Here is a 57,671-nt window from a genome sequence, read left to right as displayed (position 1 = left end):
CGACACGCCCCGCCGGTCCAGAAAAGGGTCAGATGACGCAAAGCGGTCTAACCTGACCTTTCAGCCAGGTCCGTGCCGTGCGGATCGATACACAGCGGTGCCACCGGCATATCTTGCCAGGCACCGGCGCAGAAGGAGTTGGCAATGCCCTCGCTCGATAGCCTGAATACCCTCAAATCCCTCAAGGTCGGCGACCAGACCTACCACTACTTCAGCCTCACCGAGGCCGCCCGCCAACTGGGCGACCTGCAGCGCCTGCCCATGTCGCTGAAGGTACTGCTGGAAAACCTGCTGCGCTGGGAGGACGGCAAGACTGTCACCGGCGACGACCTGCGCGCGCTCGCCCAATGGCTGGGCGAGCGACGCTCCGACCGCGAGATCCAGTACCGCCCGGCGCGGGTGCTGATGCAGGACTTTACCGGTGTGCCGGCCGTGGTCGACCTGGCCGCCATGCGCGCTGCCATGGCCAAGGCCGGCGGCGACCCGCAGAGGATCAACCCGCTTTCACCCGTGGACCTGGTGATCGACCATTCGGTGATGGTCGACCGCTACGGCACGCCGCAGGCCTTCAGCGAGAACGTCGACATCGAAATGCAGCGCAACGGCGAGCGCTATGCCTTCCTGCGCTGGGGCCAGAGCGCCTTTGACAACTTCCGCGTGGTACCGCCGGGTACTGGTATTTGCCACCAGGTCAACCTCGAATACCTCGGCCGCACCGTCTGGACCCGTGAGGCCGATGGCCGCACCTACGCCTTCCCCGACACCCTGGTCGGTACCGATTCGCATACCACCATGATCAATGGCCTGGGCGTGCTTGGCTGGGGCGTGGGCGGGATCGAAGCGGAGGCAGCCATGCTCGGCCAGCCGGTGTCGATGCTGATCCCTGAAGTGATCGGCTTCAAGCTGACCGGCAAGCTGCGCGAAGGCATCACCGCCACCGACCTGGTGCTGACGGTGACGCAGATGCTGCGCAAGAAGGGCGTGGTGGGCAAGTTCGTCGAGTTCTATGGCGACGGCCTGGCAGAGCTGCCCTTGGCCGACCGGGCAACCATCGCCAACATGGCCCCGGAATACGGTGCCACCTGCGGCTTCTTCCCCGTCGACCAAGTGACCCTGGACTACCTGCGCCTGTCCGGCCGCCCCGAGGCGACGGTGCAATTGGTTGAGCAGTACTGCAAAGCCCAGGGCTTGTGGCGGCAGCCGGGCCAGGAGCCACTGTTCAGCGACAGCCTGGCGCTGGACATGCAAGAGGTCGAGGCCAGCCTGGCCGGGCCCAAGCGGCCGCAGGACCGGGTAGCCCTGGGCCAGGTCAGCCAGGCCTTCGACCACTTCATCGAACTGCAACCCAAACCGCTGGCCAAAGAGGTCAGCCGCCTGGAAAGCGAAGGTGGCGGCGGCGTGGCGGTGGGCAACGCCGACCAGGCTGGGGAGATCGACTACAGCCATGAAGGCCAGACCCACACCCTGCGCGATGGCGCCGTGGTGATTGCCGCGATCACCTCGTGTACCAACACCTCGAACCCCAGTGTGATGATGGCCGCCGGGCTGGTGGCGAAAAAGGCCCTGGAGAAAGGCCTGCAACGCAAACCCTGGGTCAAGAGTTCGCTGGCGCCGGGCTCCAAGGTGGTCACCGACTACTTCAAGGCCGCCGGGCTAACCACCTATCTGGACCAATTGGGGTTCGATCTGGTCGGCTATGGCTGCACAACCTGCATCGGCAACTCCGGCCCGCTGGATGAAGCGATCGAAAAAGCCATCGGCAGCGCCGACCTCACGGTGGCTTCTGTGTTGTCGGGTAACCGCAACTTCGAAGGCCGTGTGCATCCGCTGGTCAAGACCAACTGGCTGGCCTCGCCGCCACTGGTGGTGGCCTATGCCCTGGCCGGCAGCGTACGCCTGGACCTGACCCGCGACCCTCTGGGCACTGGCAAGGATGGTCAACCGGTGTACCTGCGTGACATCTGGCCCAGCCAGCAGGAAATTGCCGCTGCCGTGGCCAAGGTAGACACGGCGATGTTCCACAAGGAATACGCCGAAGTGTTCGCCGGCGATGCACAGTGGCAGGCCATTGAGGTACCGCAGGCGGCCACCTACGTGTGGCAGGCCGATTCTACCTATATCCAGCATCCGCCGTTCTTCGACGACATCGGCGGGCCACCCCCGCAGGTCACCGACATCCAGGGTGCGCGGATCCTGGCACTACTGGGTGACTCGGTGACCACCGACCACATTTCCCCGGCCGGCAACATAAAGGCCGACAGCCCGGCCGGGCGCTACCTGCGTGAGCAGGGCGTGGAACCCCACGACTTCAACTCCTACGGCTCACGGCGTGGCAACCATGAAGTGATGATGCGCGGCACCTTCGCCAACATCCGCATCCGCAACGAAATGCTGGCGGGCGAAGAAGGTGGCAACACCCTGCACGTGCCCAGTGGCGAGAAGCTGTCGATCTACGACGCGGCCATGCGCTACCAGCAGGAAGGCACGCCGCTGGTGGTGATCGCCGGCCAGGAATATGGCACCGGCTCGAGCCGCGACTGGGCCGCCAAAGGCACCAACCTGCTGGGGGTCAAAGCGGTACTGGCGGAAAGCTTCGAGCGCATTCACCGCTCCAACCTGGTAGGCATGGGCGTACTGCCGCTGCAATTCAAGGCCGGCCACAACCGCAAGCAACTGGGACTGACCGGCAAGGAGAAGATCGATGTACTGGGCTTGAACGGTACACAGATCCGCCCGGGCATGAGCCTGCCCTTGCGCATCACCCGCGAGGATGGGCAGCACGAGCAGATCGAGGTGCTGTGCCGGATCGATACCGTGAATGAAGTGGAGTACTTCAAGGCGGGGGGAATATTGCATTATGTGTTGCGGCAGCTGATTGCTGGTTGAGGCGCGTATGCTTGGGGCTGCTGTGCAGCCCCAATATTGTTCAACGAGAAGGACCACTCGTGCCTCGCTTCCACCTGATCGCACTTTTACTCCTGGCACTCGGCTACACCCTCGCCCTGAGCCAGGGCAACCTCGGCATCACCACCCTGCCAACCTTTCTCGCCCTGCTTGCCAGCGCCCTACTCGCTCGCCGCCCCCAGCGCTGGCAACAAGCTCTCGGCCACACGTTGTTCATCCTCTTGGCCATCGCCCTGGCATTGCACTGGCTGCCCGGCTTCAACGCTGCCAAGGTCATCGACGGCGTTGCCCTCAGCCCTGGCGCCCTGCCCTTCACGATGTACCTGAACCTGGACAAACCCCTGATCGGCGCCTGGCTGCTGCTGGCCTGCCCTTGGCTGTTCCTGTGGCGCAGCCAGGGCCTGGCGACCAGCCTGCTGTACGCCCTGCCCCTGACACTGCTTGCCTGCCTGGGCGGCGCCTGGGCAATGGGCATGCTGGCCTGGGCCCCGAAATGGCCCGACCAAGCCTGGCTCTGGCTGCTGAACAACCTGCTGCTGGTAAGCCTGACCGAAGAACTGTTGTTCCGCGGCTACATCCAGGCCGGCCTGCAACGGCTGCTGCGCCACCAAGGGCTGGCATTGTTCGCCGCCGCCTTGCTGTTCGGCCTGGCCCACCTGGGGGCCGGCTGGCAATGGGTATACCTGGCTACCCTTGCCGGTATCGGCTACGGCCTGGCGTACCGCTGGGGCGGCGTGGCGGCTGCGGTGCTCTGCCATTTTGGCCTGAACCTGGTGCATTTCACCCTGTTCAGCTATCCGATGCTGGCTCTTGGCTAGCCAGTCGGTCATCATTCGACTTATCCGTCATTAAACAGCAGTAAAAACGAAATAATGACGCTAAATTACTTGAACGTGCTCGTTGGCTAACCCAGATCGAAGTGATGGCCTGTTGCCACAGGTCAAGCACATTAATTATTCATTCAATAAAACCAGCGGCTTGCCGATACCAGTCGAAAGCCCTGCGGACTATCAACCCATGCGTAACAACCAGCCGATTACCCAGAGAGAACGGACTTTCCCTGCCCAGCAGCGGTTGATCTCCACCACCAATGCCAAAGGTGTGATCACTTACTGCAACGATGCCTTCGTCGAGATCAGTGGTTTCACCCGCGAAGAACTGACCGGTGCCCCGCATAACCTGGTGCGTCACCCCGATGTGCCGCCAGCGGTGTTTGCCCACATGTGGCAAACCCTCAAGCAGGGCCAGCCGTGGATGGGCATCGTCAAGAACCGCTGCAAGTCCGGCGACCATTACTGGGTCAACGCCTATGTCACGCCGATCTTCGACAACAACCAGGTGGTCGGCTTCGAATCGGTGCGGGTCAAGCCCACCGCCGAGCAGGTCCGCCGCGCCGAGGCGCTGTACCAGCGCATCAACCAGGGCAAGCCGCCGGTACCGCGCCGGGACAAGTGGCTACCGGTGCTGCAGGACTGGTTGCCGTTCATCCTGATCAGCCAGGTGGGCTTCCTGATCGGCAACTGGCTGGGCCATTCCTGGGGCTTCGCCCTGGCTGCCGGGCTTTCCGTACCGCTGGGCCTGCTGGGCCTGAGCTGGCAGCAGCGCGGCCTCAAGCGCCTGCTGCGCCTGGCCGAGCAAACCACCTCCGACCCGCTGATCGCGCAGATGTACACCGACAGCCGGGGCGTGCAGGCGCGCCTGGAAATGGCCATGCTCAGCCAGGACGCGCGCATGAAAACCTGCCTGACCCGCCTGCAGGACAGCGCCGAACACCTCAGCGAACAGGCGCGCCAGTCTGACGCGCTTGCGCACAAGAGCTCTTCGGGCCTGGAGCGCCAACGGGTGGAGACCGAGCAGGTTGCCGCTGCAGTCAACCAGATGGCCGCCACCACCCAGGAAGTGGCCAACCACGTGCAGCGCACCGCCGATGCCACCCAGGAAGCCAACCGCCTGACCAGCCAGGGCCGGCAGATTGCCGGTGAAACCCGCGAGGCCATCGAGCGCCTGTCGGCGGCGGTGGGCGAAACCGGCCAGACGGTGACGCAACTGGCCAAGGACAGCGACGAGATTGGTGGCGTGGTCGATGTGATCAAGGGCATCGCCGACCAGACCAACCTGCTGGCGCTGAACGCGGCCATCGAAGCGGCACGTGCCGGTGAAATGGGCCGAGGCTTTGCCGTGGTGGCCGACGAAGTGCGCCAGCTGGCCCAGCGCACTGCCGAATCCACCGGGCAGATCCACGGCCTGATCGCCAAGCTGCAACAAACCGCCAGCAATGCCGTACTGACCATGGAAACCGGCCATCGCCAGGCGCAGGAAGGCGTCGACCGTGTGATGCAGGCCGACGAGGCGCTGGTGGGTATCAGTGAAGCGGTGGCCAACATCACCGACATGGCTACCCAGATTGCTGCAGCGACCGAAGAGCAGACTGCAGTGGCGGACGAGATCAGCCGCAACATCAGCACCATCGCCGACCTGGCCGACCAGACTGCCGAACAGGCCCAGCACTCGGCGCTGCTCAGCGAAGAGCTGACCAGTACGGCGGGTACCCAGTACTCGCTGGTGGAGCGGTTCAACCGCTAAGGCGGCTTCCACAGGTACGGCATGCACTTTATACCTGCGCCGTACCTGTGGGAGTAACTGTCTTGCTCAAAATCCAAAAGATTGCGCGATCACTGTGGGAGCGGGTTCACCCGCGAACACCGGCGAAGCCGGTGCCATCCAGCGCGCAGGCTTCTTCGCGGGTGAACCCGCTCCCACAGGGGGCCGCGCAAGCCTTCAGAGTGCATTCACGACAGTTGCTCATGCAACGAGCGCGTGAGCATTACCAATCCAGTTGCAAACAGCTCTCGAAGTAGCGTTCTTCCCCGCTCAGCGGGTCTGCAAAGCGCAGGCTCTGCGCCAGCAACTTCAGCGGCCGCTGGTAGTCGTCCTCGTCGTTGAGAAGCTGCGGATAGAATGGGTCATTGCAGATCCCCGCCCCCAGCGCTGCCATGTGCACGCGCAACTGATGGGTCTTGCCAGTTACCGGCGACAGCCCGTAACGCCAAAGCTCGCCATTCTTCTCCAGCACTTCGGCCAGGGTTTCGCTGTTGGCCTCCCCCTCTACCTCGTGCATGCGGAAAAACGGCTCGCCATGAACCAGGCGGCTTTTGTGCACCAGCGGGAAATCGTGATGCGGCATGGCCGCGGCAATGGCCTGGTAGCGCTTGTCGATACGTCGTTCGGGGAACAGCCGTTGGTAGGCACTACGGCTCTGCGGGTTGGCGGAAAACAGCACAAGCCCGGCGGTATGCCGGTCGATACGGTGCAACGGCACCAGGTGCGGGTTGCCCAGGCGGCGGATCAGGCGGCGCAGCAAGGTCTGTTCGACGTATTCGCCAGTCGGCGTCACTGGCAGGAAATGCGGCTTGTCAGCTACCACCAGGTGCTCATCCACATGCAGTACGGTCTCCTGCACCGGGATCGGCCGCTCGTTCGGCACCTCACGGAAGTAGTGCAAACGCATACCGCGCTTGTAAGGCAGTTCAGCAGAAACCGCCCGCCCTTCGGCATCAAGCACCCGGCCACGAGCAAAACGATCGAGCCACTGGGCGCGGTCGATGGCCTTGAAATGGTCACACAGGCAGTCGAGCACCGTCGCCCAGTTACCGGGGGGCAGGCACACCGTGCTGGCTTGCTGGCGGGCGGGGTCGAAAGGCGTGGTCATGGCAGGGCTCGAAACGTTCACGGCCGCGCATTATCCCCCAAGCCCGCGCCCTCAACCAGCCTGGGCAATGGCCTCGCAGCGCTCCTTCAACCAGCGCAATACCTGCACCGGCTCCCAGCGCCCAGGGTCGTAGAGGGCATACAGCAACCCCTGATACCCCACCACATCCAGCCCGCGGTGATAGCCGGCACGCTGGAACAGGGCCTCGATCTCGGCGAAGCAGGTATTGAAGTGGACCTTGCCGAACGGCGTGCGGTCATCGGTCACCAGGCCTTCGAGGCGCAGTTCCAGAACAGCGTCGGCCACCCGCTCGACGGGCATGCGGTTGACGCTGTACTTGAGTTGCTCGACATTGAGCATGGCTTCACCTCGACACTGTATTTATATACAGCATACGAATATCCTCTTACCGCCGTCAATGCGCTTCATTGCAGGCCCGGCAGATAGCCGGTGCCTTTGCGGATGGTCAACACCTGGCGCCGAGGGGCGCCGCGCGACACGGCCAGGTGCACCCAGTCATCGAATTCGAGGATCAGTTGGTCGAAGGGGATGGTGCTTTCGCTGACCCGACGCACAACCTCGCGCGGGCTCACGTCAATCACCGTGAAGTCAGCCGCCAGCCCCTGCAGATGCTTGCTCGTCAGCGTCCCGCCAATACGCTGGTTGACTGCGGGGCTGCGATAGCCGCTGCTGACAATGACCGGTGCGCCGAACAGCGCGCGCACCTGCTCCAGTGCATTGCACAGCAACTGCAGGTTGGCACGCGCCTCGGCTGGAGGATTATTGTCGAGCCCTTCCCTGGCGGCGAGCTGCGAAACAGTCATTTCATCGAGGGTGAAATGGGGGGTAATGCGCATGGCTGGATTCCTGATGACCGGTGAAGAATGCCGGCCTCAACGTGCCGGCAGCGGATCATCACAACGCTGCACACCGCATGGAGCAGGGACAGACCTCCCCTGGCGCAATTACTGCGCGAGAAACGCCACCACCTGTTCGGCATCGAACGGCCAGTGCAGCTCGGCGCCGTTGTCACAACGGCGCAGCACCGGAATGATCAGGCCATAGCGTTCGAACAGAGTTTCGTTCTCGGCAATGTCGACCAGTTCCACCAGCAGGCCATGATCGACGAAGGGCATCAGCACGGCCTCGGCCACTTCACACAGGTGGCAGCCGAGGGTGCCGAACAGTTGGCATTCAGGCAGCATGGGGCAAGTCCGCTTTGGCAGGGAGAAACCTATTCTAGGTCCGTCCTGCCCACAGTGCACCTGACCTGGCTCAATCCTGGCTGGTGGCGCCGATACGGTGTAGCGACAGGTCCGCGCCCTGGAATTCCTGCTCATGGCTCAAGCGCAGCCCATGCAGCGCGCGGATTGCACCATACACGGCAAAACCGCCGGCCAATGCCACCACCACGCCCATCAGGCTGCCCAGCAACTGGCTGACCAGGCTGACACCGCCCATGCCACCCAGCACCTCCTGGCCGAAGATGCCGCAGGCCATGCCACCCCATACACCGCACAGGCCATGCAACGGCCACACACCCAGCACATCGTCGATCTTCCAGCGGTTCTGCGCCGCGGTGAAGGTCCAGACGAACAGCGCACCCGCCACCAGACCGGTGGCCAGCGCACCAATCGGGTGCATCAGGTCGGAACCGGCACAAACCGCTACCAGCCCGGCCAGCGGCCCGTTATGCAGGAAGCCCGGGTCGTTACGCCCGGCCAGCAAGGCCGACAGGGTGCCACCGACCATGGCCATCAGCGAGTTGATCGCCACCAGGCCGCTGACACCTTGCAGGGTCTGGGCACTCATGACGTTGAAGCCGAACCAGCCGATGATCAGGATCCACGACCCCAATGCCAGAAAGGGAATGCTCGACGGGGCAAAAGCCACCAACCGGCCATCGCGGTAGCGCCCACGGCGCGCGCCCAGCAGCAACACCGCCGCCAGCGCCAGCCAGCCGCCCATGGCATGCACCACCACCGAGCCGGCAAAATCATGGAACGGCGCGCCGAAGCGTGCCTGCAACCAGGCCTGAACGCCCAGGTTGCCGTTCCACACCACGCCCTCGAAGAACGGATAGATGAACGCTACGATCAACGCCGTGGCACACAGTTGCGGCACAAATCGCGCCCGCTCCGCGATGCCCCCGGAGATGATTGCCGGGATCGCCGCAGCGAAGGTCAGCAGGAAGAAGCACTTGACCAGCGCATAGCCATGATCGGCCGCCAGCGCTGCCGCCGGCTGGAAGAAGCTGACCCCGTAGGCGATCCAGTAGCCGATGAAGAAGTACACCAATGCCGAAATAGCGAAGTCGCTGAGAATCTTCGACAAGGCGTTGACCTGGTTCTTGTGGCGTACAGTGCCCACTTCGAGAAACGCGAAGCCGGCATGCATGGCCAGCACCAGGATGGCGCCCATGAGAATGAACAGGGTGTTTGAACCGTGGACCAGAGAGTCCATCGCGCTGTGCATGTTTTCCATGAAATAGGCAGACCTGCTGAAAAGGCACCAGGACAGTTCAAGAACCTGCATCCCTGCACCGAATCGGTGCCAGCTCCCTGCCCCGTTTCGGTGAACCGGGCGGAGCCTGCTTGGTTTTTTCTTGGGTTTGTCGTGGATTGAGTTAAGGTTTATCGGTATCCGCTGCGCTGACGCCCTGAATCGGCGCAATACCCGCCCAGGGCGCCCCGCAACGTGGCAAAGCCTTAGCAAGGCCCATACCAGCGCCGGTACTTGAACCTTCCGGGCGTGCTATCACTCGAACTACCAACACTCATCGACAGGGAGATACCCATGGCCAGCAAATCGGCAAAGACTGCACAAGAGATATTGATGGCTGACTTCCAGGCACTGGTCCGCGACACCGAGAAGCTGCTGGCCGACACTGCCAACCTGGCAGGCGACCAGGCTGACGAGTTGCGTGAACAGATCCACGACCGCCTGACCCAGGCCCGCGAAACCCTGCAACTGACCCAGGACTCGGTGCGGGAACGCGGCCAGGCAGCATTGAGCAGTGCCGAACAGTACGTGCAGGAAAAACCGTGGCAGGCGATCGGCATTGCCGCTGGCGTCGGCCTGTTGATCGGCCTGCTGGCCAACCGGCGCTGAGGGGTTTCCATGGAGAACGACGCCAACGGCGCCAGCGCCTCGGGCAAGCGCCTGGGGGCGGCTGCCCTGGGGCTGCTGCACAGCCACATCGAACTGTTCGGCATCGAATTGCAGGAGCAGAAGGGCCGCACCTTGAGCCTGCTGCTGTTCGCCGGCCTCGCCCTGGTATTCGCCCTGCTTCTGCTGACGGCGTTGTCCGGGCTGTTGCTGGTGCTGCTGTGGGATAGCTATCGCCTGGCCGGCATCATTGGCCTGTGCGTGTTCTACGGCATAGCCGCGCTGTATTGCGGCTTGCGCCTGAAGGCCGCGGTGTTCGACGAGTCGTCGCCCTTCGGCGCCACCCTCGAGGAACTTGCCAAGGACCGGGAGCGCCTGTTGCCATGAGCCTGCCAGAATTGCCAAACACCCGAAACCCGCGGGAACTGCGCAAGGCGCTGCTGCGCCTGCGCATGGAAATGCACCGCCAGGAAATCCGCCACGAGTCCGCGCAGTTGCTTGAGCCACTGCGCCGCGTGCGCGGCATGGGCAGCTCGTTGCACGACGGGCTGGGCATCAAGCATGCGCCGCTTTGGGGGATTGGCGCAGTGGTGGCGCTGGGTTTCCTCACCGGCAAGGGCGTGCGCAGCGGCAACCTGGCGCGGCTGTTGCGCCTGGGCACCAGCCTGCTGCCGCTGCTGCGCCTGTACCTGCAAGGCAGCCGCCGCCCCTGAGCGTTTTCCGTCGACTGCACCGGCCCTATCGCCGGCAAGCCGGCTCCCACCTCGATCGCATCGGCCTCCAGCCATGTGCAATCCCTGTGGGAGCCGGCTTGCCGGCGATAGGGCCATTACAGGCTTACCTCTTGCGCTGCCCTTCCGGACACCGGAAGCTATACCCCTCGATCCACAGGAGACCGCGCCTTGGACTGGCACACCCTGCTCACCCGCGAACGCCTGGGCAAAGCCCTGTACAGCGCCGATGAACTCGGGCGCAGCCCCTTCCACAAGGACCACGACCGCATCATCTTCTCCGGTGCCTTCCGCCGCCTCGGGCGCAAGACCCAGGTGCACCCGGTTTCCAGCAACGACCATATCCATACACGCCTGACCCACTCGCTGGAAGTCAGCTGCGTCGGCCGCTCGCTGGGAATGCGCGTCGGCGAAACCCTGCGCGACAGCCTGCCGGACTGGTGCGCCCCCAGCGACCTGGGGATGATCGTGCAGTCGGCTTGCCTGGCCCATGACATCGGCAACCCACCGTTCGGCCACTCTGGCGAAGACGCCATCCGGCACTGGTTCCAGCAGGCCGCCGGGCGTGGCTGGCTGGATGACATGAGCGACGACGAGCGCGCCGACTTCCTCAATTTCGAAGGTAACGCCCAAGGCTTTCGCGTACTCACCCAGCTGGAGTACCACCAGTTCGACGGCGGTACTCGGCTGACCTATGCCACCCTCGGCACTTACCTGAAGTACCCGTGGAGCGCACGCCACGCCGACGCCCTGGGCTACAAGAAGCACAAGTTCGGCAGTTACCAGAGCGAACTGCCGCTGCTCGAGCAGATCGCCCGCAAGCTCGGCCTGCCGCAACTGGAACACCAGCGCTGGGCGCGCCACCCGCTGGTCTACCTGATGGAGGCTGCAGATGACATCTGCTACGCGCTGATCGACCTGGAAGACGGCCTGGAAATGGAGCTGCTGCAATACGCCGAAGTCGAAGCACTGCTGCTCGATCTGGTCGGCGATGACCTGCCGGAAACCTACCGTCAGCTCGGCCCTGGCGATTCCCGGCGGCGCAAGCTGGCGATCCTGCGCGGCAAGGCCATCGAGCACCTGACCAACGCTGCCGCCCGCGCCTTCGTCGAGCAGCAGCAAGCCTTGCTGGCCGGCCAGCTGGCGGGCGACCTGGTCGAACACATGCACGGCCCGGCCAAGCGCTGCGTACTGCAGGCCAAGGACATGGCACGCAACAAGATCTTCCAGGACAAGCGCAAGACCCTGCACGAGATCGGCGCCTACACCACGCTGGAAATCTTGCTGAACACCTTCTGCGGGGCCGCCCTCGAGCAGCACGGCGGACGCACGCCGTCGTTCAAGAGCCGCCGGGTACTGGACCTGATCGGCAACAATGCCCCCGACCCACACGGCTCGCTGCACAGCGCCTTCCTGCGCATGATCGACTTCATCGCGGGGATGACCGACAGCTATGCCAGTGAAATGGCCCGGGAAATGACCGGGCGCTCCAGCCCGACCTGAGCCCTGCCGGTGCAGCCCGGACATCGCCCGTAGCTGCACCGCATATTGTGGGAAACTTCCTACATATACTGGCGGAAAGTTAAACGGCACGAATAAAAGTAAATGAAAAGTTACCAATCACGCTTTGACAATGAATTAAACGCGCTTATTTCGTAGCCCGAATTGTTTTATCTTGTAAGCCATTTCCCATATAGGGCTAATAGCCCTTCCTCGCATGCCCGATGACTTTCAACTGCGATAAGGTGCCGCCTGTCACCCTCAATCGCCCGCAGGGAAGTTGAACATGCATTCCATATTTATCGTCGACGACCATCCCGTCATCCGCCTGGCCGTTCGTATGTTGCTGGAAAACCAGAATTACAAGGTTGTCGGCGAGTCGGACAACGGCGTGGACGCCATGCAGATGATTCGCGAAGCCGCCCCAGACCTGGTCATCCTCGACATCAGCATCCCCAAACTGGACGGGCTGGAGGTGCTTGCCCGGTTCCAGGCCATGGCCTTGCCCGTGAAGGTACTGGTACTGACCGCGCAATCTCCCGCATTGTTTGCCGTACGCTGCATGCACTCGGGTGCTGCAGGCTATGTGTGCAAGCAGGAGGACCTGAGCGAACTGCTCAGTGCAGTAAAGGCCGTGCTGGCTGGTTACAACTATTTCCCCAGCCAGGCAATCAAGCATAACCAGGCGATAGATGCCGACCTGCAACTTTTCCGTCAGGTTAATGACCGCGAACTGATGGTGCTTCAACTATTCGCCCAGGGCCGCAGCAACAAGGAAATTGCCAAGGGCATGTTCCTCAGCAGCAAGACCGTCAGTACCTACAAGAAGCGCCTCATGCACAAACTTCAGGTCAATACACTGGTCGATCTGATTGAAATGGCCAAACGCAACGCGCTGGTCTGAGGGTAGTCATGGCGCACAGTATCGCTCGCCTACTGCTCACCCTGCTCCTGTTCAGCGGCGTGGCACAGGCTACCCATCACGAGGCTTCATCCTATACCTTGCTGGCACGCTCATCGGCCAGGCCGGCATTACCAGCGCTCACGGACGAACAACGGCAATGGCTCGAAGGCCGTCAGGAACTGGTGCTGGGTACCTCGGCACCAGACTACCCGCCGTTCGACATCACCAGTGGGGGCCGCGACTACCAGGGCCTTACCGCCGAGTACGCAAGCCTGATCGGCAAGGCCCTGCAGTTGCCCGTGCGGGTGCTGCGCTTTTCCAGCCGGCAAGCGGCGGTCGAGGCGCTCCGGCAGGGCGATATCGACCTCCTTGGCAGCTCCAACGGCTACGAAGCGGCCAGCGATGGCCTGGCCCTGTCGGCCCCCTATGCCATCGACCAACCGGTGCTGGTAACGCGCGAGGACGAAAGCCGGGCGCTGGACACGGGCCTGGGCGGCATGCGCCTGGGCATGCTCTACCATTACCTGCCCCGGCAGGAGGTGAACAGCGCCTACCCCAAGGCCGAGCTTCTGGCCTTCGGCTCGTCCAGCCAGGCCCTGAGTGCCGTGGCGTTCGGCCAGGCCGACGTGTTCATCGGTGATACCATTTCCACCCACTACCAGCTCAATCGCGGCCACCTGCCGCGTCTGCGCATGGCCAGTTTCGGCAAGCACGAGGCCATCGGCTTCGGTTTTGCCCTGCGCCGCGAGGACCGGGTCCTGATGGATCTGGTGAACGCCACCCTGGACAGACAGACCTCGGCCATACGCGCCAGCATCTTCAAGCGCTGGAGCGCTGGTAGCGACCTACTGCTGACCGACCGCAAGCTGCAACTGACCGACACCGAAGAACAATGGCTGAAAGAACACCCGGTGATGCGCGTTGCAATCGATGACACCGCTGCACCGGTTTCCTATTTCGACGGCTCGGGGCATTTTCGCGGCATCACCGCCGACCTGCTCGAGCTCCTTCGCCTGCGCACCGGCTTGCGCTTCGAAGTGCAGCGCGCCAGCGGCCTTGCCGACATGATTGCCCGCCTCAAGGATGGCCGCGCCGATGTCATTGCTGCACTGGCCAGCGGCGGGATGAACGAAGACGACCTGCAAATCAGCCAACCCTACCTGGAAAGCGCCTATGTGCTGGTCAGCCGCAAGGACAAACAACCCTTCACCTCGCTGGAACAGCTGCAGGGTCATCGCATCGCCATTACCCGCTACAGCGCCATGGACGCCATGCTGTCGCGGCACTATCCGCAAATCGGCTGGGTCGAGACCGAAAGCTCGTTCTATTCCATGGCGTTGCTCAACAGTGGTGCCGTCGATGCGGTGATCACCACCTTGATCGACGCCAACCACGCCCTGGCTGGCAATCCCGAACTGGTCATCCGGGCCACCGTCGGCAGCGAACCCGCCACCTTCGCCATGGCCACCAGCGCCCCGTCACAAGCGCTGGTGTCGATCCTCGACAAGGCACTGCTGAGCATCTCGCCGGAAGAACTGGGGGTCATCAACAACCGTTGGCGCGGCTTCAGCCTGCACGAGGATGGCAACGACCACGGCTACCGCCGGCTGGCGATACAGGTGGTACTGGGCACCGCCGTGCTGTTGCTGCTGGCCTTGTTGTGGAATGCCCGCCTGCGCCTGCAGATTCGCCAGCGGCAACGCGCCGAACGGGCGCTGAACGACCAGTTGGCGTTCATGCGCGCCCTCCTCAACGGCACGCCCCACCCCATGTACGTGCGAGATCGCGAGGGCCGACTGCAAAGCTGCAACTACAGTTACCTGGAAGCCGTGCAGGCCCGCTCCGAGGAGGTCATCGGCAAAAACCTGGAGGGGAGCCTGTTCGCCGATTACGAGCAGACCCGGCAGATCCACGCCGATTATCTGAAGGTGATGGCCGAAGGCTCGCCGCTGATCATGGACCGGCCACTTCGGATCCAGGGCCGGGAGATGACCATCTACCACTGGATTCTGCCGTACCGCGACTCACTGGGTGAGGTGCAGGGCATCATCGGTGGCTGGATCGACATCAGCGAGCGCCGCCATCTGGTCATGGAGCTGCGCCAGGCCAAGCAGCAGGCCGATGATGCGAACCGCGCCAAAAGCACGTTCCTGGCCACCATCAGCCACGAAATCCGCACCCCGATGAATGCCGTCATCGGCATGCTCGAGCTGGCAGTCAAGCGCGCCGACCAAGGCCGTGTAGACCGCTGTGCGCTGGAGCTGGCCCACCATTCGGCCAAGGACCTGCTGGGCCTGATCGGCGATATCCTCGACATTGTGCGCATCGAGTCCGGGCATTTGTCCCTCGCCCCGGAGGCCGTCGACCTGGCGGCCCTGGTCGAGTCGGTGGGGCGCATTTTCGAGGGCCAGGCCCGGCAGAAAGGCCTGGCCCTGGAGGTGATCATCGCACCGGCCGCCCGCTGCCATGCCCTGCTCGACCCCCTGCGTTTCAAGCAAGTCCTGTCCAACCTGGTAAGCAACGCCATCAAGTTCACCGAGCATGGCCAGGTGCGCATATGCGTCGGCCTGGTGGACGACGGCAGCACTACCCCCGCAGTTCTGGAGCTGGAAGTGCGCGACAGTGGCATCGGTATCCACGCCGACGACCTGCAGCGCCTGTTCAACCCGTTCATCCAGGCCAACCCGCATAGCCAGAGCGCCCGTGCAGGTACCGGGCTGGGCCTGGCCATCTGTCGCAACCTGTGCGAGATGATGGGCGGCAGCCTGACCATAAAGAGCCTGGAGGATGTCGGCACCCAGGTGCGCCTGAAGATGCCGCTGCAGCGGGTTGACGCAGCAGCGCAGCCGACCCCGCTGATCGAAAACCTCGACGTGCCCGACCCACGGCTGAGCGTGCTGGTGATCGACGACCACCCGGCCAACCTGCAACTGATGGCACAGCAGCTTGGCTACCTGGGGCTTGAGCACACCAGCGCCCAGGACGGTCGCGAAGGCCTGGCTACCTGGCGGGCGGGCGACTTCGATGTGCTGGTGCTCGACTGCAACATGCCGCACATGAACGGTTACCAGCTGGCCACTGCCGTACGTACCGAGGAACGCCATGGCAAGCGGCAGCGCTGCACCATTCTCGGCTACACCGCCAACGCACAGCCGGAGGTACGCCGCAAGTGCCTGAGCGCCGGCATGGACGACTGCCTGCTCAAGCCCATCAGCCTGGGCACGCTCAGCCAGCGTCTTGCCAGTATCCGCCCACGCCGCCAGCAGAAACCGCGCCGCAAGCTCTACCACCTGGACGGCCTGGCCACGGTGGTCGGGCATGACCCGAACGATCGCCAGCGTTTCCTGCAGGCGTTGCAGCAGAGCCTGCAGGCCGACCTGGCCACCTTGATGGCATTGCATCCGCAGCATGACAGCGATGCTATTGCCGAACAGGCGCACAAGGTGCTCAGTGCCGCGCGGATGCTGGAAGCCCCCGAGCTGATGAAAGCCTGCGAAGCCCTCGAGGCAAGCGGCTTGCCTACCACTCAGCTACGCCTGCGGCGCCAGGCACTGGCGCGGCATATGTACCGGGTAGAACGTGCCCTGGCCAGGGAACTGGCCACAGGCACCTGCACACAGGCAGGCAGCCAGGCGTGTTAACTGGTAGACTGCGCGGCGTTATTACCTAAGAGGATTGTTTCATGGCCACAAACCGCTCCCGTCGTCTGCGCAAGAAGCTGTGTGTCGACGAGTTTCAGGAATTGGGCTTCGAGCTGAACCTGGAATTCAAGGAAGATCTGGATGACCAGGCAATCGATGCTTTCCTCGACGCGTTCCTGGCAGAAGCCATGGACGCCAATGGCCTGGACTATGTAGGCGGTGACGATTTCGGCCTGGTGTGCTCGGTCAAACGCGGCTCGGTCAGCGAAGAACAGCGTGCAGCCGTTGAAGCCTGGCTCAAAGGCCGTAGCGAACTGACCAAGATCGAGGTCAGCCCGCTGCTGGACGCCTGGTACCCGGAAAAGCCGATCAACAAGGCCGAGTAATACCGGCCCGGCTCGATCGCTGGAAAGGCCACCCTCAGGGGTGGCCTTTTTTATTGGGGGTGCTTTTCCGTCGAACGTGGCGCATCGTCGCTGCGCTTGGGGCATAATGCGTATTCTTTCACCCTGGGGCCATCATTCCTTACAGCCCCAATGCCCTTTTCCCTCGCCGTAGGGTATTTATCGATCATGATCAAAACGCTTCGTCCCCTCGTTCTTGCCGGCCTGCTGTTGCCACTCGCCCTGCCCAGCCAGGCCGCCGCCGTCAACACCACGCTGCCTGCCAAGGTGCAGCAGGCCCTCAAGGCCAACAAGCTGCAGGATTCTGCCCTGTCGCTGGTGATGCTGCCGCTGGACGGCCCCGGCACACCGACCGTGTTCAATGCCGATGTCTCGGTCAACCCGGCCTCGACCATGAAACTGGTCACCACCTACGCCGCCCTCGAACTGCTCGGCCCGACCTTCCAGTGGAAAACCGAGTTCTACACCGACGGCACCCTGAGCAACGGTGTACTCAACGGTAACCTGTACCTCAAAGGTGGCGGCGACCCGAAACTGAACATGGAAAAGCTGTGGCTGCTGATGCGTGACCTGCGCGCCAATGGCGTGCGCACCATCACCGGCGACCTGGTGCTGGACCGCAGCCACTTCGTGCAGCCCAACCTGCCGCAGTTCAACGACGACGGTGGCGATGAGAACAAGCCGTTCCTGGTCAAGCCCGACTCGCTGCTGGTCAACCTCAAGGCCCTGCGTTTCGTGGCCCGCAACGATGGCGGCAAGGTAACCATCGCAGTCGAACCGCCGATTGCCAGCATCCGTATCGACAACCAGGTCAAGGCAGTAGCCTCCAGACAGTGCTCGGGTGACGTGCGCTACAACCCGGTGCAGCAGGCCGATGGCATCAGCGTAACGGTCAGTGGTCAGCTGGGTGACGGCTGCAACTCCCAGACCTATCTGTCGCTGCTCGACCACCAGACCTACGCCGCCGGTGCCGTGCGCGCGATCTGGAACGAGCTGGGTGGCAGCATCCAGGGTGGCGACCGCTTCGAGAACGTGCCCAAGGGCGCTCGCCTGCTGGCCCGAGCCTTCTCGCCAGACCTGGTGGAAGTGATCCGCGACATCAACAAATACAGCAACAACACCATGGCCCAGCAGCTGTTCCTGAGCCTTGGCGCGCAGTTCCGCACCGATGCCGACGGTGACGACGCCCGCGCCGCCCAGCGTGTGGTGCGCCAGTGGCTGGCGAAGAAGGGCATTACCGCGCCGCACCTGGTAATGGAAAACGGTTCCGGCCTGTCGCGTGCCGAACGGGTCAGCACCCGGGAAATGGCCGCGATGCTGCAGGCTGCCTGGAAGAGCCCTTATGCTGCCGAGTTCATGAGCTCGATGCCGCTGGTGGGTATGGATGGCACCATGCGCAAGCGCCTGAAGCGTACCGCCATGACCGGCGAAGGTCACATCAAGACTGGCACGCTGAATACCGTGCGGGCAATTGCAGGCTTCAGCCGCGACAGCAACGGCCATACCTGGGCGGTGGCGGCGATCCTCAACGATCCGAAACCGTGGGGCGCCTCGCAGGTGCTCGACCAGGTGCTGCTGGACCTGTACCGCCAGCCGAAACTGGCCGGCAGTACTGCGGCCAACTGATCGTTAGCCGGTACCGGCCTCTTCGCGGCTAAAGCCGCTCCTACATGTACAGTGCAGGGTTCAAGACTGTGATGTCCCTGTGGGAGCGGCTTTAGCCGCGAACGGGCCGGCATTGGCAACTGAAAGCTGTCAGGCCAACTCCCCCTCCACCCGGTCCCGCCCGGCCTGCTTGGCCGCATACACGCCTGCATCAGCCCGCAACAGCAAGGCATCGGCCCCTTCCCCCGGTCGCCAGCCCGCCACACCAAAACTCGCAGTCACCCTGCCCACGCCTTCCACCGGCACATTGCGCACCCCATGCCACAGTTCCAGCGCCAGCAGCCGCGCCTGCTCGGCATCGCTCCCCGGGCACAGCACCATGAATTCCTCGCCGCCCAACCGGCAGAAAACATCGGTACGGCGCAAACGCTGGCTGATACGCAGGCACAGGCTGCGCAGCACGCGATCGCCGACAGCATGGCCAAAATGGTCGTTGATGCGCTTGAAGTGATCGATATCGAGCATGATGACCGCCAGTGCCTGGCCATCGCGCTGGGCCCGTTCCAGCTCGAGCTTGAGCCGCTCCTGGAAGTAACGGCGATTATGGATGCCGGTCAGTGAATCGGTCACCGACAGCGCGCGCAACTCTTCCTCCACACCCTTGAGGTCGGAGATATCGGTCAGGTAGCCATGCCACAACGTGCAGCCCTGCTCCCCCACCTCCGGTGTCGCCTCGCCACGCACCCAACGCAGCCCGGCACGCGGCAGGCAGACCCGATATTCTTCACGCCAGGGCGACAGGTGTTCGGCCGAGTAACGCACCGAGCGGCGCACGCGCTCGAGGTCATCCGGGTGGATGCGCTCGAACACCGCCGTGGCATCCTCACGCAATTGCTGCAGATCGACTTCGTAGATGTCGTACAGGCCCTTGCTGGCGTACGGAAAACAGGAATGGCCGTTGCCATCCAGGCGGTACTGGTAGATGCCGCCCGGCACCTCGGCACTGAGTTTTTCCAGAAGGCGGTCACGCGCCGCCAGCGCCTCATGCACCCGACGCCGTTCAGTGACATCGATGCAGATCGCCAGGTAACCGATCCATAACCCCTGCTCATCGAGCATGGCGGTGACCAGCATGTTGGCCACCAGTTGGCTGCCATCGGCGCGCAACAAGGTCCACTCCCCCGGCTCGGCTCCATGCTCCTCCACCGTTTCGGCAAACATGGCCTGGCCACCTGCAATCGGCCGGCCGAAACGCAGGCTCAAGGCATGGGCACGCAGGTTCAACTCCTCGGGCAACACCAGGTCCTCCAGGCGCAGCTTGCCGATCGCCTCGCAGGCCGGGTAACCGAGCATGCGCTCGGCACCGGCGTTGAAGGTGCTGACCACGCCCTTGAGGTTGGTGGCGATGATCGCCACCTGGGTTGCGGCATCCAGCACGCTGCGCAGCTGGTTGTGGGTACCACGCAGTGACTGCTCGCTGACCCGCAGCTCGGCGGTACGCTGCTCTACCAGGGCCAAGGCGCGCTGGCGCTGGCTGAACAGGCTGTAGAGCAACACACTGAGCAGCAGGCTCAACAAGCCGCCCAGCAGGCTTACCGCCAGCACCGCGGAGGAGCGGTTGGCGCGCACGAAGGCCAGGCTCGGCCGGATACTCAGCTGGAAGTGGTGGTCAGCCAGGTGCAACAACTGGTTGATGGCCAGCGGCAGAGGTGCAACCGGGTTCTGCGAATCGAACATCACCTCGGGGCCATGCAGCCCGGTGGGGTCGACGATACGCACCACCAGGTTATCGTCTGCCGTAACCGGGCGCCCGTCACTGACCAGTTCCCGCATGCTCAGCAGGGCCATCACATAGCCCATTGCCGCGCCGCGGGGGTTGGCATCGGAAAACACTGGCGCCACCATCAGCAGGCCACGCGCATCCGAGCTGGTATCGAACATGGGTAGTGGCTCGGACACCGCCATGCTGCCGGGCCCCAGCGCCCGCGCCAGTGCCGCCAAGGGCACTTCCTGGCCGGCGAGGTCCAGACCATGGGGCAGCCCGGGCAATTCACCCGACTGGGTATAGAGTACCGGGAAGTAATGGTCGCGCTGGGGGGATGGGTGCCACTGGCCTTGTTCATCCTGGTCGCGGATCACATAACCCGGGCCGAAATGCACACTGGCCTGGCGCTCGAACTCGGCGCGTTGCGCGGCCTCGACACGCGGCGCCCAGGCGTAGGCCAGGGTCCGCTGCAGCAATGGCCGGGCGTAGCCGTCGAACTCGTGTGGGGTGATTTCGTTGGAAAAGCTGAAAAACCGCCGCAGCCCGTCCAGGCGCTGCTGCTGTTCGTCAAACCGCTCGGCGATCCGGCTGAAACGCTCGCTGGCCAGCAGCTCGAAGCGCTGGCGCAGTTGCTGCTTGTAGAAGGTTTGCGTGGCTAACGCCAGGACGGCCGTCAACAGGCCACCCACGACCAGGGCGACCAGGGCCACCGCCCAGGCGGACATTGCCTCTGTGCACAGGCCAAGCAACCGCGCACGCACGCCACCCTTTGACATACACCCATCTCGTCACGTCAGCGTCCTGCGGATTATCTTGCCCTGCCCTCAGTTATAGCCATTGGCCATTAGCCGCGCAATGTACCTCGTCGCCTCAACGAAGCTGCAGACGCCAGGCGCGATGGATACGGTTATTGCGCGCGAAGTCCGGGTCCAGGGTCTGGGCCGTGATCTCCTCCACCGCATAACGCGCCATAAGGTGCTCGTCCAACTGGAACTTGCGGAAGTTGTTGGAGAAATACAGCACGCCACCCGGCGCCAGGCGGGCCATGGCCAGGTCCAGCAGTTGCACGTGGTCACGCTGCACATCGAACACGCCTTCCATGCGCTTGGAGTTGGAGAAGGTCGGCGGGTCGATGAAGATCAGGTCATAGCTGTCGCGGTTGCCTTCCAGCCAGGCCATCACATCGCCTTGCTCCAGGCGGTTGCGCTCGGAGAAGCCATTGAGCGCCAGGTTGCGTCGCGCCCAGTCCAGGTAGGTTTTCGACAGGTCGACGCTGGTGGTGCTGCGCGCGCCGCCCTTGGCCGCATGCACGGTGGCCGTGGCGGTGTAGCAGAACAGGTTGAGGAAGCGCTTGCCGGCTGCTTCGCGCTGGATGCGCATGCGCATCGGGCGATGGTCCAGGAACAGGCCCGTGTCGAGGTAGTCGGTGAGGTTGACCAGCAGCTTTACGCCGCCTTCGTTCACTTCCTGGAAGCGGCCTTCGGTCGCCTGGCGCTCGTACTGGCGCGTGCCGCTCTGCCGCTCGCGACGCTTGAGCACCACACGCTGCGGCGAAATGCCCAGGGCCTGCGGGATGGCGGCCAGCGCATCGAGCAGGCGTGCCTGGGCCTTGTCCGGGTCGACCGAACGTGGCGCGGCGTATTCCTGCACGTGCACCCAATCCTGGTACAGGTCGACCGCCAGGGCATATTCGGGCATGTCGGCATCGTACAGGCGGTAGCAATCGAGCTGTTCGCGGCGGGCCCACTTGCCTAGTTGCTTTAGGTTTTTCTGCAGGCGGTTGGCGAACATCTGCGCCCCTTCCGACAGGCGCGCCGGCTCGCTGGCCGGTGCTGCCTGCTGGCGGGTTTCCGCGCCTTCAGGCTGCGTTTCGCGGCGCTCGCCGGTAACGAACTGGTCGGGCTGCACCTTGAACAGCAGCAGCTTGCACGGCAAGGCGCCGTTCCAGAACGCGTACTGCTTGTGGCTGCGAATGCCCATGCGCTTGCCCAGCTGCGGCGCGCCAGTGAATACCGCCGCCTCCCAGCCCATGCAGGCCTGGCGCAGGCGCTCGCCGAGGTTCTGGTAGAGGTACAGCAGGCTGGCTTCGTCACCCAGGCGCTCGCCATAAGGCGGGTTGCTGATGACCAGGCCTTTCTGGTTCTGGTCCGGGCGCGGCTCGAAGGTGCTGACTTCGCCCTGGTAGATCTTCACCCAGTCGCCCAGGCCGGCACGCTCGACGTTGTTGCGGCCTGGCTGGATCAACCGAGGGTCGGCCTCGTAGCCACGGATCCACAGTGGTGGCTTGGCCAGGCCGGCCTGTGCCCGCGCCTGCGCCTCGTCATGCACCTTGCGCCACAATGCCGGTACGTGGCCGAGCCAGGCACTGAAGCCCCAGCGCTCACGCTTGAGGTTGGGCGCGATATCGGCGGCGATCATCGCCGCTTCGACCAGGAAGGTACCCACACCGCACATCGGGTCGGCCAGCGCGCCACCTTCGGCGGCAATGCGCGGCCAGCCGGCGCGGATGAGTACCGCCGCCGCCAGGTTTTCCTTCAGCGGCGCGGCGCCTTGCTGCAGGCGGTAGCCACGCTGGTGCAGGCTGTGCCCGGAAAGGTCGAGCGAGAGAATGGCTTCGCCACGGTCCAGGCGCAGGTGCACGCGCACATCAGGGTCGATCTTTTCCACCGACGGGCGCAGGCCTTCACGGTTGCGCAGCTTGTCGACGATCGCGTCCTTGACCTTCAACGCACCGAAGTGGGTGTTGTCGATGCCCGAGCCATGGCCGCTGAACTCAACTGCCAGGGTGCCGTCGGCTGCCAGGTGATCGGCCCAGTCGACCGCGTGCACGCCGTCGTAGAGGTCGTCGGCGTTCTTCATGGAGAAGCGCTTGAGTACCAGCAGCACCCGGTTGGCCAAGCGTGACCAAAGGCACAGGCGGTAGGCGGTTTCCATGTCGGCGGCGCCGCGAATGGCCGAAGTGTGCTCGCGCACATCATCCAGGCCGAGGCTCCGCGCCTCTTCGGCAAGCAGGCCTTCCAGGCCTTTGGGGCAAGTGAGGTAAAGTTCGAAACGGTCCGACATGAGTAATCCAGCGCCTTGGGCTATTTGACTGACGGGGCGACGCATCGCCCCGCGATGTTTGCCCGCACACCTTTCCAGCAGACGTGCGGGTGGCCCCTCCCGACACGCGAACGTGCAATGAAAGGCCGGGCCGCCTGACCGATCTGTGCTTGGCCCAGTGGCAAAGACAGCTTAGATCATCAGGCAGTACGAAAAATTCTGGCGATACCAGGGCCGATGTGACCCTTCGTCGCATTTCAAATTATTTCTGTCATGCGCAAGCAACGCTGGCGAAATGACGTCAATGATCGGCAAACCCTGATCATAGCGGGCTCAACGCTAAACAAGGTTGAGTCGCATTTATTTACTTATCCCCTCACCCTTGGAAAGGTTACGTGCTTATGACAAATCGATCATTCACACCGTGACTCGCATTCGATAGAACTGGTCTCAGGCCGCTTCGCAACGAGGTGGCACTTTCAGCTCGCCACGCCGGCAGCGAGCGCATACCGGCAGAAAGACTCTGCCCGGCCTCGGAGAGGCCGACGGGACATTACAGTCAACAAGTGAGGGCAACACCCTATGAGAAGACTTAAGCGTGATCCGTTGGAAAGAGCATATTCACGTGGCTACCAATACGGGGTCACCGGCAAATCCCGCGAACTTTGCCCCTTCAATCTTCCTTCTGTTCGCCAAGCCTGGATCAACGGCTGGCGTGAAGGTCGCGGTGATAACTGGGACGGAATGACTGGCACCGCTGGCATCCATAGACTCAACGAAAATCACGCCGTTGGCTGAACGAGGACACTGAATTCGATTCACCATGCACGCCCTATCCGGGCGGCGGGCGAAGGCCCAGGGGCCCCTTGATGGGGCCCTTTTTTATGCTACTTGGCAAATGTTATCAAATGCACCGGCCCTTTCGCGGGTAAACCCGCTCCCACAGATGCCCTGCTGCCTTCAAGCGCTGTGCAATTCCTGTAGGAGCGGGTTTACCCGCGAATTGGCCTGTCAGGTTACCTGGACATTGCAGCGATAGCGTCCACCGCCTCGCGAATCAGCGCCGGCCCTTTATAGATAAAGCCAGAGTAGATCTGCACCAGGCTCGCCCCGGCAGCGATCTTCTCGGCGGCATGGCGGCCTTCGGTAATGCCGCCAGCGGCAATAATCGGCAGCTTGCCGCCCAGCTCGCCCGCCAGCACCTTGACGATATGGGTGCTCTTCTCCAGCACCGGCGCGCCCGACAGGCCGCCCGCCTCGCCACCGTACGGCAGGCCTTCGACACCTTCACGCCCCAGCGTGGTGTTGGTGGCGATCACCGCATCCATGCCCGACTCCATCAGCGCGGCGGCCACCAGGGCGGTTTCTTCGTCGCTCATGTCCGGGGCAATCTTGATTGCCAGAGGTACGCGCTTGCCATGCGTGCCGGCCAGTTGCTCGCGGCGCACGGCCAGGGCATCGAGCAGTTGCTTGAGCGAATCGCCGAACTGCAGGCTGCGCAGGCCCGGGGTGTTGGGCGAACTGACGTTGACCGTGATGTAACTGGCCTCGGTGTACACCTTGTCCAGGCAGATCAGGTAGTCATCGACGGCACGCTCCACCGGGGTGTCGAAATTCTTGCCGATGTTGATGCCCAGCACACCGTTGTAACGCGCGGCCCGTACCCGGCCGAGCAGGTGATCAACGCCCAGGTTGTTGAAGCCCATGCGGTTGATGATGGCCGTTGCCTCCGGCAGGCGGAACAGCCGCGGCTTGGGGTTGCCCGGCTGTGGACGCGGGGTGACGGTGCCGATTTCGACGAAGCCGAAGCCCAGCTGGGCGAAACCGTCGATGGCCGCGCCGTTCTTGTCCAGGCCGGCCGCCAGGCCCACCGGGTTGGCGAAGTTCAAGCCCATGACCGTAACCGGCAAAGCCGCCGGCTGCTTGCACAGCATGCCGTTGAGACCGAGACGGCCACCGGCACCGATCAGGTCCAGGGACAGGTCGTGGGAGGTTTCCGGGGAAAGCTTGAACAGCAGCTGGCGGGCCAGGGTATACATGGGCAGGCAAGGCTCGGGGTGAATGAGGGGGCGATTATAGCCAGCGTGAGGCCGGCATGACAGCAAATCGTGGGGCTGCTGTCAGATGGCACATCGGTTGCACCGGAAAAGCCCACAGCCTTATCAGTACGGGCGAGGAACCTTGTGAACACTGCACCCCGAGCAACGCCCCTGGCCTGGGTCAACGGCAGCGACGCGCCGGAAAAGCCCAGCCTGAACATCGGCTACATGGCCCTGACCGACTGCGCCTCGGTGGTAGTCGCCGCCACCCAGGGCTTCGCCCAGCAGCACGGCCTTACCCTCAACCTCAAGCGCCAAGGCTCCTGGGCCGGGCTGCGCGACAAGCTGGTCAGCGGCGAACTGGATGCGGCGCACTGCCTGTATGGCCTGGTGTACGCCGTGCACCTGGGCATCGGCGGTGTACCGGCCAGCGCCATGGCCGTGCTCATGGGGCTGAACCAGAACGCCCAGGCCATAAACCTGTCCCCGGCCCTGCAGCGCAAAGGCGTGACCAACCCTGAAGCACTGGCGCGCCTGGTGCACCAGCATGGCGCACGCCTCACCTTCGCCCAAACCTTCCCCACCGGCACCCACGCCATGTGGCTGTATTACTGGCTGGCCAGCCAGGGCATCCACCCATTGCGCGACGTCGACAGCGTGGTGGTACCACCGGCGCAAATGGCTGCGCATATCCAGGCCGGGCGCATCGACGGTTTCTGCGTGGGCGAACCCTGGGCTGCCGATGCAGTGGCCACGGGCCAGGGCTTCACCCTGGCCACCAGCCAGTCGATCTGGCCGGACCACCCGGAAAAGGTCCTGGCCTGCGCCCGCGCCTTTGCCGAGCAATACCCCAACAGCGCCCGCGCGCTGATCAGGGCGGTACTCGCCGCCAGCCGCTTCATCGAGCAAAGCCCGGAAAACCGCCGCAGCACCGCGCAACTGCTCAGCAGCAGCGCCTACCTGGACACTCCGCTGGCAAGTATCGAGCCGCGACTGCTCGGCAGCTACCACGATGGCCTGGGCAACCACTGGCAAGACCCGCACGCCCTGCGCCTGCACGATCACGGCCGGGCCAACCTGCCGTACCTGTCCGACGGCATGTGGTTCATGACCCAGTTCCGCCGCTGGGGCTTGCTGCGCGATGACCCCGACTACCTCGGCGTGGCCCGCCAGGTCCAGCAACTGGCACTGTATGGCGAGGCGGCCCAAAGCCTAGGCGTGGCCTGCCCCGAGCAGCCGATGCGCAGCAGCCTGCTGATCGATGGCAGCCGCTGGGACGGCAGCGACCCCTACGGCTATGCCCGCAGCTTCAGCCTGCATGCCCTGGGCGACCTGCCCGATGCCCGTGTCGGCGCGTGAGGGGGACCATTCATGTTGCGCATCCTGCTGATCGACGACACCCAGAGCAAACTCGGCCGCCTCAAGGCGGCCTTGAGCGAGGCCGGCTTCGAGGTCATCGAAGCCCCAGGCCTGACCATCGACCTGCCCGCCTGCGTCGAAACGGTGCGCCCGGACGTGGTGCTTATCGATACCGACTCACCGGACCGCGATGTGATGGAACAGGTGGTCCTGGTCAGCCGTGACCAGCCACGGCCAATCGTGCTGTTCACCGACGAGCATGATCCCGGGGTGATGCGCCAGGCGATCCAGGCAGGGGTCAGCGCCTACATCGTCGAAGGCATTCATGCCGCGCGGCTGCAACCGATCCTGGACGTGGCCATGGCCCGCTTCGAAAGCGACCAGGCGCTGAAGGCACAGCTGCTTGCGCGCGACCAGCAACTGGCTGAACGCAAGCGCATCGAGCAGGCCAAGGGTTTGCTGATGAAGATGAAGGACTGCAACGAAGAACAGGCCTACACCCTGATGCGCCGACAGGCCATGAGCCGGCAGCAGAAGCTGATCCAGGTGGCCGAGCAGATCATTGCCATGCACGAGATGCTGGGCTGACGCCTCGTTCAAAACCTCCCACATAACCCGAGTCAACCCACGGTCCGAGTTGGCCCATCTCTTGCTGAACAAATATCACCGGTAGCCAACGGCGGTTGCCCCACTTAATCCCCGACAAAGACGTCGCTCTCTCCTCCACGCACGTGGAGCGGGTAGCGGCGTCTTTTTCGTTCCGTTGCATTGCCGAGTGAGGTGTTCGATGAGTACCAGCTTCTGGAAATCCGGGCATGTGCCCACGCTGTTCGCCGCGTTCCTGTACTTCGACCTCAGCTTCATGGTCTGGTACCTGCTTGGCCCATTGGCGGTGCAGATTGCCGCCGATCTGCAGCTGAGTGCACAACAACGGGGCCTGATGGTGGCCACGCCGATCCTGGCCGGGGCGATCCTGCGCTTCGCCATGGGCGTGCTGGTTGACCGCCTGTCACCCAAGACCGCGGGGCTGATCGGCCAAGTGGTGGTCATCGTCGCCCTCGCCGCTGCCTGGCACCTGGGCGTGCACAGCTATGAACAAGCGCTGCTGCTGGGCGTGTTCCTCGGCTTTGCCGGCGCTTCGTTCGCCGTGTCACTGCCGCTGGCCTCGCAATGGTACCCGCCACAGCACCAAGGCAAAGCCATGGGCATTGCAGGTGCCGGCAACTCCGGCACAGTGTTCGCCGCCCTGCTGGCCCCCGCGCTGGCTGCGGGCTTTGGCTGGAACAACGTGTTCGGCTTCGCACTGATCCCGCTGTCGCTGGCCCTGTTGGTGTTCGCCCTGCTGGCACGCAATGCTCCGCAGCGGCCCAAGCCAAAAGCCATGGCCGATTACCTCAAGGCCCTGGGCGACCGTGACAGCTGGTGGTTCATGTTCTTCTACAGCGTCACCTTCGGCGGCTTCATCGGCCTGGCCAGCGCCCTGCCCGGCTATTTCAGTGACCAGTATGGCCTGAGCCCGGTCACCGCTGGCTACTACACCGCTGCCTGCGTGTTCGCCGGCAGCCTGATGCGCCCACTTGGCGGCGCCTTGGCTGACCGCTTCGGCGGCATCCGCACCCTGCTGGGCATGTATAGCGTGGCGGCCATCTGCATCGCCGCAGTCGGCTTCAACCTGCCAAGCGCCGCCGCCGCACTGGCCCTGTTCGTCAGCGCCATGCTCGGCCTGGGAGCCGGCAATGGCGCGGTGTTCCAACTGGTACCGCAACGCTTCCGCCAGGAGATCGGCGTGATGACCGGGCTGATCGGCATGGCCGGCGGCATCGGGGGCTTCCTGCTGGCCGCCGGGCTTGGCACCATCAAGCAGCACACCGGTGACTACCAGCTGGGGCTGTGGCTGTTCGCCAGCCTGGGCTTGCTGGCCTGGTTCGGCCTGCACGGCGTGAAACAGCGCTGGCGCACCACCTGGGGCTCGGCTGCGGTTACCGCGGCACGGGTCTGAGGCACAGCCATGAGCCTGCAACTGAACTTTGCCCAGGCCAGCGCCACCGGGCCGCGCGAGGAAAACCAGGACGCCCTGCGCCTGGTTACCCCGGCGCCGGAGCTGGCCGCCAGCAAAGGCTACCTGTTCGCCCTCGCCGACGGCGTCAGCCAATGTGCCGATGGCGGCCTGGCAGCCCGTGCCAGCCTGCAGGCGCTGGCCCTGGACTATTACGCCACCCCCGCGACCTGGAGCGTGGCCCAGGCACTGGACCGCCTGCTGCTGGCGCAAAACCGCTGGCTGCGCGCCCAAGGCAGTGGCCAGCCACTGCTGACCACCCTCAGCGCGCTGGTGCTGCGCGGCCGACGCTTTACCCTGGCCCACGTGGGTGACTGTCGCGTGTACCGCTGGCACGCCGGGCGCCTGCAATGCCTGAGCGAAGACCATGTATGGGACCAGCCCGGCATGCAGCATGTGCTGAAGCGCGCGCTGGGCCTGGACCAGCACCTGCTGGTGGATTATCTGGAAGGTGAGCTGCAGCCGGGCGAGAGTTTCCTGTTGTTGAGCGATGGCGTATGGGCCAGCCTGGGCGACCAGCACATCCAGGCGGTGCTACGCGAGCAACCCGACCTGCAACTGGCCGTCGATACCCTGGTCGCCAGCGCGCACCTGAACGGCAGCCAGGACAACGCCAGTGCCTTGCTGGTGCAGGTCGAGCAATTGGGCACTGCCAACCTGGGCGACACCCTGGCGCAACTGCAGCAATGGCCGGTGCCCGGCCCGTTGCGTGAAGGCCAGGTAATCGATGGCTGGCAAGCCGAAAAGCTGCTTTCGCAAAGCCGCCAGTCGCTGCTGTACCGGGTGCGCGATAGTCAGGGCCGAGCCTGGCTGCTGAAGACACTGCCACCCGCGCGCGAGCAGGAGCCCGGCGCGGCGCAAGGGCTGTTGCTGGAGGAATGGTTCCTGCGCCGGGTCGCTGGCCGGCACTTTCCCGAGCTGCACACCGCCAGCCAGCGCCAGCACCTGTACTACGTGATGCGCGAATACCCCGGCCAGAGCCTGGCGGCGCTGCTGGCCGAGCATGGCCCGCTGCCCATACCGCAGTGGCTGGAGCTGGCTCGGCAACTGCTGCAGGCGGTCGGCGTATTGCACCGGCGCAACCTGCTGCACCGCGACATCAAGCCAGAGAACCTGCACCTGGGCAGCGATGGGCAGCTGCGCCTGCTGGACTTCGGCCTGGCCTACTGCCCGGGCTTGTCCGAAGACCCGCTGCACGAGTTGCCGGGCACACCGTCATACATTGCCCCGGAAGCGTTCGACGGCCAACCGCCCAGCCCACGCCAGGACCTGTATGCCGTGGGTGTGACGTTGTATCACCTGCTGACCGGGCATTACCCCTACGGCGAGGTGGAGGCCTTCCAGCGCCCACGCTTCGGCCAGCCGGTCAACGCCGCGCGCTACCGCCCTGACCTGCCGGAATGGCTGCAGCACAACCTGCAGCAGGCACTGGCAGCCGACCCGGCGCAGCGCTTCGAAACCGCCGAACACTGGCTACTGCTACTCGAACGTGGCGACCGCCAGGAACTGCCCACCCGGCCACGGCCGTTGCTGGAGCGCGAACCGTTGAAGGTCTGGCGCACCCTGGCCCTGCTGTCCTTGCTGTTCAACCTGATTTTGCTGCTCACCCTGCTCAAGGGCTGAACGCACCTTGCCGATGAGGAAACCCTGATGAATGCGAAAGTCTGGCTGGTTGGTGCTGGCCCTGGTGATCCGGAGCTGCTCACTCTCAAGGCTGTACGCGCCTTGCAGCAAGCCGCTGTGGTGATGATCGACGACCTGGTCAACCCGGCGGTGCTGGAGCACTGCCCACAGGCCCGTGTGATTGCCGTGGGCAAACGCGGCGGCTGCCGCTCCACGCCGCAGGCGTTCATCCAGCGCCTGATGCTGCGCCATGCGCGGCAAGGGCGCTGCGTGGTGCGGCTCAAGGGCGGCGACCCGTGCATCTTCGGCCGCGGCGGTGAAGAGGCGCTGTGGTTGCAGGGGCATGGTATCGAGGTGGAAGTGGTCAACGGCATCACCGCCGGCCTGGCTGGCGCCACGCAATGCGGAATTTCCCTGACCTCACGGGGCGTGAGCCGTGGCGTGACGCTGGTCACGGCCCATACCCAGGACGACAGCGAACTGAACTGGACGGCCTTGGCCCAGGGCGGGACGACGCTGGTGGTGTACATGGGCGTGGCCAGGCTGGAGCAGGTGCGCCAAGGGTTACTGGACGGGGGCATGGCACCGGCGACGCCGGTGGCGATGATCGAGAATGCCTCGTTGCCGCAACAGCGGGAATGCAGGAGCGATGTGCGGGGGATGGTCGAGGAGGCGCGGGGGTTTGGCTTGCGTAGCCCGGCGATTTTGGTGATTGGAGAGGTGGTTGGGGAACAGGTGGTTCAGGAATTGGTGGCAATTGCTGGATGATGCGCTGCCTGCGCCGGCCCTTTCGCGGGTAAACCCGCTCCCACAGGGATTGTGCATGAGCTGAAGGGTGCGGCGAACCTGTGGGAGCGGGTTTACCCGCGAAAGGGCCGGCACACACCACACAAATCCCAGGCAAAGAAAAACCCGGCCGAGGCCGGGTTTTTCATGAAGCTTCAAACCAATTACTTGGCCTGGGCTTCTACCTGAGCTTCAACGCGACGGTTGACAGCGCGGCCTTCTTCGGTGGCGTTGTCGGCAACCGGACGGGTTTCGCCGTAGCCAACCGAATCAACACGGCTGGATTCTACGCCGTACTGCTGGGTCAGGACCTGCTTGACAGCGTTGGCACGACGCTCGGACAGCTTCTGGTTGTAAGCGTCTGGGCCGACGGAGTCAGTGTGACCTTCCACGGTGGTGGTGGTCTGTGGGTACTGCTTCATGAAGTCAGCCAGGTTCTTGATGTCGCCGTAGCTGTTTGGCTTGACGACCGACTTGTCGAAGTCGAACTTGACATCCAGCTCAACGCGAACGACTTCGGCAACAGCCGGGCAGCCATCAGCGTCAACGGTAACGTTGGCCGGGGTGTCAGGGCACTTGTCGACGTTGTCGCAAACGCCGTCGTTATCGGAGTCGGAGCACACTTCGGCAACTGGGGCCGGAGCGACTTCAGCTTGCTTCGGGCTACCGCCGAAGTTCAGACCAACACCAACGGTCGGGCCCCACTCGGTGTTGCCGTTGTCGATGTTGTACATGGCTTCTACGCCAGCACGGGCGAAGAACATGTCGGTGATGTACCACTTGGCGCCAGCGCCAACGTTGGCGAAGGTGGAGTGGTCGCGGCCGCTACGAGTGGCCTGGCCCAGGCTCTCGTGAGCGAAACCGGCGGAAACGTACGGACGCAGAGCGTCGCCGACGGTACCGAAGTGGTAGGTAGCGTCGAGCTTGGCCTTGGAACCTTTGATGTCTTTGTTGAAGACTTCACCACGAGCGTTGTGGGTCTCGTTGTAGCCGAGGTCCAGGGAAACGTCGTCGGTCAGGAAGTAGCCCAGGCGAACACCAGGATTGGTGCCGTCGTTCTTGAAGTTACGTTCGCTGTCGTAGTACTGCTTGGTAACGTTGCCTTCGATTTCCACAGCGCCTTGGCCTTGAGCCAGAACGCCGAACGAAGTAGCAGCGACGAGCGAGCCAATGGCCAAGCCCAAGGTGTTTTTCAATTTCATCCGTTAAATCCCCATCTGGTGATAGTTAAGCAGTCCCACCACAAACAAGGGGGACAACTCGACGGCAAGTCTAGCAGAACTCGCCGGTTCGTTAGAGATATTTGCACGCCACTAAGTTTCATCGAGGCCGGCAAATTTCTCCCGAAGCTTGTCTAGCGCGCGCTTGTAGCGCATTTTTGTCGCGCTCAGGCCCATGTGCATGATGTCGGCAATTTCCTGAAATTCCAGCTCTGCGACAAAACGCAGCACCAGGATTTCCCGGTCAATCGGGTTCACATGCACCAGCCACTTGTCCAGCCCGCCTTTTTCTTCCGGCTTCGGAGCCTTGTCTTCGGACGCCTCTTCGACAGGGTCCAGACTCAAGGCATCCATCAGCCGACGTTTACGGCGCTCCTTGCGGTACTGGGTAATGCATTCGTTGTAGGTGATGCTGTAGAGCCAGGTCTTGAACTTGGACTTACCCTCGAAGTTCTTCAGCCCGTACAGCACTTTCAACATGACTTCCTGACAGACATCGTCCGCGTCACGGTCGTTCCCCAGATAACGTGCACAGACGTTGAACAGGGTCCGTTGGTAGCGCCGCATGAGCTCCTCATAGGCGCGGGTAACGTGGTACAGCTCTTCATGCGAACGCGCCACCAACTCTTCGTCGGTGAGCTCGCGGGGGTCATAACGCATGGGCGGCGAATGAACTTTATTCAAAACGGATCTGGCCGACAGTCAGGTCAATGTCGCCGCGCGACCCCGTGGGTCGATTTTCGCGGCGGCATACATTAACAGCTTTGTGCGGTTAGCGGCTATTGACTCGCTGTTCAAGCAACTCGCGATTGGACAGCGACACCAGTTCGCCATCATCGGTCAGCAGCGTCGTCTTGACCGTACCGATTTCCTCGATGTGCCCTTCGACCTCTCCAATTCGCACCTGCTGGCCCACCTGATAAAGTTCGCGCACGTAGATGCCGGCGAGGATTTGCCCGGCGATTTCGCGGCTACCGAGGCCCATTGCCAACGCAACGGCCAGACCAACGGTAATCAGCCCGATCACGATCACATGGTTCAGCAGGTCGGTTTTCACCTCCAGCTGGCTGATGGCCACCGAGATGCTGATGATGATCACCAGGCCTTGGGTGATACGGCCCAGGCCTGCCGAGTATTCCAGGCCGATGCCTTCGGCAGCGCCGCGTACCAGGCCGTTGGCCACCTGGGCCAGCAGCACGCCGGCCAGCAGCACCAGGGCTGCGCCGAACACCTTCGGCAGGTAAAGGGCAAGCATGTCGAGGGTTGCCGAAACCCGCTCCAGGCCCAGCGACTCTGCGGCCGAGACCAGGAAGATGAGCAGCACGAACCAGTAGACGATCTTGCCGATCAGGGTGGAGATGGGTACCTGGATGCCGACCCGGCCGAGCATCTTGGTCAGGCCGGTGCCGGCCATCAGGCGGTCCAGGCCGAACTTGGCCAGCAGTTTGGACAGCAGCGTGTCGAGCAGCTTGGCCACCACGAAACCGAGCAGCACCACGACCAGCGCGCCGAACAGGTTGGGGATGAAGTTCGCTACCTTGGTCCAAAGGGCAGTCATGGCGGTGACCAGGCTCTGGGTCCAGAGATCGAGTTCCATATTCAATCGGCCTTATCTGCTTTGCTGCCGTTGGCAGCGTTGCGGGAAGAGTGTCGACGCACCGGCGCAACATGCGCCGCGCCATTGTTCACGGCGATCAGCAGCGCCTGGCTCCAGCGGCCAAGCAGGCTGAACAGATCGCCCGCGCCAACCTGGCGGTTGGCGGTTTTCAGCACGCGACCCAGGCAAGCGGCGTCGTCCCGGTCGTCCCGGTCATTGCCGGAGGGGGACGCCTTGAGCAGGTCGCGCAGGGATTCTTCAAACGGATCGTGCATGGGCACCTCGCGCAGTGTCAGTCAGAGACGAGATGGCCGGACGATGGGTCACACATCGCATTGGGACGAGTGTTTCAAAATGAATGCGCGTCGGCTTCTTCGCGGGCACGCCCGCTCCCACAGGGATCTCACAGAACCTGAAGGCTGTGGTGTCCCTGTGGGAGCGGGCGTGCCCGCGAAGAGGCCAGAGCAGGTCAATCGACATCTATACCCACCGCAACCGCCGAAACAGCCACCACTGCCCCACCGCCAGCCCCAGCACGACGATGCAGGCGAACAGGAAACCATAGGGGTTTTCCGCCCCGGGGATGCCGCCGACATTGATGCCCAGCAGCCCGGTGATGAAGCTCATGGGCAGGAAGATGCAGGTGATGATGCCGAAGCGGTACATGGTGCGGTTCATGCGCTCGCTACGCCGGCGATCCTGGCTTTCCAGCACCAGCGCGGCACGTTCGCGGGTCAGTTCCAGCTCTTCGAGGTAGCGGATGAGGCTGTTGTTCAGCTCGTTCCAGTAATCGGCATCGGCATCGGCGAACCAGCTCCATTTGCTGCGCGACAACTGGGCGTAGATTTCCCGCTGCGGGGCAAGAAAACGCCGCAGACCGGCGGCACGCCGGCGGATCTGCTGCAGGCTGCCGTTCTCCGGGGTATACCGTTCGTCGGATTCAACCTTTTCTTCCTCAATGTCGGCCAGTTCGGACAGGTCGCTGACCAGACCCTGAACCTTTTCGGTGAGCAGTTCGCCCATCAGCAGCAACAGCTCGGAAGCCGATTTCGGGCCCCTGCCCTCTTCGAGCTGCTGGAGAATCTCGTCACTGGCGCGCAACGGCCGCAGGCGCAGCGAGATGACCCGCTGCGCCTCGGCAAAGATACGCACCGAGACCATGTCTTCCGGCTCTGCACCCGGGTTGAGGTTGACCCCACGCAGGAACAGCAACAACTGCTCATCGGCCATGGGCAGCAGGCGCGGCCGGGTGTTTTCTTCCAGCAGCAGCTCGCAGGCGAACGCGCTCAGGCCGCTGTCGTGCAGCAGCCAGGTGCGGGTTTGCGGATGGCTGCGATCCCAGTGCAGCCACAGGCTTTGCTCGGGTTGCAGCTGCAGGTCGTCCAGCTCGGTACGGGCAATCGAGCGCGCGCCACCTTTGCCATCGAGCACCAGGGCGTGCACCAGCCCCCACTGCGCGTTGTCTTCCTCGAACATCAAAGCTCCATCAGCGCGGGCGGCGCCTTACTCAGGCATTTTCAACGGGCTTGGCGAGACCAGCACGCCATTGTTGTCGGCATACACATACTCGCCCGGGCGGAAGGTCACCCCGGCGAAGGTCACTGGCACGTTGAGGTCGCCGATGCCGCGCTTGTCGGTCTTCATCGGGTGGCTGGCCAGGGCCTGCACGCCGACGTCGGTCTGGATCAGCACGTCGACGTCACGCACGCAGCCGTAGATCACCAGGCCTTCCCAACCGTTCCTGGCAGCCTTCTCGGCGAGCATGTCGCCGAGCAGTGCGCGGCGCAGCGAGCCACCACCATCGACGACCAGGACCTTGCCCTTGCCATCGAGCTCGACCTGCTCCTTGACCAGCGAGTTGTCTTCGAAGCACTTGATGGTGACGATCTGGCCACCGAACGAATCGCGGCCGCCGAAATTGCTGAACATCGGTTCCAGCACCTGCACCAGGTCCGGGTAGGCATCACACAGGTCGGGCGTAACGTAATGCTGCATGGGAAGCTCCTGTCAGTCACAACGAAAGCGGGTATCGGCCAAGGCTACACCGTAGAGCCCATTGCAGTCATCCGGGACCAAGCAGTCAGTTGTGTTTTGCCTGTACCGGCCCTTTCGCGAGTAAACCCGCTCCCACAGGGTTTTCACTGCACCCGAGCCCTGTGCAATTCCTGTGGGAGCGGGTTTACCCGCGAAGAGGCCAGCACAGGCGCAACCCATTCAACCGACGGGCACAGGCTCCGCCACCACCGTGGATTCATGCACAGGCACCAGCGGATCCCGCAGCCAACGCTCCACCAGCGGCCACACCTGCACCTGCGCGGCCTTGCTCACCAGCATGTCGACATGCCCGAAAGCGTCGAAGCCTTCCTCGAGCCCCAGCCGCAGAAACTGCTTGCGCTCACCGCCGAATTGCTCGAACAGCTTGCGGCAGGCCCACACCGGGTCCTGGAAGTCCCCCGCACCAGCCACGGCCAGCAGCGGCACATCCACCTTGGCCAGCCCCGCCCACCAGTCGCTCTGCTTGTCGCCAAAGCGCCCGAACAGGCCATGCCAGCGCATGCTTTCCAGGGCCAGGCCGATCGGCTCATCCTCCGGCCCACGTTTGAAACGCGGCCCGGAAATCTGCCCCCAGCGCTTGAGCAGCAGCTTGGCCCCCCAGGCCAGCGGTGGCACCTTCAGCGGCCAGTACACGCGGCTGATCTGGGTACCGAACAGCGCCACGCTGGCCACCTGTTCGGCAGCCAGAAAACCACCGCCCAGCGCTGCCGCCAGGGTCGTGCCGCCCAGGGAATGGCCGACCCAGTGCGGCGTCTGGCCCGACTGCTCGCGCACGAACGCTGCAATCAGCGGCAGGTCATCGCGGGCATAGGCGGCAACGCTGTTGTGCTTCCAGTCATGGTTGCGCGGCGACAGGCCATGGCCGCGCATTTCCGGGATCCACACATCGAAGCCGGCGCGGGCGAGATAGGCGCCCAGGCCAACCCCTTTGGGGGAATACCAGAAGCGGCGGTTGGAGAAGCTGCCGTGCAGGAGAATGACCGGTACGCCCTGGGCCTGGCCCTGATCGGCCAGCCCCAGGCGGGTGACAGCCAGCTCGACGCTGGGGTCAGGGCTGTTGCCGGCCTTGATCCGGTACACATCTTCGCTGAGGTCGCCGCGGCGTTCGGCACTGAGCAGGGCCACGGGGAATAGAGTGCTGCTGCTTTGCATAAGGTTGCTTGGTGCACAAAAAAGGGCGGGATCCATTGCTGGAGCTCGCCCTGGAAAAAACCAGGCGGGGGTACGCCAGACGTACCCCCGCGTTTTACTGCATCAGACCGCGCCCTGGCCTTCAGCCAGGTAGAACCAGGTTTCGAGTACCGAGTCCGGGTTCAGCGACACGCTGTCGATACCCTGCTCCATCAGCCACTTGGCCAGGTCCGGGTGGTCCGACGGGCCCTGACCGCAGATGCCGATGTACTTGCCAGCCTTGTTGCACGCGGCAATGGCGTTGGCCAGCAGCTTCTTCACCGCAGGGTTACGCTCGTCGAACAGGTGGGCGATGATGCCCGAGTCACGGTCCAGGCCCAGGGTCAGCTGGGTCAGGTCGTTGGAGCCGATCGAGAAGCCGTCGAAGTACTCCAGGAACTCTTCGGCGAGGATGGCGTTGGACGGCAGTTCGCACATCATGATCACGCGCAGGCCGTTGTCGCCACGGGCCAGGCCGTTTTCGGCAAGCAGGTCGACAACCTGGCTGGCTTCACCCAGGGTACGCACGAACGGCACCATGATCTCGACGTTGGTCAGGCCCATCTCGTTGCGCACGCGCTTGAGCGCACGGCACTCGAGCTCGAAGCAGTCACGGAACGATTCGCTGATGTAGCGCGAAGCGCCACGGAAGCCGAGCATCGGGTTTTCTTCTTCCGGCTCGTACAGCTTGCCGCCGATCAGGTTGGCGTACTCGTTGGACTTGAAGTCCGACAGGCGCACAATGACCTTTTTCGGGTAGAAGGCCGCAGCCAGGGTGCTGATGCCCTCGACCAGCTTCTCGACATAGAAGCCTACCGGGTCGTTGTAGCCGGCGATGCGCTTGTCGACGCTGTCCTTCAGATCGGCTGGCAGGCCGGCATAGTTCAGCAGCGCCTTGGGGTGCACGCCGATCATGCGGTTGATGATGAACTCCAGGCGCGCCAGGCCGACACCGGCGTTGGGCAGCTGGGCGAAATCGAAGGCACGGTCCGGGTTGCCGACGTTCATCATGATCTTGAATGGCAGGTCGGGCATGGCGTCGACCGAGTTCTGCTTCACATCGAAGCCCAGCTCGCCCTCGAAGATGAAACCGGTATCGCCTTCGGCACAGGACACAGTCACACCCTGGCCGTCTTTCAGCACCTGGGTGGCGTTGCCGCAACCGACCACGGCCGGAATGCCCAGCTCACGGGCGATGATCGCCGCGTGGCAGGTACGCCCGCCACGGTTGGTGACGATGGCGCTGGCGCGTTTCATCACCGGTTCCCAGTCCGGGTCGGTCATGTCGGAGACCAGTACATCGCCCGGCTGGACCTTGTCCATTTCCGATACGTCGTTGATCACGCGGACCTTGCCGGCGCCGATGCGCTGGCCAATGGCGCGGCCTTCGACCAGAACGGTGCCCTTCTCTTTCAGCAGGTAGCGTTCCATGACGTTGGCGCTGGAGCGGCTCTTCACCGTCTCGGGGCGCGCCTGGACGATATACAGCTTGCCGTCGTCACCGTCCTTGGCCCATTCGATGTCCATCGGGCGCTGGTAGTGCTGCTCGATGATCATGGCCTGCTTGGCCAGCTCGCTGACCTCGGCATCGGTCAGGCAGAAGCGCGCGCGCTCGGCGCGGTCCACTTCGACGGTCTTGACCGAACGGCCGGCCTTGGCTTCTTCGCCATAGACCATCTTGATCGCCTTGCTGCCCAGGTTGCGGCGCAGGATGGCCGGGCGGCCTGCCTGCAGGGTGTTTTTGTGCACGTAGAATTCGTCAGGGTTGACCGCACCCTGCACCACGGTTTCGCCCAGGCCGTAGGCGCCGGTGATGAACACCACGTCGCGGAAGCCCGACTCGGTGTCGAGGGTGAACATGACGCCGGCGGTGCCGGTTTCGGAGCGGACCATGCGCTGCACGCCGGCGGACAGGGCCACCAGCTTGTGGTCGAAGCCCTGGTGCACGCGGTAGGCGATGGCACGGTCGTTGAAAAGCGAGGCGAACACTTCCTTGGCCGCGCGGATCACGTTGTCGACGCCGCGGATGTTGAGGAAGGTTTCCTGTTGGCCGGCGAACGAGGCGTCCGGCAGGTCTTCGGCGGTGGCCGAGGAACGCACGGCAACGGCCATGTTGTCGTTGCCGGCAGCCATTTCGGCGAAGGCCGTACGGATTTCCGAATCCAGACGTGCCGGGAAGTCGGCTTCCATGACCCACTGGCGAATCTGCGCGCCGGTCTTGGTCAGGGCGTTGATGTCATCCACGTCGAGTGCGTCGAGCGCGGCGTGGATACGGTCGTTGAGACCACTCTGTTCGAGAAAATCGCGGTACGCCTGCGCCGTAGTGGCAAAGCCGCCCGGCACCGATACACCAGCACCTGCGAGGTTGCTGATCATCTCGCCCAGGGATGCGTTCTTGCCCCCCACATGCTCCACATCATGGACGCCGAGCTTATCGAGGGAAACTACGTACTCTACCAAGGTGATCTCTCCACTAACTGTGTTGGAAAAGCTCAATGGCGCCCGCCTGCCTTCATTGACTTGGCCGGACGCTTGTGGCCTGTACCTGGAAAATAAGTGAGAATGCCGACAGCCGCATTCGGCAAACCGAACTTATCATATCCAAGAAACGTCATCAGCTTAAGGCCCAGATCGCAAATGAAACGAACCGCGTTCTTCATCTCCGACGGCACCGGCATTACCGCCGAAACCCTGGGCCAGAGTCTGCTCGCTCAATTCGAGAGCATTCCGTTCAATAAATTCACCCGTCCCTACATCGATTCGCCGGAAAAGGCGCGGACCATGGTCCAGCAAATCAACGCTGCGGCCGAGCGCGATGGTGTACGCCCGATCATCTTCGATACCATCGTCAATCAGGACATCCGTGAGATCCTGGCTACCTCGAATGGCTTCATGATCGACATCTTTTCTTCGTTTTTGTCCCCGCTCGAACAGGAATTGACTGCCCATTCGTCGTATTCGGTCGGCAAATCGCACTCTATCGGCGGCAATTCCAACTACATGGAACGCATCGAGGCGGTGAATTTCGCCCTGGACAATGACGATGGCGCACGCACCCACTACTACGACAAGGCCGACCTGATCCTGGTAGGTGTATCGCGCTGCGGCAAGACCCCCACCTGCCTGTACATGGCCATGCAGTTCGGCATCCGCGCCGCCAACTACCCGCTGACCGAGGACGACATGGAGCGCCTGCAGCTGCCGGCGGTGCTGAAAAAGCACCACAACAAGCTGTTCGGCCTGACCATCGACCCCGACCGCCTCACCGCCATCCGCCACGAGCGCAAACCCAACAGCCGCTATTCCAGCTTTGCCCAGTGCGAGTTCGAAGTGCGAGAAGTGGAGAGCCTGTTCCGCCGGGAGAACATTCCCAACATCAATTCCACGCATTTTTCGGTGGAAGAGATTTCGGCGAAGATTCTGGTGGAGAAAGGGGTGGAGCGCAGGTTCAAATAAGCCTGTACCGGCCTCTTCGCGGGTAAACCCGCTCCTACAGGGGCCTCACTTCGCTCAAGCCTTGTGATAGCAGCACTGGAACCATAAAAAAGCCCCGGCATCACTGCCGGGGCTTTTCATTTCAGCTCATGGCTCAGGACGGCACCACCGCCGCCTGCCCGCTCATGGCCAGGTCGACCAGCTCGCGGTTGGCCACCGCGTACATCGCATAATCGGTACCCGTTGCATTGCGCAGGTCATCCAGCATGGCGCGCCAGCGCTCCACCATCCCCCGGTGCTGCTCGGCCCACAGCGCCACGCGGGCGTCCATGTCTTCCGGTGCATCGGCCATCTGCAGTACCGAGATGGTGATCGCCCGCTGCTGCAGGTCGATGTCGTCGCGGAACGCCTCGCGGGCCAGCGCCTGCCAGTTGTTCTCCACCGGCAGGTTGCTGATTTCCTGCAGGTACCAGGTCAGGTCCAGTGCGCTGCCCACGGCGAAGAACGCCTTGGCCACCTGCGCCGGGTCATGGCCGGTAACATCCGAAGCCTCGATGATCGGCAACAGGGTGTACAGGTGGGTAGTGCCAGCCACCATGCGCGCCAGCAACTCCGGCACACCAGCCTCGACGAAGCCTTGGTAGCGCACCATCCAGCGCTCGCGGGTCGGGCCTTCGAGCAACTCGTCGAGCTTGAGCCCCAGTTGCGCGATCTTCGGCCCGAAGTGCGCGGTGTCGCGCCCGGCGTCCTGCTCGTTGCGGCGGCTGCGCAGGAACCAGCGGGTGGCACGACGGCCCAGGCGCATCAGCTCGTCCATCAGGGTCAGCTGGATTTCCGCCGGCACCTGATAGTCCAGAGCCTCGATCTGACGGAACCAGTGCGGCAGGTGGAAGATGTCGCGCACGATCACGTAGGCCCCGGCCACGTTGGCCGGGCTCATGCCGGTCGACTCCTTCAGGCGCTGGACGAAAGTGATACCCATGTTGTTGACCAGGTCGTTGGCGATCTGGGTGCTGACGATTTCGCGCTTCAGGCGGTGGCGGCGCATGGACTCGGCAAACTTGCTGACCAGCGACGGCGGGAAGGCGGTTTCCATGTCGCGGGTCAGGTAGTCGTCGTCCGGCACCAGCGACTTGAGCAGCTGTTCCTTGAGGTCGATCTTGCTGTACGAGATCAGCACCGACAGCTCGGCGCGGGTCAGGCCCTGGCCGGCGGCCAGGCGCTCGGCCAACTGCTCTTCGGACGGCAGGAACTCGATGGCACGGTCCAGCTTGCCACGGGCTTCCAGGTCGGCCATCAGGCGCTTGTACTCGGCAATCCGCTCGCGGGCGCGGCGGGCCGCCAGCGACAGCGCCTGGGTCTGCTTGTAGTTGTTGCCCAGCACCAGCCCGGCCACTTCGTCGGTCATGCTGCCCAGCAGCTGGTTGCGCTGCTTCTCGGTCATGTCGCCACCCTGCACCACTTCGTTGAGCAGGATCTTGATGTTGACCTCGTGGTCGGAGCAGTCCACGCCGCCGGCGTTGTCGATGAAGTCGGTGTTGGTGGCGCCGCCATGCAGGCCGAACTCGACCCGGCCAAGCTGGGTCATGCCCAGGTTGCCGCCCTCGCCCACCACCTTGCAGCGCAGCTCGTTGCCATTGACCCGCAGCGCGTCGTTGGCCTTGTCGCCGACATCGGCGTGGCTCTCGGTGCTGGCCTTGACGTAGGTACCGATGCCACCGTTCCACAGCAGGTCTACCGGTGCCTTGAGCAGCGCATTGAGCAGCTCGGTCGGGGTCAGGCGATCGGCTTCGATGGCGAAGCGCTCTTTCATCTGCGGGCTGATGGCGATGCTCTTGGCACTGCGCGGGAAGATACCGCCGCCTTCGGACATGATGCTGGTGTCGTAGTCGCTCCAGGCCGAGCGCGGCAGGTCGAACAGGCGCTTGCGCTCGGCAAAGCTGGAAGCAGGCTCCGGGTTCGGGTCGATGAAGATGTGCAGGTGGTTGAACGCCGCCACCAGTTGCAGCTTGTCGGACATCAGCAGGCCGTTGCCGAACACGTCGCCGGCCATGTCGCCGACGCCAATGACGGTGATCGGGTCTTCCTGCACATTGATGCCGCGCTCGCGGAAGTGGCGCTGCACGCCCACCCAGGCGCCGCGCGCGGTAATGCCCATCTTCTTGTGGTCGTAACCGGCCGAGCCACCCGAGGCGAAGGCGTCGCCCAGCCAGAAGCCGTAGTCGATGGCGATGCCGTTGGCGATGTCCGAGAAGGTCGCGGTGCCCTTGTCGGCCGCCACCACCAGGTACGGGTCGTCATCGTCATGGCGTACCACGTTGGCCGGCGGCACCACGCCACCGTCCTTGAGGTTGTCGGTGATGTCGAGCAGGCCGGAAATGAAGATGCGGTAGCACGCCACGCCTTCGGCGGCGATCTCGTCACGGCTGCCGCCCAGCGGCAGGCGGCGCGGCAGGAAGCCGCCCTTGGCGCCGACCGGCACGATCACCGAGTTCTTCACCTGCTGGGCTTTCACCAGGCCCAGCACTTCGGTGCGGAAGTCTTCCTCGCGGTCGGACCAGCGCAGGCCGCCGCGGGCGACGTTGCCAAAGCGCAGGTGCACGCCTTCGACCCGTGGCGAGTAGACGAAGATCTCGAACTTGGGCACTGGCTTAGGCAGTTCGGGGATCAGCTTGGGGTTGAACTTGAAGCTGAAGTACGACTTGTTGTGGCCGTTGGCGTCCGGCTGGTAGAAGTTGGTGCGCAGGGTGGCCTTGATCAGGTCCAGGTAGCGACGCAGGATGCGGTCTTCGTTGAGCACCTGCACGTCGTCCAGCGCGGTCAGGATAGCTTGCTCTAGGCGCAGTTGCTTGTCATCCAGGTCTTCCTGGGTGAGCTTGCGCGCCAGGTAGAAGCGGGTCTTGAACAACCGGGTCAGCTCGCGGGCGATGTCGGTGTGGTTGTTCAGGGTACTGGCGATGTAGCCCAGGTCGAAGCCCAGGCGAATCTGCTTCAGGTAACGGGCGTAGGCGCGCAGCAGCGCCACGTCGCGCCATGGCAGGCCGGCTGTCAGCACCAGACGGTTGAAGGCGTCGTTCTCGGCATCGCCGCGGACGATGTGGATGAAGGCATCCTGCAGGGTGTCATTGAGCTGCTGGATGTCCAGGCTCAGGCCTTCGCTGTAGGTGAAGGCGAAGTCGTGGATCCAGTAGCCGCGGCCACTGGCATGGCGCAGGCGGTACGGGAACTCGCCGAGTACGCGCAGGCCAAGGTTCTCCAGGATCGGCAGCACGTCGGACAGCGCCAGCGGCGTGTCGGCGTGGTACAGCTTGCAGTGCAGGGTGCGTTCCCCGACCTGGGTCAATGGCTGGTAGAAGCTCATCGCCAGCGGCTTGCTTTCCGACAGGTTCAGCACGTGCTGCAGGTCGACCACTGCCGAGTGCGCGGCGAAGCGCTCGCGGTAGCCGGCCGGGAAACCTTTGGGGAAGTCAGCGAGGATGTTGGTGCCCTGGGCTTCGCCGAAGTTCTCGATCACCAGTGCCGAGTAGTCGTCATGCCACGAACGGCAGGCCTGGATCACTTCGCGTTCCAGCTGCTGCGGGTCGATATCGATGCGGTTTTTCGGGTCTACCCGCAAAATCAGCTGCACACGGGCCAGCACCGATTCGGAGAAGAAGGTCCAGAACTCGCAGTCGCTGGCCTTCAGGCGCTCCATCAGCACCTGCTGGATCTTCTGCCGCACTTCAGTGGAGTAGATTTCCCGCGGTACATAGGCCAGGCAGTAGCAGAAGCGGCCGTACGGGTCCTTGCGCAGGAACACGCGGATCTTGTTGCGTTCCTGGATCTGCACGATCGACATGACGGTGCTGAACAGCTCGTCGACCGGGGTCTGGAACAGGTCGTCGCGCGGCAGTACTTCCAGTACCTGGGCCAGTTCCTTGCCCAGGTGGGCCTTGGGATCGAAGCCCGAGCGGCGCTCGACTTCGGTGACCTTCTGCCGGATATAAGGGATGGCATGCACGCTTTCACCGTACACCGACGAGGTGTACAGGCCCATGAAGCGGTGCTCCTTGATCACCTTGCCATTGGCGTCCAGCTGGCGGATCGACACGTAGTCCGGGTAGGCCGGGCGGTGTACGCGGCTTGGCAGCGCGGCCTTGGCGAACGACAGCAGCAGCGGTTCGTTGAGGTAGGCCACGGCGTAGTCTTCGATGCGCAGCTCGTCGCTCGTCAGGCCCACGCGCAGGCGGCGCGGCAGGCCGAGGAACGACTGCTCGTCGTAGACCATCTGGCCGCCATCGGCGTCGCCCTTGACGGTGAATTCTTCATAGCCCAGGAAGGTGAAGTGGTTGTCCAGCAGCCACTCGAGGAAAGCCTTGACCTCGCCCTTTTCGTTCTGCGCCGGGCCAAAGGCGGTCTGCTCCACCTCCGCAACCACTTCACGCAGCTTGGCCTTCATCGGTTCGAAGTCGGCCACCACCACCCGCACCTCGGCCAGCACCTGCTCGATCTCGCGGGCCAGTACCGTCAGCTCGGCGGCGTTGGCGCAACGGTCGATCTCCAGGTACATCAGCGACTCATGGCGTACGCCCTCGCCTTGGGTGCCCTTGGGCAGCAGTTCAAGCAGCTCGCCCTTGGCGCCGCGGCGCACACTGAGCACGGTGGTCTGCAGGGTGTGGATGCTGTAGCCGCGGCGGTTGAGCTCGGTGCGTACCGAGTCGACCAGGAACGGCAGGTCGTGGTGCAGCACTTCGACCACGCTGTGGGTCGATTGCCAGCCATTACGCTCGTAATCGGGGTTGTACACCCGTACTTGCGGGTATTCGGGGTCGAAACGCTCGATAATGCGCCAGGCTGACAGGGTGCAGCCGGCCAGGTCGGAAAGCCTGCGTTGGGTGAGTTCGTCCAGAGAGATGATGCCGAAGAACTGCTCGGCGAACAGCGCAACTTGTGGTAGGGACTGTTCGCTGATGTGCTGCGCCAGGGCCGCTTGCAGTTGATGCTGGAAGTCGGCTTTGCTGGCTGCGGTGAAGAACGCCATCTGTGGTACTCCGCTTGGGCTTTGTAATAATTGAAGCGTCGCTGCGTGCGCCGTCTACGGATCAACGATAGCCAACCCGTGGCAAGGCGGACGGTAAAACCAGGCGTTGAACGTGCGCAGGCACGCCCAGGGCTCGCCGAAGCTTAACGACTGATCGGTCATCAAGGCTTGCAGCGCTGCGACAATTTCGGTCAAGGGGCGGTAACTTTACGTTTATGCCTGTCGGCAAGACTGTCAGAATTCCCTTCCGTTTCCTTTGATCCGAGCCTTGTCCATGCAAATCAATACTGCCCTGCTGTTCGCCACCCCTTGCGATGACGAGGAAGACAACATGGCGACCCTGTGCTGCCACAGCGACAAGGGTCAGATGTTCCTGCTGACCCGCTACCCGGACGAAGACACCGTCGACCTGACCCTGGATGACGAGCCGTCGACGCTGGATGGGCTGAAAGTGACCCTGAGTGCCAAGCGCCTGCTGATCGAAGTGGCGGCGGGCGACCGGGATGCGCTGAAGGGGGATGAGGTGCTGGAGATCAACCTGACCAGCGAGTTGAGTGACATGGATGAAGTGAAGGAAACCCTGGAGAACATCCTGGCCGGGACCGGCACCTTCGTCTGCGAGCTGTGACGAACTGAATACCGGCGCGATCACTGTGGGAGCGGGCATGCCCGCGAACACCGGCACAGCCGGTGCCATCCATCGCGTCGCCTGCTTCGCGGGCGCGCCCGCTCCCACAGTGATCGCGCCAGTTTTTAGGTTTTGTGCAAGGCAGTTCCCCCACAACGATCATGCCAGCGCCTGCTGCATCTCCCGGGCCTGCACCCGCAACGCCTGGCAAAACGGCTCCACCGCCGCCGACGCCGGCCGGTGGTCCGGCCTGATCAGCATCACCTGATACGGCACCGACACCCGCAACCGCCGGATCGGCAACCCGCCCTGCGCCGCCTCCAGGCCGCTCAGCGGGTTGATGATCGCCACCCCCAGGCCTTGCCTGACCATGGCGCACACCGAGGCAGCACTGGTGGTCTCGATGACCGTGCGGCGGTTCACCCCTGCCGCGCGAAAGTGCTGGTCCAGGCGCTGCCGGTAGGTGTCCAGGCTGGCCAGGTTGATGAAGTCGACCTCATGGAAATCGCTCAGCTCCAGCTCGGTCCTGGCCTGCAACGGGTGCCCGTCGGGCAGCACGCACACCATGTTGGCGCTGAACAGCAATTCGCCGTAGGCGCCACGCGGTATCTGTTCTACCTCGGTCAGGCCCAGGTCATGCTGCTGGGCAACCAGTGACTCCTCCAGCAACGGCGACTCCTGCGCCAGGATACTCACGCTCACGCCCCGGTGCTGCTGGTGAAAGCGCTGGCAAGCCTTGGGCAGCAAGGTCTGGGAAAACAGTGGCAGGCAGGTAATGGCCAGCCGGCCCTGCTCGAAATTGCGGATGGCCTGGGCAAAGCGGTCGATGCGCTCCAGCCCTACGTAGGCCCGCTCAACCTCCTCGATCAACAGCAGCGCCTGGGCCGTCGCCACCAGGCGGCCACCTTCGCGCTCGAACAGGTTCAGCCCGGTTACCTGCTCCAGCCGCGCCAGTTCGCGGCTGACGGTGGGCTGCGAGGTGAACAGCAGGCGCGCCGCACCGGTGACGCTGCCAGCGGCCATGATGGCGCGGAACACTTCGATATGGCGGACGGACAGTTTCACGGGCAACACCTGGCAAGTCGGTAATGGTCATATCAGATATGAATGGCTGACAGAAAAATAGCTATTTTTCTGAATTCCTGCTTTGGCTCATTCTCGTGGCCTTCCTTATATGAGTAGCGCCGCCATGACTGCACCCTTCACTCTTCTGGCCGAGGCTGTCCGCCAGCACGGCTCGCCGCTGTGGGCCTATGACGCCGGCACCATCGCCGAGCGTGTCGAACAGCTGAAGGTGTTCGACACCGTGCGCTTCGCCCAGAAGGCCAACCCCAACCTGCATGTGCTGCGCCTGATGCGCGCCCACGGCCTGGTGCTGGACGCAGTGTCGCTGGGCGAAATGGAGCGGGCCTTTGCCGCGGGCGCCAGCGTGGATGGCGACCCTGCCGGCGTGGTGCTGACCTGCGACGCACTGGACCGGCCGACCCTGGAGCGGGTGGTGGCCTCGAAGATCGAAGTCAACGCCGGCTCCATCGACATGCTGCGCCAACTGGGTGAACGCTCGCCCGGCCACCGCGTGTGGGTCCGCATCAACCCCGGCTTCGGCCATGGCCACAGCCGCAAGACCAACACCGGCGGCGAGAACAGCAAGCACGGCATCTGGCACGAAGAGCTGGGCGAAGCGCTGGCCTGCGTGAAAGCCCATGGCCTGCACCTGGTAGGGGTGCACATGCACATCGGCTCGGGGGTGGATTACCAGCACCTGGAGCAAGTGGCCCGCTCGATGATCGAGCTGATCGGCCGCCTGGGCGTGGACATCGAGGCGTTCTCCATTGGCGGCGGGCTTTCCACCCCGTACCGCAGCAGCGACACGCCGGTCGACCTGCAACGCTACGCCCGGACCTGGGCCGTGGCCCGCAAGGAAATCGAAGCGATGCTGGGCCACCCCGTGCGCATGGAGATCGAGCCGGGGCGCTTCCTGGTGGCGGAATCGGGCTACCTGGTGGCCGAGGTACGCGCCGTGAAGCAGGTGGGCCGCAACACCTTCGTCATGATCGACGCCGGTTTCAACGACCTGATGCGCCCGGCGATGTACGGGGCCTACCACCGCATGACCCTGCTCGACGCCGACGGCCAGCCGGTTGACCGCCCACGGCAGCCGACCGTGGTGGCCGGGCCGCTGTGCGAGTCGGGTGATGTGTTTACCCAGGATGACCAGGAACTGACCCCGCACGACCTGCCCCAGGCGCAGGTGGGTGACCTGCTGGTGATCCACGACGCCGGGGCCTACGGCGCGTCGATGTCGTCGAACTACAACAGCCGGCCGTTGCTGCCGGAGTTCCTGATCGAGGATGGGGCGCTACGGATGATTCGCCGCAGGCAGACAGTGCAGGACCTGCTGGGCCTGGAGGCGGGCTTCTAGATACCGTTTTTCATGCGCTGTCGCGTAGAGAACTGAATTCGCAAGCGGTACGCGTACATTGTGGGGCGGCTTTAGCCACGAAGAACCCAACGCGGTGCATGGCACCGGCTGCGCCGGTGTTCGCGGCGAAAGCCGCTCCCACGGGGGCCGTGCCAATTCAATGAGTTATGTGCAGTTCCATGATAGGCCTGTGGCTAGGCCCCCATCAGCCCCTCGCGCACACCGCCCATGTAGTGCTCCAGGCGGCCACGCAACCAGCGTTCGGCAGGGTCGCTGTCGGTGGTACCCAGCCAGACCATGGCCAGTTCCAGCGCCGTGGTCTCGAACGGCAGGTGCTCGGCCTGCAGGTTGCCCCAACGCTCCATGCCCTGCGCGGCATAGTCCGGGCAGCAGGCCAGCAGGTCGGTACCGGCCAGAATCGCCGGCAGTGAACTGAACTGCGGCACCGACAACACCACCTTGCGTTGGCGGCCGATCTCTTTCAGCCAGTCATCGACCACACCCTGGGTATTGGCGGTGGGTGAGACCTGAACGTGCGGGCGGGCGCAGAACTCATCCAGCGTCAGCGGCGTGGCGGACTTGTCGGCCCGCACTACCCGGCCCTGCATGGTGCGCAATACCTTGCGCTTGGCATTGGCCGGCAGCCCACGGGTCTGGCTGATCCCGACCGTCACGTCGCCCGCCGCCAGCAGGTCCGGAATGCGCCAATAATCGACATGCTGCACGACCACCACCACATTCGGCGCTTCCACTCGCAGCGCCCGCAGCAGTGGCGGCAACAACCCCGACTCGACGTCATCGGACAAACCGATGCGGAAGGTCATCTTGCTGGTCAGCGGGTCGAAGTCGTGGGTCAGGCTGAGGGCGACGGACATGGCATCCAGTGCCGGAGTGAGGTACTTGATCACCTCTTCGGCCCTGGCCGAGGGCTCCATGCGGTTGCCCACACGGATCAGCAACGGGTCGTTGAACATCGTGCGCATGCGGGCCAGCGCAGCGCTGACCGTGGATTGGGCGACGAACAGTTTCTCTGCGGCACGGGTGATGTTGCGCTCCTGCATCAGCGCTTCGAACACCACCATCAGGTTGATATCGGCTTTGCGCAGTTCGTTTCGGTTCATTGGCGCTCCCGGCCGTTCTTGTTGTGCGGGTTCAATTCCAGCATCGATGTGGATTGCAGTCGAGCCCATCGATGGCACGGGCTTCGCCCATGTTCGCGGGTAAACCCACTCCCACAGGTACGGCGCCGGGCTCGAGGGCAGTGCCATGCTTGCAGGAGCGGGTCTACCCGCGAAAGGGCCGGCCCGGGCAACACATCAGCTGATGCCCTGCCCCACCGTCCATTGCCCCGCCCCACACAATCCGGGTACCCTTTTTCTTCCTCCCGGCCTCCCCGGCCATACACCGCCCAGGCATGACTCCATGATCATTCGCCAAAGTATCGCTGCAGACCACACGCAACTGCTCGATATCTGGCTGCGCGCCGTGCGCGCCACGCACCACTTTCTGCAAGCGTCCGACATCGACGCACTGCTGCCGCAATTGCGCGACGTCTACTTCCAGGCCGTCGAGCTCTGGGTCGCGGTTGACACCGAAGACCGCCCGCTGGGCTTCATCGGCTTCAATGGCAACCACGTGGAAATGCTCTTCGTCGCCCCCGAGCGCCACGGCCAGGGCATAGGCCGCGCGCTGCTTGATTTCGGCCGCCAGAAGCGCAGCGCGATGAGCGTCGATGTCAACGAGCAGAACCCGCAGGCAGTGGGGTTCTACCGGCATTACGGCTTCATCCAGACCGGCCGCTCAGCACTGGATGGCGAAGGCCGGCCGTTCCCCTTGCTTCATATGAGCCTGCCTGCCCAGGTTTGATTTTCGGGGCGACTTTGCGCCCCGCTGCTGTTACAAATTTGCGAGACAGACCAAAGGTATGAACCCGACGCGCTATAGCACCGTGGCCAAGGACTTGATGGAAGGCATCGCCAGTGGCCGCTACCCGGTGGGCAGCCTGCTGCCGACCGAGTTCGAGCTGTGCGACCTGTACGATGTGAGCCGACACACGGTGCGCGCGGCGATCAACCAGTTGCTCAACCAAGGGCTGGTATCGCGGCGCAAGCGCGTGGGTACCCGGGTGGAGGCCAGTAGCCCGCGCGGTGGCTACTCGCAGACATTGGCCAGCGTGGCGGACCTGGCGCAACTGGCGCAAAACCAGCAACGGGAAATTCAGGACGTGCGCCACTTCGTCGCCGACCTGAGCGAGGCGGCGCGGCTGGGGCTGGTACCGGGCGAGCACTACTTCTGCGTGTCGAGCATCCGTGTCGACCGCGTGCACAACGCGGCGCCGCTGTGCTGGACCGATGTGTACGCGCAGCGCGACCATGCCGAAGTCATCGAGTTGGCCCGCGAGCACCCCGACCAACTTATTGCGGGGCTGATCGAGCAGCACTTTGCCCGGGCGATCGCGGTGGTCGACCAGCAGGTGCGGGCAGTGTTGCTGACCGCGGAAATGGCCCGGCTGCTGAAGGCCGAGGCAGGCGCGCCGGGGCTGAAGATCATTCGCCATTACCGCGAGGAAAACGGCGACCTGATGGCGGTGTCCGAGACGGTGCACCCGGATGATCGCTTTACCCTGGTTACCCAGATGCGCCGGGATCGGTCGCCTGGCTGATCAAACCAACCGCGATCCCTGTAGATCTCGAAGGCAATGCGCCCCGCCATCTCGGCTGCCACCTGTACTGGTTGCTTCGATCATCAGCAAAGCGGTTGCGGGGAAGATCGGGCAGGACTATAAGAGCTCGAGTTAACTTGAGGTCAACAGGCATGGCAGCGGACAACACACGGATGCTAACGGTAGGGGAAGTGGCCAAACGCAGCGGCGTGGCGGTTTCTGCGCTGCACTTCTACGAGACCAAGGGGCTGATCGCCAGCGTCCGTACGGCGGGTAACCAGCGCCGCTATCCTTCACTGGTGCTGCGTACGCTGGCCATCATCAAGGTGGCGCAGCGCACGGGTATTCCGCTTGACGAGATCAAGCAGGCCTTCAGCCGCTATGCGCCCAACAGCAAGCTCACGGCAGCGCAGTGGGGCGAGATGTCGACCGCCTGGCGCGAGGACCTGAACGCCCGCATCCGCACGCTGGAGGCTTTGCGCGACAACCTGGACAACTGCATTGGTTGCGGCTGCCTGTCGCTGGAAGATTGCCCACTGCGCAACCCCGAGGATGTGCTGGGCAAGGAAGGTACCGGGCCGCGGATTCTGGAGAAGAAGGCCCGATAAGGCTGCGCTGGCGGGTAGAGGACTGAATTCACAAGCGGTCCGCGTACCCTGTGGGAGCGGGTTTACCCGCGAAGAATCCAACGCGGTGCATGGCACCGGCTGCGCCGGTGTTCGCGGCTAAAGCCGCTCCCACAGGGTCCCTGCTAATTCAATGAGCCTTGTGCAGTTCCATGAGATCGCGCCCCCATGGCTCAGTTGCCTTTGCCCAGCACATACCGGTCGAAATGCTCGATGTGCTCGTCCAGGTTGTCCTCAAGCATCATCCGGTACTGCTCGCAGAAATACTTCAACAGCTCCTCCCGCGCGGCAGCCAGTTCCGCACTGGTCTTGAAACTGCGGGCGCTCATCCAGGCATTGAAGCGCGAGGCGCCGAAGGTCAGTGAGGCGCTGACCTTGCCCAGGTCTTCGATTTTCTCGATCTGCTGGTTCGCCAGTTCGATATGCGCATCCGCGCGGTCATAAAAAGCCTGATCGGTAGCTTGTGTCATTGCGGTTTACCTTGCTGCTGCATTCAAATTAGGCACAGCGCCGTTTTACAGCGAAAGCTCACGATGTGAAACCGGCAATTCACCTTCATGAGATTGCCCGGCGTCCTGTTTCCCGGCCATGCGCGCCAACAGCATTTTGATGCACACTAGCAGCGGCGCTGCCACGGCAAACAGCAACGCCACAGCGATGAACGCCGTGTCGAAGGCGATCACCGCCCCTTGCCCCGTCACTGCCTGCGACAACAGGCTCATGGCCACTCGTCCAGCAGCCGGCGGGTCAATACCCTCAAGCCGCAACATCGACGTCACCGAATCAAGCCGTTCATTTACCGCCGTCGCGCCTGTGCTCACATGCGCACCAAGCGCCTGGGCATTGAGCACGCCATGCTGGTCGAGCAGCGTCTGCAACCCTGCTACCCCCAAAAGCCCACCCACCTGCCGCCCGGTATTGAAAAGGCCGATACCACTGGCCAGGCTGTGCCGGCCCAGCCTGCCAAAGGCAATCAGAGTCAGCGACAGAAACAGCAACCCCAGCCCGGCCCCGCGCAGCATGACCGCGGCCATCATGTCGTGCATGCCACTCTCGCGGGTCGAGCCCGAAAGCATCCACATCGCCGCCATGATTGCCAGGATGCCAAACGGCACAGTGGCAAAAGGCGCGATACCACGCACCTGGATCAGGTACGCCACCCCCAGCAGCACGGCGATGAACACCACGCCACTGGGTAGAAGCAACAGGCCGGCGTCGGTGGCGGTGAAACCCAGCATGGACAAGGCAAAAGCCGGTATCACAAAGGCGCTGCCGAACAATGCCGCGCCAGCAACGAAGCTGACAATGAAGGCGAAGGTGAAATCACTCGACCGGAACAGACTGAAGTCCAGCAACCCCTGCCCATTACCCGTCAGTTGCTGGCCAAGCAACAGCAACAACGCCGTGCCGCCGACCACGCCGGCCCAGCACATGTGTGCTGCCTCGAACCAATCCCAGCGGCTGCCCTGGGTCAGGAGGTAGGTCAGGCACAGCAACGCGGTGGCCGCCAGTACCCAGCCCGGCCAATCGAAGCGGCGCCGGCCTGGCAGGTCATAGGCAGGCAGCTCGACCAGCAGCAACAGGCCAGTCGCCGCCAAGGTCAGCGGCGCAACGCTGAGAAATATCCAGGTCCAATCCTGGCTATCGATCAACCACCCCTGCATCGACGGCGTGAGTGCCGCTGGCGCGACCACCGCGCCAATGGCGAACAAGCCTTGCAAGACCGGCTGCTGCCGCCGCGGGTAGGCAAGAAAGATCAGTGTCTGCCCCGCCACCAGCAATACACCGCCTGACAGGCCTTGGCAGGCGCGCAAGGCCACCAGCAGCTCGATGCTCACCAATTGCGCCGCACCGACACAGGCCAACCCCATGGCCAGGGTCGCTCCGATGATCACCGCGCGCGGTGGCAGCCTGCCCAGCAGCCAGGGCGCGAACAGGAACCCTGCCAATTTGCATGCAGTGTAAGCAACATCCAGCCAGGCGAATTCATCCGACGTGGCATGTGTATCGCCCATGATGTCGTTGCGCCCTATCGCCAGCACGCTGCTGGCGATGGCGTCGGTGAGCGCAGCCAGTACGATGCCAGCAACCAGCAGCCACCCTTTAAGCCACTTGATGCCCACTTTCCGGGTGCTCACGAGCCACCTCCGACCTCGATCCGCACTCGCGCCGACAGCCCCGGCACGATGCGCCCGGGCAACGGGTTGTGGGCCAGGCGAATCTTCACCGGCACCCGCTGCACTACACGCACGAAATTGCCCGTTGCGTTGTCCGGCGGCAACAGACTGAACGCCGCGCCGCTGCCAGGTGCGAAGCTGTCTACCACGCCTTCGAGGCTGTCCTGCGGGTAGCCATCCAGGGTGACCCGTGCCCGCTGCCCAGGCTGGATTTGCTCCAGTTGGGTTTCCTTGAAGTTGGCCACGATCCACACCCCGTCGACCGGGACCAGGTCGAGCAAGGCAGCACCCGGCGTAACGAATCGTCCGACCCGTACCTGGCGATTACCAATCACGCCGGCAACCGGCGCCCGCACCACGGTATGTTCAAGCTCGATCAGCGCCAGGTCGCGCGCGGCCCTGGCCTGGGCGATAGCCGCCACGGCTGCCTCACGCTGGGCATCCAGCACAGCGATACGTTGACGCTGAGCATCGAGTGTCGCCGCCGCAGCCTTCAGCGCGGCCTCGGCGCTGCTGCGGGCGGCGTCGGTCTGATCGACCAAGGCCTGGCTGATTGCACTGTACTGAATCAGCTTGCGGCTGCGCTCGTGGGTTTTGCTGGCCAGCTGCCGCTCGGCCTGGGCCGACTGGCGCTGCGCCTCGGCCTGGCGGACCTGCGCCTGCTGCAGGCGTGTCTGGGCGTCGACATCGCCAAGACGCGCCTCGGCAGCCTTCAGGTTGGCCTGCGCCTGGACCAGATGCGCACGGTAGTCGCGGTCATCGATACGGAACAACACGTCACCGGCCCTGACCTGCTGATTGTCCCCGACCTCCACCGCCGTCACGTAACCCGACACCTTGGCCGCCAGCGACGTTACATCTCCACGCACATAGGCGTTGTCGGTAAAGGCGACGTCAGCAGAGCGCAACGTCAGCCAACCCACAGCCAGCAACAGTATGGCTGCCACGCACAGCACGACGCCCACTATCTTCATCCGTGCAGGCTGCGGCATCACCGCCGCGTGGGCCTGCTCAGGTTCATGTGTGTTCATGATGCGTTGTCCTGTATTCGGCCCTGGTGGCATGGCACTGCCAACAGGGCCGAAGGCCTACTTCTCGCTCGGCGTGACCAGTACCGTCTCATTGCTGTCGAGCACGAACACGGCCATCAGCTTGGCCGGCTTGCTGTCGCTGGCGTTGGCACTGACGCCATGGAAAGCGCCCGGTGCCTCGTACCAGTTTTCGCCAGGTTTGTAGACCTTGGCTGGCTCGCCATTGACGCTGCTGCGCACTTCGCCTTCCAGCACCGTGGCATAGATGAATGCAGATTTCGGGTGCCGATGCGCGGGCGACGCGGCCCCGGGGGCGTAGTCGACGATCACTCCGCGCATGCTTTTGCCTGGCACGTTGGGCAGTGGTCTGTCGAAGACCACGGTGACTTTGCTGACTGGCCGCTCGGCGGCGACAACCGGGGTCATGGCCAGCACGGTGAACGCGGCGGCCAGGAGGGGGCGGCTGAACATGGTGATGCTCCTTCGGTTCGGGATAGGGGTTGAATCGCTCACTGGCGAGCCAGCCAGTCTTCGAAGCGGATCTTGCCAAGCCGCGCGCCGCTGCCGGGAGTCAGCGACTTGTCATCGAGCTCGGCACCGAAATAGCGGGCATGCACATCCGCCACCACCTTTCGTGTATCTCCACGCAGGCGCAGGAAGCGGCGCACCAGTTCATCCAGTGGCGCGGCCTCTGGCCCGGCAACCTCCAGCATGCCGAGCGCTGGTGGCGCCAACGCCACATCGATCAGCGCCGCTACCACATCATCCGCGGCCAAAGGCTGGAACAGCGCCGGCGACAGGCGAATCTCCTCTCCCACCGTCCCTGCCTGGGCAATGCCTTCGACGAACTCGAAGAACTGCGTGGCGCGCAGAATGGTGTACGGCAGCGCGGACTCCCTGATCAGCGCCTCCTGGGCGACCTTGGCCCGGAAGTAGCCATTTTCCGGCAACCGCTCGCTGCCCACGATAGACAACGCGACATGATGCTTGACCCCTGCAGCCTTCTCGGCTGCCAGCAGGTTGCGGGTGGACGTCTCGAAAAAATCGAGCACCGCCTGGTCCTCCCAGGACGGGGCATTCGCCACATCCACTACCACATCCGCACCGTTCATCGCCTCTGCCAAGCCCTCGCGGGTGATGCTGTTCACCCCCGTGCTCGGCGCTGCCGCGACGGCATCGTGGCCGCGCTCGCGCAGGCCGCCGACAAGCTTCGAACCAATGAGGCCAGTGCCTCCGATCACCACGATTTTCATTGGGGCTGTCTCCACGTTCACGACTGCAACCATTGCCGTCGTGGAGGTTCAAGCATGCGCCGCCGGCCTGTGCAGAGTCCTTGCGTACCGGCTGGATTTGCCTCCAGGCTTGCTTGAATTTCCGTCCAAACTGTTCAATTCACGCCCTGGCATGTGCAGCCAGCTTTGCGCTGCCGTATCATCGGCCCATACCACTGAACAGTCGCCTCGGACACGAAGCCTAGGGCGTGCGAGGGGATGCCACGTGCCATTCGAGTTTGACGACTATGTGCTCGACGAACAGCGCAGGGAGCTGACCCTGTGCGGGAAGGCCGTGGCCATCGGCCCGCAGGTGTTCGACCTGCTCTTGCAACTGGTCAGTCACCGCGACCAGGTGCTGGGGCGTGACGAGTTGTTGGCGCGCGTGTGGAACGGCAAGATCGTCTCGGAATCGACCATCACCAGCCATATCAATGCCGTGCGCAAAGCCATCGGCGATTCCGGTGAAGAGCAGCGCCTGGTACGCACGATCGCGCGCAAGGGCTACCGCTTCGTCGGCCTGATCCGCGAGCCTTCCAGCAGCGCGGCACAGGCCCCATCCGAACCTGTTCCCGTCGCCTGTGGGCCCGCCCTGCCCGATAAACCGTCGATCACCGTGCTGCCCTTCCAGAACCTCAGCGGTGACCCTGAGCAGGACTATTTCGCCGACGGGATGGTCGAGGACATCATCGCCGCCCTGTCCCGCATTCGCTGGCTGTTCGTCATCGCCCGCAACTCGAGCTTCACCTTCAAAGGCCAGCGCATCGATGTGCAGCAGGTTGGCCAGGCACTGGGCGTGCGCTATGTGCTCGAAGGCAGCGTGCGCAAGGCTGGCAAGCGGCTACGCATCACCGGCCAGCTGATCGACGCCACCAGCGGCGAGCATCTGTGGGCCGAGCGTTTCGAGGGGCGGCTCGACGACCTGTTCGAGTTGCAGGACCAGGTGACCGAAAGCGTGGTGGGCGCCATCGCCCCGCAGCTGGAACGGGCGGAGATCGAACGGGCCAAGCGCAAGCCCACCGACAACCTGTGCGCCTACGATTATTACCTGCGCGGCACGGCCAAGCTGCATAACGGCACCCGCGACGCCATAGCCCAGGCTCTACCGCTGTACTACCAAGCCATCGAACTGGACCCTGAGTTCGCTTCGGCCTATGGCATGGCGGCGTGGTGCTACTTCT

At 63.6% G+C, this 57,671-nt stretch carries 48 protein-coding genes (1 of these 48 only partly in view); 24 read left to right on the top strand and 24 right to left on the bottom strand.

Annotation, left to right across the window (positions count from 1 at the left end):
- Window positions 1-144 precede the first annotated feature (144 nt).
- The 3 genes from acnA to NY023_RS08740 all read left to right on the top strand — a co-directional run bounded on the left by acnA (window position 145) and on the right by NY023_RS08740 (window position 5,487).
- Entirely contained in the window at window positions 145-2,886 is a 2,742-nt protein-coding gene (acnA, locus tag NY023_RS08750; protein WP_024086573.1) for an aconitate hydratase AcnA, read from the top strand.
- 59 nt (window positions 2,887-2,945) lie between these two features.
- The gene (locus tag NY023_RS08745) at window positions 2,946-3,722 is read left to right on the top strand and encodes a CPBP family intramembrane glutamic endopeptidase (protein WP_013971689.1); all 777 of its coding nucleotides are present in this window, start codon (window positions 2,946-2,948) and stop codon (window positions 3,720-3,722) included.
- 199 nt (window positions 3,723-3,921) lie between these two features.
- A complete protein-coding gene (locus tag NY023_RS08740; RefSeq protein WP_023661721.1) occupies window positions 3,922-5,487 on the top strand; it encodes a methyl-accepting chemotaxis protein in 1,566 nt (521 codons plus the stop codon).
- Window positions 5,488-5,728: 241 nt separating this feature from the next.
- Here NY023_RS08740 and NY023_RS08735 read toward each other — a convergent pair whose 3' ends face one another.
- From NY023_RS08735 to NY023_RS08715, 5 genes are all read right to left on the bottom strand, one after another.
- Entirely contained in the window at window positions 5,729-6,613 is an 885-nt protein-coding gene (locus NY023_RS08735; RefSeq protein ID WP_044046929.1) for a pseudouridine synthase, read from the bottom strand.
- A gap of 51 nt (window positions 6,614-6,664) precedes the next feature.
- The gene (locus tag NY023_RS08730) at window positions 6,665-6,973 is read right to left on the bottom strand and encodes a hypothetical protein (RefSeq protein WP_004376097.1); all 309 of its coding nucleotides are present in this window, start codon (window positions 6,971-6,973) and stop codon (window positions 6,665-6,667) included.
- A gap of 65 nt (window positions 6,974-7,038) precedes the next feature.
- Window positions 7,039-7,470: a D-Ala-D-Ala carboxypeptidase family metallohydrolase gene (locus tag NY023_RS08725; RefSeq protein WP_013971686.1), complete on the bottom strand. Its 432-nt coding sequence runs from the start codon at window positions 7,468-7,470 to the stop codon at window positions 7,039-7,041.
- 108 nt (window positions 7,471-7,578) lie between these two features.
- The gene (locus NY023_RS08720) at window positions 7,579-7,818 is read right to left on the bottom strand and encodes a glutaredoxin family protein (RefSeq protein WP_004376101.1); all 240 of its coding nucleotides are present in this window, start codon (window positions 7,816-7,818) and stop codon (window positions 7,579-7,581) included.
- A 70-nt stretch (window positions 7,819-7,888) separates the two neighbouring features.
- Entirely contained in the window at window positions 7,889-9,097 is a 1,209-nt protein-coding gene (locus NY023_RS08715) for an ammonium transporter (protein WP_015269506.1), read from the bottom strand.
- Window positions 9,098-9,409: 312 nt separating this feature from the next.
- Here NY023_RS08715 and NY023_RS08710 point away from each other — a divergent pair, with 312 nt between their 5' ends.
- The 8 genes from NY023_RS08710 to dacB all read left to right on the top strand — a co-directional run bounded on the left by NY023_RS08710 (window position 9,410) and on the right by dacB (window position 18,527).
- The gene (locus NY023_RS08710) at window positions 9,410-9,724 is read left to right on the top strand and encodes a YqjD family protein (protein ID WP_013971684.1); all 315 of its coding nucleotides are present in this window, start codon (window positions 9,410-9,412) and stop codon (window positions 9,722-9,724) included.
- Between the two features lie 9 nt (window positions 9,725-9,733).
- Window positions 9,734-10,108, top strand: coding sequence for a phage holin family protein (locus NY023_RS08705; RefSeq protein WP_013971683.1), 375 nt, complete (start codon window positions 9,734-9,736; stop codon window positions 10,106-10,108).
- Window positions 10,105-10,434 (top strand): hypothetical protein, encoded by a 330-nt coding sequence (locus NY023_RS08700; protein WP_013971682.1) that lies wholly within the window; start codon window positions 10,105-10,107, stop codon window positions 10,432-10,434. The genes NY023_RS08705 and NY023_RS08700 overlap by 4 nt, the downstream gene beginning before the upstream one ends.
- Window positions 10,435-10,623: 189 nt before the next feature.
- Window positions 10,624-11,955, top strand: coding sequence for a deoxyguanosinetriphosphate triphosphohydrolase (locus tag NY023_RS08695; protein WP_013971681.1), 1,332 nt, complete (start codon window positions 10,624-10,626; stop codon window positions 11,953-11,955).
- Window positions 11,956-12,238: 283 nt separating this feature from the next.
- Window positions 12,239-12,856: a response regulator transcription factor gene (locus NY023_RS08690; RefSeq protein WP_024086568.1), complete on the top strand. Its 618-nt coding sequence runs from the start codon at window positions 12,239-12,241 to the stop codon at window positions 12,854-12,856.
- 8 nt (window positions 12,857-12,864) lie between these two features.
- Window positions 12,865-16,497 (top strand): ATP-binding protein, encoded by a 3,633-nt coding sequence (locus NY023_RS08685; RefSeq protein ID WP_013971679.1) that lies wholly within the window; start codon window positions 12,865-12,867, stop codon window positions 16,495-16,497.
- Window positions 16,498-16,538: 41 nt separating this feature from the next.
- Window positions 16,539-16,883, top strand: coding sequence for a YggL family protein (locus NY023_RS08680; protein ID WP_004376110.1), 345 nt, complete (start codon window positions 16,539-16,541; stop codon window positions 16,881-16,883).
- 186 nt (window positions 16,884-17,069) lie between these two features.
- Window positions 17,070-18,527, top strand: coding sequence for a D-alanyl-D-alanine carboxypeptidase/D-alanyl-D-alanine-endopeptidase (gene dacB / locus NY023_RS08675; protein ID WP_013971678.1), 1,458 nt, complete (start codon window positions 17,070-17,072; stop codon window positions 18,525-18,527).
- Window positions 18,528-18,656: 129 nt separating this feature from the next.
- On the opposite strand, the gene NY023_RS08670 is transcribed toward dacB, so the two are convergent.
- Together NY023_RS08670 and rlmKL are read right to left on the bottom strand one after the other, a co-directional pair.
- The gene (locus NY023_RS08670; protein ID WP_013971677.1) at window positions 18,657-21,047 is read right to left on the bottom strand and encodes a diguanylate cyclase; all 2,391 of its coding nucleotides are present in this window, start codon (window positions 21,045-21,047) and stop codon (window positions 18,657-18,659) included.
- A gap of 94 nt (window positions 21,048-21,141) precedes the next feature.
- Complete coding sequence (gene rlmKL / locus NY023_RS08665) at window positions 21,142-23,334, bottom strand: bifunctional 23S rRNA (guanine(2069)-N(7))-methyltransferase RlmK/23S rRNA (guanine(2445)-N(2))-methyltransferase RlmL (protein ID WP_013971676.1); 2,193 nt, start codon at window positions 23,332-23,334, stop codon at window positions 21,142-21,144.
- A 561-nt stretch (window positions 23,335-23,895) separates the two neighbouring features.
- Here rlmKL and rmf point away from each other — a divergent pair.
- Window positions 23,896-24,111, top strand: coding sequence for a ribosome modulation factor (rmf, locus tag NY023_RS08660; RefSeq protein ID WP_003248687.1), 216 nt, complete (start codon window positions 23,896-23,898; stop codon window positions 24,109-24,111).
- A gap of 218 nt (window positions 24,112-24,329) precedes the next feature.
- On the opposite strand, the gene NY023_RS08655 is transcribed toward rmf, so the two are convergent.
- Window positions 24,330-25,352, bottom strand: a complete 1,023-nt coding sequence (locus NY023_RS08655; RefSeq protein WP_013971675.1) for a quinone-dependent dihydroorotate dehydrogenase — start codon at window positions 25,350-25,352, stop codon at window positions 24,330-24,332.
- A gap of 144 nt (window positions 25,353-25,496) precedes the next feature.
- Between NY023_RS08655 and NY023_RS08650 the strand changes: the two genes are divergently transcribed.
- The 5 genes from NY023_RS08650 (at window position 25,497) to cobA (ending at window position 31,158) form a co-directional block, all read left to right on the top strand.
- Window positions 25,497-26,711, top strand: a complete 1,215-nt coding sequence (locus tag NY023_RS08650) for a CmpA/NrtA family ABC transporter substrate-binding protein (protein ID WP_013971674.1) — start codon at window positions 25,497-25,499, stop codon at window positions 26,709-26,711.
- A 12-nt stretch (window positions 26,712-26,723) separates the two neighbouring features.
- Window positions 26,724-27,299 carry an ANTAR domain-containing response regulator gene (locus NY023_RS08645; RefSeq protein ID WP_013971673.1) on the top strand — a complete coding sequence of 192 codons (576 nt, stop codon included), beginning with the start codon at window positions 26,724-26,726 and terminating at the stop codon, window positions 27,297-27,299.
- A 199-nt stretch (window positions 27,300-27,498) separates the two neighbouring features.
- A complete protein-coding gene (locus tag NY023_RS08640; protein ID WP_013971672.1) occupies window positions 27,499-28,710 on the top strand; it encodes a nitrate/nitrite transporter in 1,212 nt (403 codons plus the stop codon).
- A gap of 9 nt (window positions 28,711-28,719) precedes the next feature.
- Complete coding sequence (locus NY023_RS08635; protein ID WP_013971671.1) at window positions 28,720-30,390, top strand: bifunctional protein-serine/threonine kinase/phosphatase; 1,671 nt, start codon at window positions 28,720-28,722, stop codon at window positions 30,388-30,390.
- Window positions 30,391-30,417: 27 nt separating this feature from the next.
- The gene (gene cobA / locus NY023_RS08630; protein WP_013971670.1) at window positions 30,418-31,158 is read left to right on the top strand and encodes a uroporphyrinogen-III C-methyltransferase; all 741 of its coding nucleotides are present in this window, start codon (window positions 30,418-30,420) and stop codon (window positions 31,156-31,158) included.
- Window positions 31,159-31,340: 182 nt separating this feature from the next.
- On the opposite strand, the gene NY023_RS08625 is transcribed toward cobA, so the two are convergent.
- The 8 genes from NY023_RS08625 to ppsA all read right to left on the bottom strand — a co-directional run bounded on the left by NY023_RS08625 (window position 31,341) and on the right by ppsA (window position 39,678).
- A complete protein-coding gene (locus tag NY023_RS08625) occupies window positions 31,341-32,378 on the bottom strand; it encodes an OmpA family protein (protein WP_004376136.1) in 1,038 nt (345 codons plus the stop codon).
- A 111-nt stretch (window positions 32,379-32,489) separates the two neighbouring features.
- Window positions 32,490-33,056 (bottom strand): RNA polymerase sigma factor SigX, encoded by a 567-nt coding sequence (gene sigX / locus NY023_RS08620; protein ID WP_003248665.1) that lies wholly within the window; start codon window positions 33,054-33,056, stop codon window positions 32,490-32,492.
- A gap of 112 nt (window positions 33,057-33,168) precedes the next feature.
- Window positions 33,169-33,993, bottom strand: a complete 825-nt coding sequence (locus NY023_RS08615) for a mechanosensitive ion channel family protein (protein ID WP_004376138.1) — start codon at window positions 33,991-33,993, stop codon at window positions 33,169-33,171.
- A 2-nt stretch (window positions 33,994-33,995) separates the two neighbouring features.
- Window positions 33,996-34,268, bottom strand: a complete 273-nt coding sequence (locus NY023_RS08610; protein WP_004376140.1) for a hypothetical protein — start codon at window positions 34,266-34,268, stop codon at window positions 33,996-33,998.
- Window positions 34,269-34,473: 205 nt separating this feature from the next.
- Window positions 34,474-35,469 carry a zinc transporter ZntB gene (locus NY023_RS08605; protein WP_013971669.1) on the bottom strand — a complete coding sequence of 332 codons (996 nt, stop codon included), beginning with the start codon at window positions 35,467-35,469 and terminating at the stop codon, window positions 34,474-34,476.
- A gap of 27 nt (window positions 35,470-35,496) precedes the next feature.
- Complete coding sequence (rraA, locus tag NY023_RS08600) at window positions 35,497-35,988, bottom strand: ribonuclease E activity regulator RraA (protein WP_013971668.1); 492 nt, start codon at window positions 35,986-35,988, stop codon at window positions 35,497-35,499.
- 219 nt (window positions 35,989-36,207) lie between these two features.
- On the bottom strand, window positions 36,208-37,200 hold the full coding sequence (locus NY023_RS08595) for an alpha/beta fold hydrolase (RefSeq protein WP_024086558.1): 993 nt from the start codon (window positions 37,198-37,200) through the stop codon (window positions 36,208-36,210).
- 102 nt (window positions 37,201-37,302) lie between these two features.
- Window positions 37,303-39,678 (bottom strand): phosphoenolpyruvate synthase, encoded by a 2,376-nt coding sequence (ppsA, locus tag NY023_RS08590; protein WP_015269493.1) that lies wholly within the window; start codon window positions 39,676-39,678, stop codon window positions 37,303-37,305.
- Between the two features lie 177 nt (window positions 39,679-39,855).
- On the opposite strand from ppsA, the gene NY023_RS08585 reads away from it, so the two are divergent.
- Window positions 39,856-40,674, top strand: coding sequence for a pyruvate, water dikinase regulatory protein (locus NY023_RS08585; RefSeq protein ID WP_009684026.1), 819 nt, complete (start codon window positions 39,856-39,858; stop codon window positions 40,672-40,674).
- A gap of 133 nt (window positions 40,675-40,807) precedes the next feature.
- Here NY023_RS08585 and NY023_RS08580 read toward each other — a convergent pair whose 3' ends face one another.
- Window positions 40,808-45,673, bottom strand: coding sequence for an NAD-glutamate dehydrogenase (locus tag NY023_RS08580; protein ID WP_013971665.1), 4,866 nt, complete (start codon window positions 45,671-45,673; stop codon window positions 40,808-40,810).
- 274 nt (window positions 45,674-45,947) lie between these two features.
- Between NY023_RS08580 and NY023_RS08575 the strand changes: the two genes are divergently transcribed.
- Entirely contained in the window at window positions 45,948-46,301 is a 354-nt protein-coding gene (locus NY023_RS08575) for a hypothetical protein (RefSeq protein ID WP_013971664.1), read from the top strand.
- Between the two features lie 159 nt (window positions 46,302-46,460).
- Here NY023_RS08575 and NY023_RS08570 read toward each other — a convergent pair whose 3' ends face one another.
- Window positions 46,461-47,366 (bottom strand): LysR family transcriptional regulator, encoded by a 906-nt coding sequence (locus NY023_RS08570; RefSeq protein ID WP_013971663.1) that lies wholly within the window; start codon window positions 47,364-47,366, stop codon window positions 46,461-46,463.
- Between the two features lie 124 nt (window positions 47,367-47,490).
- On the opposite strand from NY023_RS08570, the gene lysA reads away from it, so the two are divergent.
- Window positions 47,491-48,723, top strand: coding sequence for a diaminopimelate decarboxylase (gene lysA, locus NY023_RS08565; RefSeq protein ID WP_024086555.1), 1,233 nt, complete (start codon window positions 47,491-47,493; stop codon window positions 48,721-48,723).
- A gap of 194 nt (window positions 48,724-48,917) precedes the next feature.
- On the opposite strand, the gene NY023_RS08560 is transcribed toward lysA, so the two are convergent.
- Entirely contained in the window at window positions 48,918-49,844 is a 927-nt protein-coding gene (locus tag NY023_RS08560; protein ID WP_024086554.1) for a LysR substrate-binding domain-containing protein, read from the bottom strand.
- A gap of 301 nt (window positions 49,845-50,145) precedes the next feature.
- Between NY023_RS08560 and NY023_RS08555 the strand changes: the two genes are divergently transcribed.
- The 3 genes from NY023_RS08555 to soxR all read left to right on the top strand — a co-directional run bounded on the left by NY023_RS08555 (window position 50,146) and on the right by soxR (window position 51,993).
- The gene (locus NY023_RS08555) at window positions 50,146-50,589 is read left to right on the top strand and encodes an acetyltransferase (RefSeq protein WP_013971660.1); all 444 of its coding nucleotides are present in this window, start codon (window positions 50,146-50,148) and stop codon (window positions 50,587-50,589) included.
- Window positions 50,590-50,647: 58 nt separating this feature from the next.
- Complete coding sequence (locus NY023_RS08550) at window positions 50,648-51,385, top strand: GntR family transcriptional regulator (protein WP_013971659.1); 738 nt, start codon at window positions 50,648-50,650, stop codon at window positions 51,383-51,385.
- Between the two features lie 152 nt (window positions 51,386-51,537).
- On the top strand, window positions 51,538-51,993 hold the full coding sequence (gene soxR / locus NY023_RS08545) for a redox-sensitive transcriptional activator SoxR (RefSeq protein ID WP_044046928.1): 456 nt from the start codon (window positions 51,538-51,540) through the stop codon (window positions 51,991-51,993).
- Between the two features lie 191 nt (window positions 51,994-52,184).
- On the opposite strand, the gene NY023_RS08540 is transcribed toward soxR, so the two are convergent.
- From NY023_RS08540 to NY023_RS08520, 5 genes are read right to left on the bottom strand one after another with little or no spacing between them, the layout of a single operon-like run.
- Window positions 52,185-52,481 carry a DUF3144 domain-containing protein gene (locus NY023_RS08540; RefSeq protein ID WP_013971657.1) on the bottom strand — a complete coding sequence of 99 codons (297 nt, stop codon included), beginning with the start codon at window positions 52,479-52,481 and terminating at the stop codon, window positions 52,185-52,187.
- A 45-nt stretch (window positions 52,482-52,526) separates the two neighbouring features.
- A complete protein-coding gene (locus tag NY023_RS08535; protein ID WP_023661737.1) occupies window positions 52,527-54,149 on the bottom strand; it encodes an MFS transporter in 1,623 nt (540 codons plus the stop codon).
- Window positions 54,146-55,219 carry an HlyD family secretion protein gene (locus NY023_RS08530; RefSeq protein ID WP_013971655.1) on the bottom strand — a complete coding sequence of 358 codons (1,074 nt, stop codon included), beginning with the start codon at window positions 55,217-55,219 and terminating at the stop codon, window positions 54,146-54,148. Before NY023_RS08530 ends, NY023_RS08535 begins: the two co-directional genes overlap by 4 nt.
- A gap of 57 nt (window positions 55,220-55,276) precedes the next feature.
- The gene (locus tag NY023_RS08525) at window positions 55,277-55,690 is read right to left on the bottom strand and encodes a cupin domain-containing protein (protein ID WP_013971654.1); all 414 of its coding nucleotides are present in this window, start codon (window positions 55,688-55,690) and stop codon (window positions 55,277-55,279) included.
- 38 nt (window positions 55,691-55,728) lie between these two features.
- Window positions 55,729-56,472 (bottom strand): SDR family oxidoreductase, encoded by a 744-nt coding sequence (locus tag NY023_RS08520; protein WP_013971653.1) that lies wholly within the window; start codon window positions 56,470-56,472, stop codon window positions 55,729-55,731.
- 244 nt (window positions 56,473-56,716) lie between these two features.
- Here NY023_RS08520 and NY023_RS08515 point away from each other — a divergent pair, with 244 nt between their 5' ends.
- A protein-coding gene (locus tag NY023_RS08515; RefSeq protein ID WP_013971652.1) for a winged helix-turn-helix domain-containing tetratricopeptide repeat protein crosses the window boundary here: on the top strand, window positions 56,717-57,671 show its 5' portion. It continues 611 nt past the right edge of the window; only the first 955 of its 1,566 coding nucleotides appear in the window; it begins with the start codon at window positions 56,717-56,719; the stop codon falls past the right edge of the window.

Origin of the sequence: Pseudomonas sp. NBB, from assembly GCF_032701105.1 — a bacterium.
GTDB classification, from domain to species: domain Bacteria; phylum Pseudomonadota; class Gammaproteobacteria; order Pseudomonadales; family Pseudomonadaceae; genus Aquipseudomonas; species Aquipseudomonas asiatica.
This window is presented reverse-complemented; position numbering and strand designations above follow the sequence as displayed.

What these genes read in the sequence shown, in the direction of transcription:
- NY023_RS08540 (WP_013971657.1), bottom strand. Translation starts at nt 52,481, where the DNA reads ATGACACAAGCTACCGATCAGGCTTTTTATGACCGCGCGGATGCGCAT.
- NY023_RS08680 (WP_004376110.1), top strand. Translation starts at nt 16,539, where the DNA reads ATGGCCACAAACCGCTCCCGTCGTCTGCGCAAGAAGCTGTGTGTCGAC.
- NY023_RS08520 (WP_013971653.1), bottom strand. Translation starts at nt 56,472, where the DNA reads ATGAAAATCGTGGTGATCGGAGGCACTGGCCTCATTGGTTCGAAGCTT.
- NY023_RS08550 (WP_013971659.1), top strand. Translation starts at nt 50,648, where the DNA reads ATGAACCCGACGCGCTATAGCACCGTGGCCAAGGACTTGATGGAAGGC.
- NY023_RS08690 (WP_024086568.1), top strand. Translation starts at nt 12,239, where the DNA reads ATGCATTCCATATTTATCGTCGACGACCATCCCGTCATCCGCCTGGCC.
- rlmKL (WP_013971676.1), bottom strand. Translation starts at nt 23,334, where the DNA reads ATGTCGGACCGTTTCGAACTTTACCTCACTTGCCCCAAAGGCCTGGAA.
- NY023_RS08580 (WP_013971665.1), bottom strand. Translation starts at nt 45,673, where the DNA reads ATGGCGTTCTTCACCGCAGCCAGCAAAGCCGACTTCCAGCATCAACTG.
- soxR (WP_044046928.1), top strand. Translation starts at nt 51,538, where the DNA reads ATGGCAGCGGACAACACACGGATGCTAACGGTAGGGGAAGTGGCCAAA.
- NY023_RS08615 (WP_004376138.1), bottom strand. Translation starts at nt 33,993, where the DNA reads ATGGAACTCGATCTCTGGACCCAGAGCCTGGTCACCGCCATGACTGCC.
- NY023_RS08530 (WP_013971655.1), bottom strand. Translation starts at nt 55,219, where the DNA reads ATGAACACACATGAACCTGAGCAGGCCCACGCGGCGGTGATGCCGCAG.
- NY023_RS08715 (WP_015269506.1), bottom strand. Translation starts at nt 9,097, where the DNA reads ATGGAAAACATGCACAGCGCGATGGACTCTCTGGTCCACGGTTCAAAC.
- NY023_RS08625 (WP_004376136.1), bottom strand. Translation starts at nt 32,378, where the DNA reads ATGAAATTGAAAAACACCTTGGGCTTGGCCATTGGCTCGCTCGTCGCT.
- NY023_RS08740 (WP_023661721.1), top strand. Translation starts at nt 3,922, where the DNA reads ATGCGTAACAACCAGCCGATTACCCAGAGAGAACGGACTTTCCCTGCC.
- NY023_RS08555 (WP_013971660.1), top strand. Translation starts at nt 50,146, where the DNA reads ATGATCATTCGCCAAAGTATCGCTGCAGACCACACGCAACTGCTCGAT.
- NY023_RS08635 (WP_013971671.1), top strand. Translation starts at nt 28,720, where the DNA reads ATGAGCCTGCAACTGAACTTTGCCCAGGCCAGCGCCACCGGGCCGCGC.
- NY023_RS08720 (WP_004376101.1), bottom strand. Translation starts at nt 7,818, where the DNA reads ATGCTGCCTGAATGCCAACTGTTCGGCACCCTCGGCTGCCACCTGTGT.
- rraA (WP_013971668.1), bottom strand. Translation starts at nt 35,988, where the DNA reads ATGCAGCATTACGTTACGCCCGACCTGTGTGATGCCTACCCGGACCTG.
- NY023_RS08685 (WP_013971679.1), top strand. Translation starts at nt 12,865, where the DNA reads ATGGCGCACAGTATCGCTCGCCTACTGCTCACCCTGCTCCTGTTCAGC.
- NY023_RS08735 (WP_044046929.1), bottom strand. Translation starts at nt 6,613, where the DNA reads ATGACCACGCCTTTCGACCCCGCCCGCCAGCAAGCCAGCACGGTGTGC.
- NY023_RS08645 (WP_013971673.1), top strand. Translation starts at nt 26,724, where the DNA reads ATGTTGCGCATCCTGCTGATCGACGACACCCAGAGCAAACTCGGCCGC.
- NY023_RS08525 (WP_013971654.1), bottom strand. Translation starts at nt 55,690, where the DNA reads ATGTTCAGCCGCCCCCTCCTGGCCGCCGCGTTCACCGTGCTGGCCATG.
- NY023_RS08640 (WP_013971672.1), top strand. Translation starts at nt 27,499, where the DNA reads ATGAGTACCAGCTTCTGGAAATCCGGGCATGTGCCCACGCTGTTCGCC.
- NY023_RS08670 (WP_013971677.1), bottom strand. Translation starts at nt 21,047, where the DNA reads ATGTCAAAGGGTGGCGTGCGTGCGCGGTTGCTTGGCCTGTGCACAGAG.
- NY023_RS08655 (WP_013971675.1), bottom strand. Translation starts at nt 25,352, where the DNA reads ATGTATACCCTGGCCCGCCAGCTGCTGTTCAAGCTTTCCCCGGAAACC.
- NY023_RS08730 (WP_004376097.1), bottom strand. Translation starts at nt 6,973, where the DNA reads ATGCTCAATGTCGAGCAACTCAAGTACAGCGTCAACCGCATGCCCGTC.
- NY023_RS08725 (WP_013971686.1), bottom strand. Translation starts at nt 7,470, where the DNA reads ATGCGCATTACCCCCCATTTCACCCTCGATGAAATGACTGTTTCGCAG.
- lysA (WP_024086555.1), top strand. Translation starts at nt 47,491, where the DNA reads ATGACTGCACCCTTCACTCTTCTGGCCGAGGCTGTCCGCCAGCACGGC.
- sigX (WP_003248665.1), bottom strand. Translation starts at nt 33,056, where the DNA reads ATGCGTTATGACCCCCGCGAGCTCACCGACGAAGAGTTGGTGGCGCGT.
- dacB (WP_013971678.1), top strand. Translation starts at nt 17,070, where the DNA reads ATGATCAAAACGCTTCGTCCCCTCGTTCTTGCCGGCCTGCTGTTGCCA.
- NY023_RS08710 (WP_013971684.1), top strand. Translation starts at nt 9,410, where the DNA reads ATGGCCAGCAAATCGGCAAAGACTGCACAAGAGATATTGATGGCTGAC.
- cobA (WP_013971670.1), top strand. Translation starts at nt 30,418, where the DNA reads ATGAATGCGAAAGTCTGGCTGGTTGGTGCTGGCCCTGGTGATCCGGAG.
- NY023_RS08605 (WP_013971669.1), bottom strand. Translation starts at nt 35,469, where the DNA reads ATGTTCGAGGAAGACAACGCGCAGTGGGGGCTGGTGCACGCCCTGGTG.
- rmf (WP_003248687.1), top strand. Translation starts at nt 23,896, where the DNA reads ATGAGAAGACTTAAGCGTGATCCGTTGGAAAGAGCATATTCACGTGGC.
- NY023_RS08585 (WP_009684026.1), top strand. Translation starts at nt 39,856, where the DNA reads ATGAAACGAACCGCGTTCTTCATCTCCGACGGCACCGGCATTACCGCC.
- NY023_RS08575 (WP_013971664.1), top strand. Translation starts at nt 45,948, where the DNA reads ATGCAAATCAATACTGCCCTGCTGTTCGCCACCCCTTGCGATGACGAG.
- NY023_RS08700 (WP_013971682.1), top strand. Translation starts at nt 10,105, where the DNA reads ATGAGCCTGCCAGAATTGCCAAACACCCGAAACCCGCGGGAACTGCGC.
- acnA (WP_024086573.1), top strand. Translation starts at nt 145, where the DNA reads ATGCCCTCGCTCGATAGCCTGAATACCCTCAAATCCCTCAAGGTCGGC.
- NY023_RS08610 (WP_004376140.1), bottom strand. Translation starts at nt 34,268, where the DNA reads ATGCACGATCCGTTTGAAGAATCCCTGCGCGACCTGCTCAAGGCGTCC.
- NY023_RS08560 (WP_024086554.1), bottom strand. Translation starts at nt 49,844, where the DNA reads ATGAACCGAAACGAACTGCGCAAAGCCGATATCAACCTGATGGTGGTG.
- NY023_RS08595 (WP_024086558.1), bottom strand. Translation starts at nt 37,200, where the DNA reads ATGCAAAGCAGCAGCACTCTATTCCCCGTGGCCCTGCTCAGTGCCGAA.
- NY023_RS08705 (WP_013971683.1), top strand. Translation starts at nt 9,734, where the DNA reads ATGGAGAACGACGCCAACGGCGCCAGCGCCTCGGGCAAGCGCCTGGGG.